The organism is Streptomyces sp. NPDC048516 (assembly GCF_043199875.1).
Lineage (GTDB): Bacteria > Actinomycetota > Actinomycetes > Streptomycetales > Streptomycetaceae > Streptomyces.
Genome location: NZ_JBICWS010000012.1, coordinates 235235 through 277332, shown reverse-complemented (window position 1 = coordinate 277332; position 42098 = coordinate 235235). Strand labels below are relative to the sequence as shown.

The 42098-nt window shown below is 72.6% G+C and carries 40 protein-coding genes; 17 read left to right on the top strand and 23 right to left on the bottom strand.

The window, feature by feature from the left end; genetic code table 11:
- Together ACGFR7_RS24430 and ACGFR7_RS24425 are read right to left on the bottom strand one after the other, a co-directional pair.
- Positions 1 to 279: helix-turn-helix domain-containing protein (locus ACGFR7_RS24430; RefSeq protein ID WP_393322980.1), on the bottom strand; the 279-nt coding region annotated here is incomplete at its 3' end.
- 101 nt (positions 280 to 380) lie between these two features.
- Positions 381 to 1412 (bottom strand): LacI family DNA-binding transcriptional regulator, encoded by a 1032-nt coding sequence (locus tag ACGFR7_RS24425; protein WP_393322978.1) that lies wholly within the window; start codon positions 1410 to 1412, stop codon positions 381 to 383.
- A 147-nt stretch (positions 1413 to 1559) separates the two neighbouring features.
- Between ACGFR7_RS24425 and ACGFR7_RS24420 the strand changes: the two genes are divergently transcribed.
- The 4 genes from ACGFR7_RS24420 to ACGFR7_RS24405 all read left to right on the top strand — a co-directional run bounded on the left by ACGFR7_RS24420 (position 1560) and on the right by ACGFR7_RS24405 (position 6547).
- Positions 1560 to 2888 (top strand): extracellular solute-binding protein, encoded by a 1329-nt coding sequence (locus tag ACGFR7_RS24420; protein WP_393322975.1) that lies wholly within the window; start codon positions 1560 to 1562, stop codon positions 2886 to 2888.
- Positions 2889 to 2989: 101 nt separating this feature from the next.
- Positions 2990 to 3880: a carbohydrate ABC transporter permease gene (locus ACGFR7_RS24415; RefSeq protein ID WP_393322973.1), complete on the top strand. Its 891-nt coding sequence runs from the start codon at positions 2990 to 2992 to the stop codon at positions 3878 to 3880.
- Entirely contained in the window at positions 3877 to 4725 is an 849-nt protein-coding gene (locus tag ACGFR7_RS24410) for a carbohydrate ABC transporter permease (RefSeq protein WP_393322970.1), read from the top strand. Before ACGFR7_RS24415 ends, ACGFR7_RS24410 begins: the two co-directional genes overlap by 4 nt.
- A 151-nt stretch (positions 4726 to 4876) precedes the next feature.
- A complete protein-coding gene (locus ACGFR7_RS24405; RefSeq protein WP_393322968.1) occupies positions 4877 to 6547 on the top strand; it encodes a glycoside hydrolase family 13 protein in 1671 nt (556 codons plus the stop codon).
- Positions 6548 to 6569: 22 nt separating this feature from the next.
- On the opposite strand, the gene ACGFR7_RS24400 is transcribed toward ACGFR7_RS24405, so the two are convergent.
- From ACGFR7_RS24400 to ACGFR7_RS24345, 12 genes are all read right to left on the bottom strand, one after another.
- A complete protein-coding gene (locus ACGFR7_RS24400) occupies positions 6570 to 7409 on the bottom strand; it encodes a sirohydrochlorin chelatase (RefSeq protein WP_393322965.1) in 840 nt (279 codons plus the stop codon).
- Positions 7410 to 7412: 3 nt separating this feature from the next.
- A complete protein-coding gene (locus ACGFR7_RS24395) occupies positions 7413 to 8351 on the bottom strand; it encodes an ABC transporter permease (protein WP_393322963.1) in 939 nt (312 codons plus the stop codon).
- Positions 8338 to 9144, bottom strand: a complete 807-nt coding sequence (locus tag ACGFR7_RS24390) for an ABC transporter ATP-binding protein (RefSeq protein ID WP_393322960.1) — start codon at positions 9142 to 9144, stop codon at positions 8338 to 8340. Before ACGFR7_RS24390 ends, ACGFR7_RS24395 begins: the two co-directional genes overlap by 14 nt.
- A 42-nt stretch (positions 9145 to 9186) precedes the next feature.
- Positions 9187 to 10296 carry an aliphatic sulfonate ABC transporter substrate-binding protein gene (locus tag ACGFR7_RS24385; RefSeq protein WP_393322957.1) on the bottom strand — a complete coding sequence of 370 codons (1110 nt, stop codon included), beginning with the start codon at positions 10294 to 10296 and terminating at the stop codon, positions 9187 to 9189.
- Between the two features lie 212 nt (positions 10297 to 10508).
- A complete protein-coding gene (locus ACGFR7_RS24380; RefSeq protein WP_393322954.1) occupies positions 10509 to 11903 on the bottom strand; it encodes a sulfate adenylyltransferase subunit 1 in 1395 nt (464 codons plus the stop codon).
- Position 11904: 1 nt separating this feature from the next.
- The gene (cysD, locus tag ACGFR7_RS24375; RefSeq protein ID WP_393322952.1) at positions 11905 to 12849 is read right to left on the bottom strand and encodes a sulfate adenylyltransferase subunit CysD; all 945 of its coding nucleotides are present in this window, start codon (positions 12847 to 12849) and stop codon (positions 11905 to 11907) included.
- Positions 12846 to 13379, bottom strand: a complete 534-nt coding sequence (gene cysC, locus ACGFR7_RS24370; RefSeq protein ID WP_393323021.1) for an adenylyl-sulfate kinase — start codon at positions 13377 to 13379, stop codon at positions 12846 to 12848. The genes cysD and cysC overlap by 4 nt, the downstream gene beginning before the upstream one ends.
- 20 nt (positions 13380 to 13399) lie before the next feature.
- Positions 13400 to 14092, bottom strand: a complete 693-nt coding sequence (locus tag ACGFR7_RS24365) for a phosphoadenylyl-sulfate reductase (RefSeq protein WP_393322949.1) — start codon at positions 14090 to 14092, stop codon at positions 13400 to 13402.
- Complete coding sequence (locus ACGFR7_RS24360) at positions 14089 to 14283, bottom strand: hypothetical protein (protein ID WP_393322946.1); 195 nt, start codon at positions 14281 to 14283, stop codon at positions 14089 to 14091. Before ACGFR7_RS24360 ends, ACGFR7_RS24365 begins: the two co-directional genes overlap by 4 nt.
- Before the next feature lie 115 nt (positions 14284 to 14398).
- Positions 14399 to 16096 carry a nitrite/sulfite reductase gene (locus tag ACGFR7_RS24355; RefSeq protein ID WP_393322943.1) on the bottom strand — a complete coding sequence of 566 codons (1698 nt, stop codon included), beginning with the start codon at positions 16094 to 16096 and terminating at the stop codon, positions 14399 to 14401.
- A gap of 214 nt (positions 16097 to 16310) precedes the next feature.
- Positions 16311 to 16394: a putative leader peptide gene (locus ACGFR7_RS24350; protein ID WP_350257049.1), complete on the bottom strand. Its 84-nt coding sequence runs from the start codon at positions 16392 to 16394 to the stop codon at positions 16311 to 16313.
- 92 nt (positions 16395 to 16486) lie between these two features.
- Positions 16487 to 17158 (bottom strand): GNAT family N-acetyltransferase, encoded by a 672-nt coding sequence (locus ACGFR7_RS24345; protein WP_393322940.1) that lies wholly within the window; start codon positions 17156 to 17158, stop codon positions 16487 to 16489.
- 319 nt (positions 17159 to 17477) lie between these two features.
- On the opposite strand from ACGFR7_RS24345, the gene ACGFR7_RS24340 reads away from it, so the two are divergent.
- The 3 genes from ACGFR7_RS24340 to ACGFR7_RS24330 are packed head-to-tail and all read left to right on the top strand — an operon-like array spanning position 17478 to position 20110.
- A complete protein-coding gene (locus ACGFR7_RS24340) occupies positions 17478 to 18221 on the top strand; it encodes an ATP-binding cassette domain-containing protein (RefSeq protein ID WP_393322937.1) in 744 nt (247 codons plus the stop codon).
- A gap of 3 nt (positions 18222 to 18224) precedes the next feature.
- Positions 18225 to 19508, top strand: a complete 1284-nt coding sequence (locus tag ACGFR7_RS24335; protein WP_393322934.1) for a hypothetical protein — start codon at positions 18225 to 18227, stop codon at positions 19506 to 19508.
- A complete protein-coding gene (locus tag ACGFR7_RS24330; RefSeq protein WP_393322931.1) occupies positions 19505 to 20110 on the top strand; it encodes a hypothetical protein in 606 nt (201 codons plus the stop codon). Before ACGFR7_RS24335 ends, ACGFR7_RS24330 begins: the two co-directional genes overlap by 4 nt.
- Positions 20111 to 20125: 15 nt before the next feature.
- Here the strand turns inward: ACGFR7_RS24330 and ACGFR7_RS24325 are convergent, their stop codons facing one another.
- The 4 genes from ACGFR7_RS24325 to ACGFR7_RS24310 all read right to left on the bottom strand — a co-directional run bounded on the left by ACGFR7_RS24325 (position 20126) and on the right by ACGFR7_RS24310 (position 25716).
- Positions 20126 to 20794 carry a class F sortase gene (locus tag ACGFR7_RS24325; protein WP_393322929.1) on the bottom strand — a complete coding sequence of 223 codons (669 nt, stop codon included), beginning with the start codon at positions 20792 to 20794 and terminating at the stop codon, positions 20126 to 20128.
- A gap of 303 nt (positions 20795 to 21097) precedes the next feature.
- On the bottom strand, positions 21098 to 21958 hold the full coding sequence (locus ACGFR7_RS24320) for an LLM class flavin-dependent oxidoreductase (protein WP_393322926.1): 861 nt from the start codon (positions 21956 to 21958) through the stop codon (positions 21098 to 21100).
- A 327-nt stretch (positions 21959 to 22285) separates the two neighbouring features.
- Positions 22286 to 23575 carry a GAF domain-containing protein gene (locus ACGFR7_RS24315; protein WP_393322923.1) on the bottom strand — a complete coding sequence of 430 codons (1290 nt, stop codon included), beginning with the start codon at positions 23573 to 23575 and terminating at the stop codon, positions 22286 to 22288.
- Positions 23576 to 24045: 470 nt separating this feature from the next.
- On the bottom strand, positions 24046 to 25716 hold the full coding sequence (locus tag ACGFR7_RS24310; protein WP_393322920.1) for an acyl-CoA dehydrogenase family protein: 1671 nt from the start codon (positions 25714 to 25716) through the stop codon (positions 24046 to 24048).
- 18 nt (positions 25717 to 25734) lie between these two features.
- On the opposite strand from ACGFR7_RS24310, the gene ACGFR7_RS24305 reads away from it, so the two are divergent.
- Complete coding sequence (locus ACGFR7_RS24305) at positions 25735 to 26874, top strand: YihY/virulence factor BrkB family protein (protein WP_393322917.1); 1140 nt, start codon at positions 25735 to 25737, stop codon at positions 26872 to 26874.
- A gap of 12 nt (positions 26875 to 26886) precedes the next feature.
- Here the strand turns inward: ACGFR7_RS24305 and ACGFR7_RS24300 are convergent, their stop codons facing one another.
- On the bottom strand, positions 26887 to 27891 hold the full coding sequence (locus tag ACGFR7_RS24300; RefSeq protein ID WP_393323018.1) for a PP2C family protein-serine/threonine phosphatase: 1005 nt from the start codon (positions 27889 to 27891) through the stop codon (positions 26887 to 26889).
- A gap of 405 nt (positions 27892 to 28296) precedes the next feature.
- Here ACGFR7_RS24300 and ACGFR7_RS24295 point away from each other — a divergent pair, with 405 nt between their 5' ends.
- The 4 genes from ACGFR7_RS24295 (at position 28297) to ACGFR7_RS24280 (ending at position 31658) form a co-directional block, all read left to right on the top strand.
- Positions 28297 to 29358, top strand: a complete 1062-nt coding sequence (locus ACGFR7_RS24295) for an NAD-dependent epimerase/dehydratase family protein (protein ID WP_393322914.1) — start codon at positions 28297 to 28299, stop codon at positions 29356 to 29358.
- A 169-nt stretch (positions 29359 to 29527) separates the two neighbouring features.
- Complete coding sequence (locus ACGFR7_RS24290) at positions 29528 to 30247, top strand: glycosyltransferase family 2 protein (protein WP_393322911.1); 720 nt, start codon at positions 29528 to 29530, stop codon at positions 30245 to 30247.
- The gene (locus ACGFR7_RS24285) at positions 30244 to 30912 is read left to right on the top strand and encodes a DUF2064 domain-containing protein (protein ID WP_393322908.1); all 669 of its coding nucleotides are present in this window, start codon (positions 30244 to 30246) and stop codon (positions 30910 to 30912) included. Before ACGFR7_RS24290 ends, ACGFR7_RS24285 begins: the two co-directional genes overlap by 4 nt.
- Positions 30909 to 31658, top strand: coding sequence for a methyltransferase domain-containing protein (locus ACGFR7_RS24280; RefSeq protein WP_393322905.1), 750 nt, complete (start codon positions 30909 to 30911; stop codon positions 31656 to 31658). Before ACGFR7_RS24285 ends, ACGFR7_RS24280 begins: the two co-directional genes overlap by 4 nt.
- On the opposite strand, the gene ACGFR7_RS24275 is transcribed toward ACGFR7_RS24280, so the two are convergent.
- Both ACGFR7_RS24275 and ACGFR7_RS24270 read right to left on the bottom strand, forming a co-directional pair.
- Complete coding sequence (locus ACGFR7_RS24275; protein WP_393322902.1) at positions 31589 to 32113, bottom strand: hypothetical protein; 525 nt, start codon at positions 32111 to 32113, stop codon at positions 31589 to 31591. The two genes, ACGFR7_RS24280 and ACGFR7_RS24275, sit on opposite strands and share 70 nt — an antisense overlap.
- A gap of 128 nt (positions 32114 to 32241) precedes the next feature.
- Complete coding sequence (locus ACGFR7_RS24270; protein ID WP_393322899.1) at positions 32242 to 33564, bottom strand: molybdopterin-dependent oxidoreductase; 1323 nt, start codon at positions 33562 to 33564, stop codon at positions 32242 to 32244.
- A gap of 249 nt (positions 33565 to 33813) precedes the next feature.
- Here ACGFR7_RS24270 and ACGFR7_RS24265 point away from each other — a divergent pair, with 249 nt between their 5' ends.
- A complete protein-coding gene (locus tag ACGFR7_RS24265) occupies positions 33814 to 35301 on the top strand; it encodes a hypothetical protein (RefSeq protein ID WP_393322896.1) in 1488 nt (495 codons plus the stop codon).
- A 27-nt stretch (positions 35302 to 35328) separates the two neighbouring features.
- Here ACGFR7_RS24265 and ACGFR7_RS24260 read toward each other — a convergent pair whose 3' ends face one another.
- Complete coding sequence (locus tag ACGFR7_RS24260) at positions 35329 to 35586, bottom strand: hypothetical protein (RefSeq protein WP_393322893.1); 258 nt, start codon at positions 35584 to 35586, stop codon at positions 35329 to 35331.
- Between the two features lie 164 nt (positions 35587 to 35750).
- Between ACGFR7_RS24260 and ACGFR7_RS24255 the strand changes: the two genes are divergently transcribed.
- Positions 35751 to 36290, top strand: a complete 540-nt coding sequence (locus ACGFR7_RS24255) for a MarR family winged helix-turn-helix transcriptional regulator (RefSeq protein WP_393322890.1) — start codon at positions 35751 to 35753, stop codon at positions 36288 to 36290.
- On the opposite strand, the gene ACGFR7_RS24250 is transcribed toward ACGFR7_RS24255, so the two are convergent.
- Complete coding sequence (locus ACGFR7_RS24250) at positions 36220 to 37497, bottom strand: serine hydrolase domain-containing protein (protein ID WP_393322887.1); 1278 nt, start codon at positions 37495 to 37497, stop codon at positions 36220 to 36222. The two genes, ACGFR7_RS24255 and ACGFR7_RS24250, sit on opposite strands and share 71 nt — an antisense overlap.
- A gap of 326 nt (positions 37498 to 37823) precedes the next feature.
- On the opposite strand from ACGFR7_RS24250, the gene ACGFR7_RS24245 reads away from it, so the two are divergent.
- From ACGFR7_RS24245 to ACGFR7_RS24235, 3 genes are all read left to right on the top strand, one after another.
- Positions 37824 to 38237 carry a hypothetical protein gene (locus ACGFR7_RS24245; RefSeq protein ID WP_393322884.1) on the top strand — a complete coding sequence of 138 codons (414 nt, stop codon included), beginning with the start codon at positions 37824 to 37826 and terminating at the stop codon, positions 38235 to 38237.
- 218 nt (positions 38238 to 38455) lie between these two features.
- Positions 38456 to 39025 (top strand): ATP-binding protein, encoded by a 570-nt coding sequence (locus tag ACGFR7_RS24240; RefSeq protein ID WP_393322881.1) that lies wholly within the window; start codon positions 38456 to 38458, stop codon positions 39023 to 39025.
- Between the two features lie 872 nt (positions 39026 to 39897).
- Complete coding sequence (locus ACGFR7_RS24235; protein ID WP_393322879.1) at positions 39898 to 41955, top strand: phosphocholine-specific phospholipase C; 2058 nt, start codon at positions 39898 to 39900, stop codon at positions 41953 to 41955.
- Positions 41956 to 42098 lie beyond the last annotated feature (143 nt).

Below are 42098 nucleotides of genomic sequence, written 5' to 3'. Positions count from 1 at the left end.
CTGAGCATCGGTGATGGTCCGCGGTACCCCTGGCCGGGGCTCGTCCGCAAGTCCGTCCAGCCGGTCACGCAGGAACCTCGTGCGCCACTTGGCGATGGTGCCCCGGTTCACGCCCAGCCGGGCGGCGACCGCCAGGTTGGGGCCGCCCTCAGCACACGCCAGCACGATCCTCGCCCGCAGGGCCAGCCCCTGCGCGGTGGTCCGGCGCTTGACCCAATTGCTCAACACCTGCCGCTCGGTCTCACTCAGGACCAGCGGCTCCAGCCTGCTGTCACCCACAACCCACAGCACACCGAAGCCAACCAGCACCCGTCAGCCAAACCCGCGAACTGGTACGGAAAGCGACTCACGTGGTGCCCAATCAACTCACAACCAGATCACTAGCTCCCCACGGGCGGCGGCCCCGTGCTGCCGCGTGGGACGAGTTCGGTCGGCAGCACTATGTGGCGTTCGTGTGCGCCGTCGGAGTCGTCGATCACCGCCCGGGTGAGGCGCACGGCGGCGCGTCCGAGCTCCACGGCGGGCTGGGCCAGGGTCGTCAGGCCCATGACTCCCGCCATGACGTGGTCGTCGAAGCCCATCACCGAAATCCGTCCCGGTACCGGGACGTTGGCCTCGCGCAGGGCCGCCAGCAGCCGGAAGGCCATGTCGTCGGTCTCGGTGAACATGGCGGTCGGCGGGTCGGGGAGGCTCAGCAGCCGGCCCACTGCCGGGGCCATGCCGCCGCCCTTCCAGTCCGGCACGCTCATCACGAGTGAGTCGTCGTGCTCCAGACCCGCTTCGGCGAGCGCCCGCAGATGGCCGGTGAGCCGGTTCTTGCTGCTCCAGGCGAAGCCCGTGGTGTCGTGCGTCTGGAGACAGGCGATCCGGCGGTGCCCGAGGTTGATCAGATGACGGGTGCCCCGCAGGGCGGCGTCCTCGTCGTCCACGTAGACGCTGGGACGGCCCGGGGCGTGCTGGCTGACGAAGACCAGGGGCATGCCCAGGTCGTCCAGGCGGGCGCGTTCGGCGGGGGAGAGCGAGAAGCTGACCACGAGCAGGGCGTCGGCGTTCCGGCGGGCGGGCAACCGGTCGAAGAAATCGGCGCGTTCGTGCACATCGGTCACGCTGTAGACCAGCAGGTCGAGGCCCGCCTCGCGCAGCGCGGGCGCCATGCCGGAGAGCGCCGAGCTCAGGAACCACGACGCCAGGTTCGGCATCAGGACGGCGACTCTTCCGGTGCGGCCGGTGACGAGACTGGAGGCGCTGCGGGTGATCGCGAACGAGAGTTCGCGGGCTGCGGCTTCCACCCGGGCGCGCGTGGTCTCCGAGACCGTCGACAATCCGCGCAAAGTGCGCGAAACGGTGGACACCGAAACCCCCGCCCGATGGGCCACATCGGCCATCGTGGCCTCGCTCTGCGCTGAGGACATGCGGGGACGCTAGCACAAAGGGTCGATGACAGCGTTGCCAGGAAAACTCCCCGGAATCTGTCGTTCACCACCCGTTGACCCGGCTACTGAGGCACTTCTAGCCTGCAAGCGCTGTCATCGACGACAGCCAAGACGTGAGGAGCACTCATGGCCTTGAGCCGCAGAACCCTGCTCGCGAGCGGTCTCGCCGCCGCCGGAGCCGGGCTCACCAGCGGTTGCGCGGGCAAGCCCTTGGACACCCTGTTGACCCAAGCCGCCCAGGTCCCGCGTACCCCGGCCACTCTCACCTGGTGGGTCTCCGAAATCCCTTCCCGGAACGGCCCCGTGGTGGCAGACCTGATCATCCGCGCCTTCGAGCGCCGCCATCCGCACATCCATGTCCGAAAGTCGAACGCCCTCAGTGCCACCGACAGCAACCGTGCCGCGGTCACCACGCAGCTCGCGGGCGCCTCACCCACCCCTGACGTCTATCTCGGGGACACCACCTGGCCCGCCCAGTTCGGCAGCAACTCCCTTGCGCTGCCGCTGCAGACGCTGCTGCCCAAGGACTTCTGGGCCGGCTACCCGGCGGCCCTGCGGCGGGTGAGCGAGTACCGCGGCGCCGTGTACGCGCTGCCCTTCTTCACCGACAGTGCCTTCCTCTATTACCGGAAGGACCTGCTGGCCAAGCACGGCCGGCCGGTGCCCCGTACCTGGGAGGATCTGGTGCGCACCGCGCGCACCGTCCAGCGGGCCGGGGACGCTCCTTACGGGTTCCTCTGGCAGGGGTCCGTATCGGAGTCGCTGACCTGCAATGTCGCCGAGTTCCTGGCCGATGCCGAAGCTCCCGTACTGGATGGTGCGGGCCGTGTGGCGCTGGGTGGAGCGGGCGCGGAGCGGGCCTTCGCCATGATGCGGGAGTTCACCGAGACGGGCGTGACGCCCCCCACGGTCGGCACGTATGTGGAAGCGGACTCGCAGGACGCCTTCACCGGCGGCCGCGGTGTCTTTCTGCGCAACTGGTCCTACGCCTGGGGCAATGCGGCCGACCGCTCGGTCTCCAAGGTGGCGGGCCGGGTCGGTGTCGCGCCCCGCCCCGGCTTCGCCGGCGACGGCCCGCGCGGGGTGAGCTGCGCCGGGGGCTGGAGCAATTTCGTCAACCCCAACTCCCGGCACCTCGGGGCCGCGGTCGCTTTTGCCCGGTTCTGTGCCGGTGAGGAGGCGCAGATGATCCTGCTGAAGAACGCCGGGGTGATTCCGGCGCTCGACGAGGTGCTGTCCCGGCCCGAGGCCCGTGCGGTCGGCGATCCGACGCTCACCGGGGTCCGCGAACTGCACCTGGTCGCCCGGCCGGTGCAGTCCCCGTACTACCCCCAGGTCAGCAAGGCGCTCTACACCCGGGCCAACGCGGTGATCGGCGGCCGGACCACACCCGCCCAGGCCGTACGCGCGGCCCGCGCCGATATCCGGACCGCACTGGAAGGCAGGGCGCTGTGAATGCCATGACCTCCTCCACCGCACCCGTGTCGCGGCGCCCGGCCCCTGAGCCGGCCGGCCGGCGGACTTTGCCTGCGCCACGCGGCGGCGGGCCGGCCCGGGTGAGCAGACGCCGCCGGGCGCGCACCGGCTGGCTCTTCGCCTCCCCGGCGCTGCTGGCCATCACCGCCGTGACGGTCTTCCCGGTGCTCTTCTCGGTGCTGCTCAGCTTCGCCGATGTCCGCCTGGAGTACGGCGGGTTCCGCATCCTGTCCCTGACGGGCGACCATTACGCCGCCGTGCTGAGCAGCCCGGAGTGGCGCCAGGCACTCGCCTTCACCTTCGGGTTCACCGTCGTCACCGTCCTGCTGGAACTGGTGCTGGGCACCGCGGCCGCGCTCGTGCTGGAGCGGCTGGGAGCCGCCCGCGGCTGGGTCCTGGCGGTCCTGCTGCTGCCCTGGGCCCTGATCAATGTCGTCGCCGCCCAGCTGTGGGGGTATCTCTACAACGGCACCTACGGCGGGCTGACCTGGCTCTTCACGCAGGTTCTGGGCCACCAGCCGGACATTCTCGGGCAGCCCGCCTCCGCCATGGGCGCCATGGTGGTGGTCGATGTCTGGAAGACCACACCCTTTGTCGCGATTGTCGTCCTCGCCGGGCTGATGCTGATTCCCGGCGACGTCTACGAGGCGGCAGAGATCGACGGCGCCGGCACCTGGACGACGTTCTGGAAGGTGACCCTGCCGCAGTTGCGCCCGATCATGGCCATCGCCGTGCTCTTCCGCATCCTGCAGGCCTTCGGCATCTTCGACCTGCCCTTCGTCCTGACCCAAGGTGGTCCGGGCACCGCCACCGAGTCCCTGGCCATCCTCGGATACAAAACGCTCTTCCAGAACCTCGCCATCGGCCGCGGCGCGGCGGTGGCGACCACCACCGCCGTCATCGTGATCACGTGCTGTCTGCTCTTCCTGCGGGTCTTCAAAGCGCAGGCCGACGAAGGAGGGCGGGCATGAACCGCCGTGCACCGGCGTCCGGCATCCGCCGGTACGTCAACGCCGTCAACCTCGGCGGTCTGGCCATCGTCGTGCTGTCGGCACTGCCCCTGTACTGGATGATCGCGTCGTCCTTCAAGGGACCGGGCGAGATCAGCGCCGACCCGCCGAGCCTGGTCCCGAAGGCGGCGACGCTCGGCAACTACGCCGAGGCCTTCGTCCGCAACGGCATCGGCCGCTATCTGCTCAACAGCGTGCTGGTGGCGTCGGTTTCCACGGTCGTTGTGCTGGGGCTGTCCTTCTTTGCGGGCTACGCCCTGGCCCGCACCCCGCTGCGGGGCCGCGGCGCCATCATGACCGCACTGCTGATGCTGTCCGTCTTCCCGCCGATCGCGCTGGTCGTTCCGCTCTTCCTGCTGGAGCGGCAGCTGGGGCTGCTCAACAGCTATGCGGGCCTGATCGTGCCCTATGTCGCGCTGAACCTCCCGTTCGCCATCTGGATCATGCGCAACTACCTCGTCGGCGTCCCCCGTGAGCTGGAGGAGGCGGCCACCGTGGACGGCGCGGGCCCGCTGCGTACCGTCCTGACCGTCATCGCCCCCCTCGCCCGGCCGGGGCTGTTCACCGCGGGGATCTTCACCTTCACCGCGACCTGGTCGGAGTTCCTGCTGGCGCTGACCTTCAACAGCGAGGACGGCCACCGCACCGTTCCGGTCGGCATCGCTCTGTTCACCAGCCAGTACACCGTCCCCTACGGGACGCTCTTCGCGGGGGCCGTGGCCGCCACCGTCCCCATCGGCGTCCTGGTCATGATCTTCCGCCGCTCGATCGTCTCGGGCATGACCTCAGGGGCGGTGAAGGGATGAGACCGGTGGCCCCGGGGTGCGCCGGCCCTTCCGGCCCCTCCCGCCCCGCCGCACCCGACCGCACCCGGTGCCGCACCGCGCCGCACTCCTCCCCCAGCTAGCGCTGGGAGGTGCCCCCCATGCGACCGCTCCCGTACCGAAAGGCTCTTCCGTGACCGCACAGCACCTCGGCTCCGACCGCAACACCACCGACTGGTGGCGGCAGGCCGTCGTCTACCAGGTGTATCCGCGCAGCTTCGCCGACGCCGACGGCGACGGCATCGGAGACCTCCCCGGTGTGACCTCCCGGCTGCCCTACCTTGCCGACCTCGGTGTGGACGCCGTCTGGCTGAGCCCCTTCTACCCCTCACAACTGGCCGACGGCGGCTATGACGTCGACGACTACCGCAATGTCGATCCGCGCCTCGGCACCCTCGACGACTTCGACGCCATGGTCGCCGAGGCACACCGCCTGGGCCTCAAGGTGATGGTCGACATCGTGCCCAACCACTCCTCCGACCAGCACCTCTGGTTCCAGGAGGCGTTGCGTGCCGAACCCGGATCCGCCGCCCGCGAGCGGTACGTCTTCCGCGAGGGCAAGGGCGAGCTGGGCGAACTGCCGCCCACCGACTGGGTCTCCTGCTTCGGCGGCCCCGCCTGGACCCGGCTGCCCGACGGTTGGTGGTACCTCCACCTCTTCGCCCCGCAGCAGCCCGACTTCAACTGGGACAACCCCGAGGTCCGCGCCGACTTCCGGCACACCCTGCGCTTCTGGTCCGACCGCGGCGTCGACGGCTTCCGGGTCGATGTGGCCCACGGCCTGGCCAAGGATCTGGCCGCGCCGCTGCGCGACATCGGCACCGTCGAGGGCTACACGCCGGGAGACCTGCCCGAGGACGGCAGCCACCCCTTCTGGGACCGCGACGAGGTGCACGACATCTTCCGTGACTGGCGCAAGGTCTTCAACGAGTACGACCCGCCGCGGGTCGCCGTCGCCGAGGCCTGGGTGCGCAGCTCCCGCCGTACCGCGTACGCCACCCCGCAGGAACTCGGCCAGGCCTTCAACTTCGACTTCCTCAAGGCCGCGCTGCACGCCGGGGAGCTGCGCGCCTCCATCGACACCGCGCTCGCCGACGCGCGCGCTGCCGGGGCGACCGCGACCTGGGTGCTGTCCAACCACGATGTGATCCGGCACGCCTCCCGGTACGGCCTGCCGGACGGCCGCGACGAGGAGGCCTGGCTGCTCTCCGACGGCCAAGAACCCGTCCTGGACCGGGATTTCGGGCTGCGCAGGGCACTGGCCGCGACCTTGCTGATGCTGGCGCTGCCCGGCTCCGGCTACGTCTACCAGGGCGAGGAACTGGGGCTTCCCGAGGTCGCCGGGCTCTCCCGGGACAGCCTCCAGGACCCGGTGTGGACCCGTAGCGGAGGCCGGCTGAAGGGGCGGGACGGCTGCCGGGTGCCCCTGCCGTGGCGGCGTGAGGGCAGCTCGTACGGCTTCGGCAGCGGGGGTACCTGGCTGCCGCAGCCGGCCGGATGGGGCGAGCTGTCCGTCGAGGCACAGCAGGGTGTGGCGTCCTCGCCTCTGGAGCTGTACCGCACGGCGCTCGCCACCCGCCGCCGGCTGCTGGCCGACGAGGCGCTGGAATGGGCCGATGACGCGCCGACGGCCCACCCGGACGTCCTGCACTTCCGCCGCTCGGGTGGCTGGGAGTGCGTGACCAACCTGTCGGACGAGCCCCGGCCGCGACCGGCCGGTGAGCTGCTGCTGGCCTCCGCGCCGGTCACCGGCGACGAGCTGCCGCCGTGGACGACGGTCTGGCTGCGCACCGCGCAGGCCTGACCCGCCGCGCCCTGGGGACCCGTCAGGCGGTCAGCGCCGTCAGGTCCCCACGGGCGCTGTCCAGGACCGCCCCGTCGTAGCGCCGCAGCAGCAGGCGGGCCAGCTTGGGCGCCGGGCCGAGGACGGGGGCGAGGACATCGGCCCCGGCCTCGCGGGCCCCGGCGGCGATGCGGTCAGGGAGGAAGCCGGGGGCGATGACGTACGGGGCCACGGCCACCCGGCCGACGCCCTCGGCACGCAGTTCCCGCACCGCGTCGGCCGTACGGGGTAGAGATGCGGAGGCGAACGCAGGTCGCACGGCACACCAGCCAGCGGTGTGCCGCCACTCCCGCGCGATTTCAGCGATCACTGCGCTCGCCTCCGGGTCGGAGGAGCCCGCCGAGGCCAGGACGACCCCGGTCGAGCCACGGTCGCCGGGCCGCACCCCGGCCTGCGCCAGCCGGCGCTCCAGCGCGGCGGTCAGCAGCGGCGAAGGGCCCAGCACGTCGGCCTGGCGGACGCTCAGCAGCGGCAGCCGGGCCGTCGCCGCCCGCAGGACCGCCGGGATGTCGGACTTCGCGTGGAAGGCGCGGGTCAGCAGCAGCGGCAGCGCCACCACCTCCCGCACGCCCTCTCCCGGCCCGCCACGGCGCCCGGACGAAGCCGCCGCGCGCCGCCCCTCGGCCTCTGCCTCCGCCGACAGCCGCTCCAGCACCCGCGGCACCCGGGGCGCGTTGAAGTCGAGGTAGCCGACCTCGACGCGCAGCCCGGGCCGCAGCGCCCGCACCCGCGCACAGAGCGCGGAGACGGCCGCGGCGTGCCGCGGATCGCGGCTGCCGTGGGCGACGACGAGAAGCGTGGGGCGAGGGGGGCACAGGTCCATGGTTCAGCTCTTCACGAGGAGGCCGCGGCTGCGCAGCACCCGGCGTTCGATCGGGGCGAAGATCAGCAGCTCGATGCCGATGCCGACGATGAGGATGAGGAGGATCGCGGCGAGCACCCAGGACATGTCCTGGAACTCGCGGCCCTGCTCCAGCAGCTGGCCCAGGCCGGTGCCCAGATCGGGCGCGTTGACGATGAGCTCGGCGGCCATCAGGGAGCGCCAGGAGAACGCCCAGCCCTGCTTGAGTCCGGCGATATAGCCGGGCAGCGCGGCCGGGAGCAGCACATGGCGGATGCCCGCCAGGCCGGTGGCGCCGATGGTGCGGCCGGCCCGCAGGTAGAGCGGGGAGATCTGGTCGACGCCCGCCACCAGTCCGTTGGCGATGGACGGGACGGCACCGAGCAGCACCACCGCGTAGATCGTGGCGTCGCTCAGCCCGAACCAGATGATCGCGGCCGGGACCCAGGCCACCGACGGCAGCGACTGAAGACCGCTCAGGATCGGCCCGATCGCGGCCCGTACGGGCTTGACCCGGGCGACGATCAGCCCGAGCACCGTACCCATGGCCACCGAGGCGACGAAGCCGAGGGCGCCGCGGGAGACGCTGGTCCACACGAAGCTCAGCAGGGTGCCCTCGAGCCACTTCTGCTGCAGCGAGTGCGCGACATCGACGGGGCTCGGCAGCAGGTAGTGCGGCTTCAGCTCGAAGTGGTAGGCGAGCTGCCACACCACGAGCACGATGACGATCGCGACGAGGGGCGGGAACGCCTTCGAGGCGACGGTGCGCAGCCACGGCTGCCGGTCGACGACCCGGGATTCCAGGGCGTCGAGCCCGGCCTCCAGGCCGGCGATATCACCGGCCGCGGCGGCGTCGCCGCCGGTCGCGGTGCCCGCGGCGTTCCGGGCGCCGGCGGACCGGTCCTTGGTCTCAGTGCTGGCCATGGCGGCGGATCTCCCCACGGAGCTGTTCGGTGATCTCGATGGAAAGGTCGGCGACCGCGGAGTCCTCGATGCGGCGCGGCTGCGGGATGTCCACCCGCCACTCGCGGGCGATCTTGCCGGGGCGGGAGGACAGCAGCACCACCCGCTCGGCGAGCCGCACGGCCTCGCGGACGTTATGAGTGACGAACAGGACCGAGAGGTTGGTCTCGCGCCAGATGCGGGTCAGCTCGTCGTGCAGCACGTCGCGGGTGATCGCGTCCAGCGCGGCGAACGGCTCGTCCATCAGCAGCAGTTGGCTGTCCTGGGCCAGGGCGCGGGCCATCGCCACGCGCTGGCGCATACCGCCCGACAGCTCGTGCACCCGCTTGCCGTGGGCGCCCTTGAGCCGGACGAGCTCCAGCAGCCGTTCGGCCTCGTCCCGGCGCTCCGCGCGCGGCACCCCGCGCAGCCGCAGCGCCAGTTCGATGTTGCGGCCGGCGGTCAGCCACGGGAACAGCGCATGCTCCTGGAACATCAGGGCCGGCCGGCCGCCGGGCGTCTCGATGGCGCCGGCGGACGGCGCGTCCAGACCGGCCACGAGGTTGAGGAGGGTGGACTTGCCGCAGCCCGAGGCCCCCAGGAGGCAGACGAATTCGCCGGGCGCCACATCGATGCTGATGTCGTCCAGGACATGCTGCTGTGCGCCGGTGCGGCCGAACGACTTCGAGACATGGTCGATGCGGGCCGCGTACGGCACGGTGGTGCCCGTGTCCGCCGTGGCGGGTTGCTGCTGGGTGAGCGTGGTGGTCGTCATCGGTGTCACCTCCTGGGGGAGTGCGGTACTACGGGGGCGGGGCTACTTGCTGCCGAGGCCGGCGTCGGAGACCGGCTGCTTGCCCTCGGACCTCAGCACCTTGTTGAGCAGGGTGAGGTCGTAGATGCCCTTGAGGTCGGGCTTCTTGAGCAGACCCGCCTTGACGGCGTGATCCGCCTCCTCCTGGAGGGTGGCGGCCAGCGGGTCATCGGTGACATCGACGTTCTTGAACGCCGGGTCGATGACGTTGTGCGGCAGTGCCTTGCCGGCGACGTCCGGGGAGGCGAGCTTGTCGTTGAGGGACTTCTTCGCCTCGGCCGGGTGCGACCGGATCCAGGCGTTGGTCTTCACCGAGGCCCGCAGCACCGCCTCGACGGCCTTGGGGTGCTCCTTGAGGAACTTCTGCGAGACGATCATGTTCGTGATGACGAACTTCCCGTCCTTCCACAGCTTCTTCTCGTCCAGCAGCGTCTTGCCGCCCTCGGCGACGAGCCTGGAGGCGGTGGGCTCGGGCACCCACGCGCCGTCGATACCGCCCTGCCGGAAGACCGTCGGCGTCACCTTGTTGTCGGTGCGCTGGACGGTGACATCGCCCTTGCCGGTGGTGGGGTCGACCTTGAGGCCCTTCTCCGACAGGTAGTTCAGCAGCGCGACGTCCTGGGTGTTGCCCAGCTGCGGGGTCGCGATCTTCTTGCCCTTGAGATCGCTCAGACTCTTGATCTTCTTGGGGTTGACCACCAGCGAGACACCGCCGGAGGCCGAACCGCCAATGATCTTCAGGCTCTTGCCGTGCGACTTGACGTAGCCGTTGATCGCGGGGGAGGGGCCGATCCAGCCGATGTCGACGGCGCCCGAGTTGAGCGCCTCGATCTCGGCGGGGCCCGCGTTGAAGGGGGCGGCCTTCACTTCGGTGCCGCCCAGTTCCTTCTGGAACGCGCCGCTCTGGAGGCCGACCAGGGGAGTGGCATGCGTGGTGTTGCCGAAGAACCCGATCGTGAGGTGATCGAGCCCGTCGGTCTTGGCGCCCTTGGGCGCGACACCGGCCGCGGTGTCCTTCTTGGCCTCGGAGCCGTAGCCGCAGGCGCCCAGCGCCCCGATCAGGAGCGGGACGGTGGCGGCGGCCGCCAGCAGGCGGTGTCGAACGGCAGACACGGGAGGGGGTCCTCTCGGAGGGCCGGTCAGTACGCGCCTTCTATGGCGCGCCCGGCAGATCGATGGATCTTCGGAAGGGAGGTGTGGGGGTTACGGAGCCCGGCATCGTCAGCGCACACATCGGCCGACTCCGCCCTGCCCGCTGCCCAGGGCGCCGCTGCCGATGCGGCCGCCCTCCTTCGCGAAGGTCGAGAAGATGTCCTGGAGCATGCTCAGAAGTCCCATCCCTCGTCGTCGTCCGCGCCGGCGGCCGGAGCGGCCTCGGCGGCCGCCTCGGCGAAGGCGTTGCCCGCCATCCCCGCGGTCAGCGTCGTACCGTCCGCCGGGTCGATCAGGAGGAAGGAGCCGGTGCGGCGGGAGTCGGCGTAGGCGTCCAGGGCCAGGGGCTCGGCGGTGCGGAGGGTGACGCGCCCGATGTCGTTGGCGGCCAGTTCGCCGGGGGCCGGGTGCTGGGAGAGGTCGTCGAGGGTGAGGCGGGAGGGGATGTCCTTGACGAGGGCCTTGACGGTGCGGGTGGTGTGCTTGAGCAGCACGCGCTGGCCGATGGTCAGCGGACGGTCCGCCACGTGGCAGACGGTTGCCTCGATGTCCTGCGAGAGGTCCGGTGCGGTGGCCGTGGGGGCGATCAGGTCACCGCGTGAGATGTCGATGTCGTCGGTGAGGCGGACGGTGACCGACTGCGGTGCCCAGGCGGCGTCCACGGCCTGGCCCAGGGCGTCGATCGCCTCGATGGTGCTGGTGCGGCCCGAGGGCAGGGCGGTGACGGGGTCGCCGACGCGCAGCACACCCGAGGCGATCTGGCCCGCGTAGCCGCGGTAGTCGGGGTGTTCGGCGGTCTGCGGACGGATGACGTACTGGACCGGGAAGCGCGCCGGGTCGTCCGACGGGTCGGCGACGACGGGCACGGTCTCCAGGTGCTCCAGCACGGTCGGGCCGCCGTACCAGTCCATGTGCGCCGAGGGGGACACCACGTTGTCGCCGGCCAGCGCCGAGATCGGGATGGCGGTGATCTCCGGGACGCCCAGCGAGGCCGCGTAGGTCGTGAACTCCTCGGCGATGGCGGCGAAGACGGGCTCGGCGTAGTCGACCAGGTCCATCTTGTTGACGGCCAGCACCACATGCGGGACGCGCAGCAGGGCGGCGACCGCGGCGTGCCGGCGGGTCTGCTCGACCACGCCGTTGCGGGCGTCGACCAGCACCACGGCCAGCTCGGCGGTGGACGCGCCGGTGACCATGTTGCGGGTGTACTGCACATGCCCGGGGGTGTCCGCCAGGATGAACCGGCGCCGCGGGGTGGCGAAGTAGCGGTAGGCGACATCGATGGTGATGCCCTGCTCGCGCTCGGCGCGCAGCCCGTCGGTCAGCAGCGCCAGGTCCGGCGCCTCCTGCCCGCGGCCCAGCGAGGCCCGCTCGACGGCCTCCAGCTGGTCGGCGAGCACCGACTTGGAGTCGTGCAGCAGCCGGCCCACCAGCGTGGACTTGCCGTCGTCGACGGAGCCTGCGGTGGCGAAGCGCAGCAGCGAGGCGGCACCCGCCTCGACGAAGTCGGCCGCGCCCGCACCCGTGCTGGTGCCCGTGCTCGCGCCGGTGCCTGTGTTCGTGCTCATGTTAGAAGTACCCCTCGCGCTTGCGGTCCTCCATGGCGGCCTCGGACATCTTGTCGTCGGCCCTGGTGGCACCCCGCTCGGTGAGCCGGGACGCGGCGATCTCCGCGATCACCGCCTCGATGGTGTCGGCGTCGGAGTCGACGGCACCGGTGCAGGACATGTCGCCGACGGTGCGGTAGCGCACCTGCCGCCGCTCCAGGCTCTCGCCGTCCTTGGGGCCGCCCCACTCGCCGGGGGAGAGCCACATACCGCTGCGGGCGAAGACCTCGCGCTCGTGGGCGTAGTAGATGGCGGGCAGCTCGATCTTCTCGCGGGCGATGTACTGCCACACGTCCAGCTCGGTCCAGTTGGACAGCGGGAAGACGCGGACGTGCTCGCCGGGGGAGTGCTTGCCGTTGTAGAGCTGCCACAGCTCGGGGCGCTGGCGGCGCGGGTCCCAGCCGCCGAACTCGTCACGCAGCGAGAAGACCCGCTCCTTGGCGCGCGCCTTCTCCTCGTCCCGGCGGCCGCCGCCGAAGACCGCGTCGAAGCGGCCCTTGTCGATGGCGTCCAGCAGCGGGACGGTCTGCAGCGGGTTGCGGGTGCCGTCCGGGCGCTCGCGCAGCTCACCGCGGTCGATGAAGTCCTGGACGGAGGCGACGTGCAGCCGCAGGCCGTGCCGCTCCACGGTGCGGTCGCGGTAGTCGAGGACCTCGGGGAAGTTGTGCCCGGTGTCGACGTGCAGCAGCGAGAACGGCACCGCGGCCGGCGCGAACGCCTTCAGCGCCAGGTGCAGCATGACGATGGAGTCCTTGCCGCCGGAGAACAGGATCACCGGCCGCTCGAACTCACCCGCCACCTCACGGAAGATGTGCACCGCCTCCGACTCCAGGGCGTCGAGGTGGGGGAGGGCGTACGGGTTGTCGGCGTCCTCGGCGTTCTCGGTCACGGCAGTGACGGTCGTCATGCCAGTCCCCTTTCGGTGAGCAGCGCATGCAGTGCCGCCGCGGACTCCTGCACGGTCTGGGTGTGCGACTCGATGCGCAGGTCGGGTGAGGCGGGCGCCTCGTAGGGGTCGTCCACGCCGGTCAGTCCGGAGATCTCACCGGCCGCCTGCTTGGCGTAGAGCCCCTTCACATCCCGCTCGGAGCACACCTCGACGGGCGTGGCCACATGCACCTCCAGGTAGGGGGTGCCCTCGCTCCCGTGGCGCTTGCGTACTGCCTCCCGGCTGTCCGCGTACGGCGCGATCACCGGCACCAGCGCCTTGACGCCGTTGCTCGCCAGCAGCTCGGCCACGAAGCCGATCCGCTGGACGTTGGTGTGCCGGTCCTCGCGGGTGAAGCCGAGACCCGCGGACAGGAACTCGCGGATCTCGTCGCCGTCCAGCACCTCGACGCGGTGGCCGTCGCCGCGCAGCTTTCCGGCCAGTTCGTGCGCGAGGGTCGTCTTGCCCGCGCTCGGCAGACCGGTCAGCCAGATCGTGGCGCCCGTCATGGATATCTCCTGATGCTCGGTCATCCGTGCAGCCCGCACTCGGTCTTGTTGCTGCCGGCCCAGCGGCCGGCCCTGGCGTCCTCGCCCTCCAGCACCCGGCGGGTGCAGGGCGCGCAGCCCACGGAGGCGTAGCCGTCCGTCAGCAGCGGGTTGGTGAGCACCCCGTGCCCGTCCACGTACGCGTCCACATCGGCCTGCGTCCAGCGGGCGATCGGGGAGATCTTCACCTTGCGGCGCTTGGGGTCCCAGCCGACGACCGGGGTGTTCGCCCGGGTGGGCGACTCGTCCCGGCGCAGCCCCGTCGCCCAGGCGTCGTAGCCGGCCAGGCCCTCTTCGAGCGGCTTGACCTTGCGCAGGGCGCAGCACAGGTCCGGGTTGCGGTCGTGCAGCTTCGGGCCGTGCTCGGCGTCCTGCTCGGCGACCGTCTGACGCGGCGTCAGGGTCAGGACGTTGACGTCCATCACCTCGGCCACCGCGTCCCGGGTCCCCAGGGTCTCGGGGAAGTGGTAGCCGGTGTCCAGGAAGACCACGTCCACGCCCGGGAAGGCCCGCGAGGCCAGGTGCGCGACGACTGCGTCCTCCATCGAGGAGGTGACGCAGAAGCGCGGGCCGAAGGTCTCGGCGGCCCATTCGAGGATCTTCAGGGCGGGCGCGTCCTCCAGGTCGCGGCCCGCCTGCTCGGCGAGTTGCTGAAGGTCGGTAGCGGTGGTCACGGGGTACCTCCGTCGGAAGCGGAAGCGGAAGGGGTGCTGCCGGTGCTTCCCGGCGTCAGCAGGCCCAGGAACTTCAGCCGGAACGCGCGACTGCAGGACCGGCATTCCCATGACCCATGGCCCTCCTCGGAAGGCCGCAGGTCCTCGTCCCCGCAGTAGGGGCAGTAGAACGGCGCCGCACGTTCGCTCACGGTGTCCCCCGCTCAGCCCCGGCGCGCTCGGGTGCGCCGGCTTCCCTCGTCACTGCTCGGTCCTTCGTCACTGCGCGGCTTCCCGGGCCGGCCTGCGCCGCACGACAGGGCTCGCTCACTTCAGCGCACCCTCTTCCGCACGGGCCGCCCAGGTGGCGAACCGCTCGTCCTCCTCGCGCTGCGCCTCGAAGTTGCGCAGCACCCGCTCGACGTAGTCGGGGAGTTCATCGGCGGTGACCTTCAGACCGCGGACCTTGCGGCCGAAGCCGGCCTCCAGGCCCAGGGCGCCGCCCAGGTGCACCTGGTAGCCCTCGACCTGGTTGCCGTCGTCGTCCAGGACCAGCTGGCCCTTGAGGCCGATGTCCGCGACCTGGATACGGGCGCAGGCATTCGGGCAGCCGTTGAGGTTGATGGTGATCGGCTCCTGGAAGTCCGGCATCCGCTGCTCCAGTTCGTCGATCAGCGAGGCGCCACGGCCCTTGGTCTCGACGATGGCCAGCTTGCAGAACTCGATGCCGGTGCAGGCCATCGTGCCGCGCCGGAACGGCGAGGGGTTGACCTGGAAGTCCAGCGCCTCCAGCCCCGCGACCAGCCCGTCGACCTGGTCCTGCTCGACGTCGAGAATGATCATCTTCTGCTCGACGGTGGTGCGCAGCCGGTCGGAGCCGTACGCGGCGGCCAGTTCGGCGATCTTGGTGAGGGTGGTGCCGTCGACCCGGCCCACGCGCGGGGCGAAGCCCACGTAGAAGCGGCCGTCCTGCTGCCGGTGCACCCCGATGTGGTCGCGCCACTTGGAGACCGGCTCCTCGGGCGCGGGTCCGTCGGCCAGCTTGCGCTGCAGGTACTCGTCCTCCAGCACCTGGCGGAACTTCTCCGGGCCCCAGTCGGCCATCAGGAACTTCAGCCGGGCACGGTTGCGCAGCCGGCGGTAGCCGTAGTCCCGGAAGATCCCGACCACACCGGCCCAGACGTCCGCGACCTCGTCCAGCGGCACCCAGGTGCCCAGGCGCTGGGCGAGCTTGGGGTTGGTGGACAGGCCGCCGCCGACCCAGAGGTCGAACCCGGGGCCGTGCTCGGGGTGGACGACACCGACGAAGGCCACGTCGTTGATCTCGTGGACCACGTCCTGGACGGGCGAGCCGGAGATCGCGGTCTTGAACTTCCGCGGCAGGTTGGAGAACTCCTTGCTGCCGATGTAGCGCTCGTGGATCTCATCGACGGCCGGAGTGCCGTCGACGATCTCGTCCGCCGCGATACCGGCCACCGGGGAGCCGATGATCACGCGCGGGCAGTCGCCGCAGGCCTCCGTCGTGGACAGGCCCACCGCCTCCAGCTTCTCCCAGATGGCGGGGACGTCCTCGATGCGGATCCAGTGCAGCTGGATGTTCTGCCGGTCGGTGATGTCCGCGGTGCCGCGGGCGTACTGCTCGGAGACCTCGCCGATGGCGCGCAGCTGGGCCACGCTCAGCCGCCCGCCGTCGACGCGGACCCGCAGCATGAAGTGCTTGTCGTCCAGCTCCTCCGGCTCCAGGATCGCCGTCTTGCCGCCGTCGATCCCGGGCTTGCGCTGGGTGTACAGGCCCCACCAGCGCATCCGCCCGCGCAGGTCGGTGGGGTCGATGGAGTCGAATCCCGACTTGGAGTAGATCGTCTCAATGCGCGTCCGCACATTGAGACCGTCGTCATCCTTCTTGAACTGCTCGTTGCCGTTGAGTGGCGTGTGGTGGCCCACGGCCCACTGGCCCTCGCCGCGGTGGCGTCCGGCCTTGCGGCGGGTCGTGGCAGCTTCGGGGCGTTCAGGGGAGGCGGCCATGGGTGTACGTCCTTCTGGGCGGGCTCAAGGAATGCGGACGGGGCGCCGAGCACCCGCGCTGACCTGCGCAGGCATACCGAAAAGCGGCGCGTGATACACGCGTCGGAAGGTCTGCGGGTCGAGGGGTGTCAGCGCGTCCGCGACGATGGGGACGGCGTGAGATGCGGTGGTGCCGGGTGCTGCCAGAGGTCGAAGACCCCTGGTCAATGCAGCCTCAGCCCGCCCGACAAATGGCGCTGGACATGCGGCCGAGGTCGACGTGCCGCCGACTCACCAAGGCAATTCCAGCTCGAGACATGACGGAAGCGTGTCACGCCGCTCTCCGGCCAGTCCACCGTTATCCAGAATCCGGACACCTGGGTCTCGCATCGCGAGACGGTGTGGTGCCGGTCACTCCCCGGTGGGTGTGGTGGTGGTGGAAGGGCCCGTCGGCTCGGCGGATCCCGTCGGCCTTGTCGGCTCCGTCGGCTCCGTCGGCTCCGTCGGTCCCGTGGGGCCCGCCCCGGGCCAGGGGCCGGGCGCCGGCACGTCGGGCTCCTCGGTCACCGTGGTGTCGTAGACCCGGAAGCCGCGCCGCTCGTAGTTGGCCTTCGCGTGCGGGCCGTCCTGGCTGCACGTGTGCACCCACACCCGCTTGGTCGGTGCCAGCTCCGGCCACCGTTCGGCCAGGTCCCAGGCCCGCTCGGTGCCGTGGGCGAGCAGGTGTCCGCCGATCCGGCGCCCACGGAAGCCGGGGAGGAGTCCGAAGAAGACGATCTCCACGGAGCCGTCCGCCTCCGCCGCCAGCTCGATGAACCCGGCGGGTGTGCCCCGCTCGTACGCCACCCAGGTCTCCACCCCGGGGCGCCCGAGGTGTGCTGCCCACTGCGCGTACGACCAGTCCAGCCGGTCGGTCCAGGTGACGTCACCGCCGACCGCCGTATAGAGGAAGCGGCTGAATTCGGGGGAAGGAACCTGCGAGCGGATGATCCGGACGTCCTGCTCGGCCGCCGGAACCGCGGCGGGGGACAGGTCGGCGCGCGAGGTCTGCTCGAGGTACCACGTGATGACCGAGATGCTCATGCGGCCAGCACATCACACCGGGAGCGGGGGCCCCGGGCCGGTCCGGGGGCGAGGGCGGGGATGGGGTGCCCGGGGCGAGGTTCGGGCGCAGGTCAGGGGCAGGCCGGGGCCGGACGGGGCCGGTGGACCTCATCCCGCATGGTGAGATGCCTGCTCGCAATGTGAGGTGCCGACTGTGCCGCCCGGCGAAGCGGATATGCGAATACCGGGATTCGGAGACAGCCCCGACGCATAATTAACGAAATCGATGAAACGTCAGCCGGGAGCGCACACAGTGCTCCCGGCCGGTTTATGTGCGGCTCGCGAAAGCAAGGATGGCATGTCTCTGCAATTCACCGGGTGTTCGTTCCGCTACGGCCGGAAGGTGCCCGTCCTCAACGGACTCGATCTCTCCCTCGACCGCCGGGCAACCGTCCTCCTGGGGCCTAACGGCGCGGGTAAATCCACTCTTTTAGGCATCGCCGCCTCCTGGATCTCCCCTACCGCAGGAGCGGTGACCTGGAAGGGGATGAACCCCGGTCAGCGGCACACGCGAGCGGCCTACCGCAAAGCCGTGGGATGGCTTCCGCAGAACGTCAAACCCATGCCGGGGCTCACCGTCCGGGAAAACGTCGCCTACATCGGCTGGTTGAAAGGAATGTCCCGCTCCGACGCCTGGGACCGGTCACACCAGGCACTGGAGCGGGTGAAGCTGGGCAGCCTGGCCGGCCGGAAGAGCCACCAGCTCTCGGGCGGCCAGTTACGGCGCATGGGCATAGCCGGAACTCTCGTCCACCACAGCGAAATCGTGCTGCTCGACGAGCCGACGGCAGGACTTGACCCCTCGCAGCGCCACATCTTCCGCGAGCTGGTCACCAGCCTGCTGGCCGACCTCCACGTCGTGGTCTCCACCCACCAGACCGAAGACCTCGACACCATGTACGACCGTGTCGTCGTCCTCGACAGAGGCCGGACCCGCTTCGAGGGCGACACCGACACCTTCCTCGCCCTCGCCGCCCCCGGCACACCGGAGGGACGACGCGCCGAAGGTGCCTACACCCAGCTGATCGCCCAGGAGGTGTGAGCCGTGCTCTGGCGTACTGTCGCGCGCTCCTCCTCCGCCACCTGGCTGGCTCCGTTGCTGGCCGCCTTCGTCGCCGTGCTGCTGTCGGATGACCTCACCGGGTCGGTGACCCCCGGCTACTGGCCCAGCGCCCTGGCCGCCGCCACCTTCGCGCTGCCCTTCGTGGCCCCGGCCTGTGCGGCCGCCGGTGCCTGGGAGGGCGCACGCTTCACCCGCGGCAACGTGGCCGGCTGGGCGCCGACCCGCTCGGGGCTCGCCCTCGCCCTCCCCCTGCTGCTGCCCGTCATCGTCCTGGGCGCCCTCGGCATGGCGGTGGCCGCCGCGCTGACGATCTCCGCGGCACGCCCGCAGGCGGGCCTGCCGCCGGTCGGCATGGCCCTCGTGTGGCTGGCCGTGCTCACCGCCCACGCCATGGCCGGCTTCCTGCTCGGCAAGCGCCTCCCGCTGGTGGTGGCTGTTGCCCTGGCCCTGGTGCTCAGCTTCGTCCTGACCGCCTACCCGGCCGCCATGGAACCCGTGTGGCTGCGGCACATGGTCACCGGCGGCATGACCTCGTGCTGTTCCCTCGGCCAGGCCCCCGACCGCCAGGCCGCGGCCAGCGCACTGGTGCTGGCCTGCGGCGTCATCGCGGCCGCCGTCTCGGCCCTGACCGTACCGGGCGTGCGTCCGCGCAGGGCGCTGACCGGCGCAGCGCTGGTGGCCGGCTTGGCCGGCAGCGGATTCCTCGCCCAGGGCCTGCCCGCCGATCCCGCGGTCCCCCGGGCCGCGGAGCAACTGCGGTGCGCCGGTCACGATCCGAGGGTGTGCCTGTGGCCGGAGCTCGCCGGCAGCGCAGGGATGGTCCGCCACCACGCCGCCGACGCACGGCGGCGTCTGCAGCACGCAGGCCTTGCCGTACCGGACACCCTCACCATGGACGAGCATCCGGGCAAGCGGGCCGCGTCCATCGGCTCCTGGCCCGAGCCCACACCGTTCGAGGTGCGCGCAGGAGTGGGCACGAGCCTGCTGCCCTCCGGCCCGCCCGCCTGTGCACAGTCCGGCAGCCCCTATCCCGGCGCCGACGCCTACGGCCCCACTGCGGCATGGCTCTCGCTGACCGCGGGTGCCGCTTCCGAGGACGTCGTCAGCCACTACGGCGCGAAGGAAACCGCCGTCGCCGCGGGCGTCCGTCGCTCGGGAGCCGACGAGCAGCTGGCGTGGTTCCGGCACAACAGCCAGGCCCTGCGGGACTGCACCACCCACCCCGCGCCTGCCCCCGCACACCGGACCCGGGAGACGGCGCGATGATCTGGTGGCTCAAGGCCAGGAATGTCCCCGCAGTGCTGTCGGCTCTCTTGGCGGTGTACCTCGTGGCGGTCCTGGTGCGCCAGGAAGCCATCCCCGTACCCGCCGTGGTCGGCCCCTCCGGCCGGCTTCTGGTCACTCAGATCCTGGGCGTGGTGCCGGTGGTGTTGCTCCTGCACGGGCTCGACCGCGGGGACACCGTCACCGAGGAGGCGGCAGTGCGCCACAACGGGCGGCGCACTGTGGTGCTCTGTGGGGCCTTCGCCCTGCTGGCACTCGTGACGGCAGTGGGAATCCAGCTCCTGTGGGACCGGCCCGAAGCCCTGTCCCTTGCCCGCAACTGTGCCGGCTTCCTCGGCAGCGCCCTCATCGTCCGCGCCGTGCTGGGACCAGGTATCGCCGCGATCTGTGTGGCCGCGCTGCCCCTCGCGTGTGCCGCAGCCGGACGCCGGCCGGGAGGATCGGCCCGGCCCTGGGCCTGGCCGATCCACGAACCCCTCTCGCACCCGGGCGCCGCCGAAGCCGTTTTCCTCTTCGCCCTGGGCTGCGCGCTCGCCGTGTGGAAGAACCGCCCCGTGATCGATCCCTTCACCCGCGCCACCTGAGGACGCGGGCGGGGGCTAGCCGGACTCCGTCATCCGGGCGAAGACCACCACGTTGCCCGCGTAGCCGGACCCCGCCTCGTAGTGGCCGCCGCAGGTCAGGACGCGCAGCTCGGGGCGTCCGGTGGGGCCGTAGACCTTCCGGGCGGGGAACTTGCGCTTGTCGAAGACCTGGATGCCGTAGACCTCGAAGACCGCGGTCCGCCCGTCCTCGCGGGTCACCCGGATCGTCCTGCCCTTCTCCAGGGCGCCCAGCCCGTAGAAGACGGCGGGGCCGCCGCGGCTGTCGACATGTCCGACGATGACGGCGGTGCCCCTCTCGCCCGGGGTCGGTGCGTGCGCGTACCAGCCCGCCAGCCGGGGGGAGTCGGCCGGCGGGGCCTCGATCCAGCCGTCCTTGTCCAGTCCCAGCGGCATCAGCGGGGCCGACACCTCGATCGACGGAATCGCCACCCGGGCCGGGGCGGAGCGGGGCAGTGGCGGCGGCGCGGGGCCGCCGGGCGGGAGGTCGCCGGGGAAGAGGGCGGTGTCGGCTCCCGGCTGCGGCGGCCCGTCGGCCTCACCGGACAGTCCCTGGCGCACCATGCCGATGCCGATGAGCCCGGCCAGCGCCAAAGCGCCCCACCTGGGCCTGCGGGCGGCCGCCGGTTGCCCGGGTGCCGCTTCCGGCGGGTCCGTCGGGCTCATCGCTCACCTCCCGTGACCGCGCTTCCCGGCGCCCCTCCCCGGGGTGCACGGTCCGCTGTCGGCACGCTAGGCGGGCGCCCGGGCGGCGGCGAGCGCAGACGGCCGAACGGGCGGTGGATGCCGGGCGGTCGTGACGTCGTGCCGTTGCACCACGTGCGGCCGTCCGGCGGCTCGCCGCACCCCCGGCTCGCCGCACCGCCGGCTCGCCGCACCGCCGGCTCGCCGGCCCGCTGACCGCCCGGCCCGGCTTGCACGCCGAGGCTCGTCCGTCCGCCCCCGCTCACGAACCAGGAGGGCCGGCCGCTAGGACACCGGGAACACCGCGTCGGCCAGCCGCTCGACCTGGTCCGGGTCCGGGGACCAGCAGTAGAGCATCACTTCGTCCGCGCCGATCGCCCGGAACGCGGCCACCGCCTCGCGGATCTGCGTCCCGGTGGTGAGCAGTCCGTTGACGACATGGCCGGTGTAGCTGCTCGGCCGGTAGTACGCGGTCAGTTCCTCGCGGGCCCGGTCGAGGGTCGGCTCCGGGCCGAGGGCGACATTGACCTGGGCCAGCAGCCGGGGCCGGCCCGTACGGCCGGCCCGGGACCAGGCCGTCTCCACCGCACGGAACAGTCCGTCCATCTGCGGGGCCGGGAGCGCGGCGCCGAGGAACCCGTCGCCCCAGCGGGCCACGCGCTCCACCACGGCGGGCACAAAACCACCGAACAGCACCTCGGGCCCCCCGGGTCGCGCGGGGACCGGACCGATCGGCCCGATGTCCTCGGAGAGCGGCGCACCGGACCAGACGCGGCGCAGGGTGGCCAGCTGCCGGTCGAGCCGCCGGCCACGGGTGCGCAGGTCGACACCGGCGGCCAGATAGTCGTCGTCGCGTCCGCCGGTACCGATGCCGAGGGTGAAGCGGGAGCCCGACAGCAGATCGAGCGTGGCGGCCTGCTTGGCGAGCAGCGTCGTACGGTGCAGCGGGGCGAGCAGCACCTCGGTCTGCAGCCGGATCCGGGAGGTGGCGCCGGCGAGGGTGGCCAGCGTGATCAGTGGTTCGGGGTTGCCGAACACCAGCCGGTCGAGCAGGGCGACGGTGGTGAAGGGGGTGGCTTCGGCGCGCCGGGCCCAGCTCAGCAGCTGTGCGGGGTCGCCGATGGGGAGGCCAAGGCCTACGGACATGGGGGTCCTCCGGAAGGACGAAGGGCATACGGGCAGGAGTGAGCACGAACCGTCGTGTCTCGTGTCGCCCACTCATTCGGCGCCGCGCGTTCGCTGCGCGCGGGCTGCTCCCGTTCTGCGACGTCCTTCTGGAGAGCTGAGGTCAGAGTGCGGCCACTCTATGAGGGGGAACGCACGTCCGCACCGGGTTTTTCGCCCTGGTACTCGCCTGCTCCGGTCTGCCCTCCCCGGCCCTGCCGCCCGCCTCGCCCTGCGGCCCTCCGCGGCCCTGCCGTCCGCCCTGCCCTGCCGCCCCCGGGGTCCTCCGTCCCGGGCCCTGCCGCCCCGTCACCCCAGGCGCGCCGCCGCCACCGCGGGCGCCGAGGACTGCGGCAGCAGATGAGCGGGCCGCGGCGGCAGCAGGAGTTCCACCTCCACCCCGTCGGCGAAGCGGTACGGGCGGTGCGCCAGCACGCCCGCGAGATGGCGGCGCAGCCGGGACAGCTCGGCCCGCACCGTGACCGTGCGGCTGTGGTCACCGAAGAGGTCCCGCGCGAGTTCGGCGGCGCTGCGCCCCTGCGGGTGCGCGGCGAGGACGAACAACAGCTCGGCATGGCGCGGGGTCAGCTCGTGCGACCAGCTGCCGGCCGGTCCGCTGACGGTGACCGTCGAGCCGTCCCGGCCGCTGACGTCCAGCACCACCCGGCTCGGCCCGAAGTCCCGCTCCCGGCCCCCGACCCGGATCAGCCAGCCGCCGGGCAACGGCTCCAGGGCACACCTGCCGTACCGCGGCAGCCACAGCGGCCCGGCCTCGGGCGACTTGGGCAGCGCCACCCGGTCCGGCGGCGTCAGGCCCGTCACCCCCACGACCCAGCCGCTCGGGTCGATGGCCAGCGCCCGCCCGCCGATCCGCGCCAGCACCGGTGCCGCGCTCGACCGCAGCCGTTCCAGGGACAGATGGTGGCGGGTGCGCAGCTCGCCCTCGGCGAGGCGGGCGACGGCGGACACCAGCGAGAGCGTCGTGGGGTGGAAGGAGGCCGCCGGGCCGCTGAGGTCCACGGTGCCCAACAGGCGCCCGTCGCGCGGGTCGTGGAGCGGTGCGGCGGCACATGTCCACTGGTGGTGGCTGCGGACGAAATGCTCCGCGGAGTGCACCAGCACCGGCCGGCCGGCCACCAGCGCCGTGCCGATGGCGTTGGTGCCGACGACGTCCTCCGTCCAGTCGGCGCCCTTGTCGAAGCCCAGCCGGTCGGCCATCCGCCGGACCGGCGCGCTGCCCTCGCGCCACAGCACCCGGCCCTCGGCGTCGGTGACGACCATGATCTGCTGTGCGGCGTCGGCGGCAGGTAACAGCCCCCCGCCGAGCATCGGCAGCACCCCCGCCAGCGGGGACAACTGCCGACGCTGCTCCAACTCCACGACCGACAGGGGGACTTGCGGACGGTCGCGGTCCGGGTCGACGCCCGAGACCCGTACCCGGTGCCAGGATTCCCCGATCACCGGGCGCGGCACGTGGGGTGTCCGGCCCGGCGTCATCTCGCCCGCGAGCGCCGCCTCGTGGACCGCGGCGAGACGGTGTGCGGTGGCGCGGTGGTCCCGGTCCGACCAGATGGCGCCGTCGATCGCTCTGTCGCTCACGCTGTTCTCCGTACTGCCCGGTCCCTCGGGTGGTGCCCCTCATACGCTCACCGGTCCATCCTGGAGCCGCCCATTCTTCCGGTCCGCCCGAGGGCGCTGCAACGCAGTGCAACCGTTGTCGCCGGGAGGCGTTCCGGGGAGGGTGACGAAAGCGGCCGATGGTGTCTCGCCACCGCGGGTACGCCGGTCACCCGTCGGAGTGCCCGCCGGTGTCGCCGGAGATGCCATCGGCCGCCCTGCGCGACGTCGGCACGGTGCGGGAGGGGGCTCAGTGCCCTGACGCCCCTGGACCGGGAGCGGTGCCGTGTCGGCGCGGCACCGCTCCCCGACCGACGCGGCGGCGGTAACCCCCTGCCCCCGTTGCCTCGTGAGGCGATGCCCGAGGTAGCGGGGAGCCGCCGCCGCGTCGGGCCGTGCCGCGTCGGGCAGCTCCCGCGTCGGGCAGCTCCCGGACAAGGCCGGTGCCGTGCTCAGTCGTCGGCCACCGGCCGGGCCCGCGCCACCACGGCCGCGAGATCCAGCGTGTGCGGCAGCGTCCCGAACGCCGTCCCCGCGTCGCCGCCGAGCCGGCCGGCGCAGAACGCGTCCGCGACCTCCGGCGGCGCATGGCGCACCAGCAGCGACCCCTGGAGTACCAACGCCATCCGCTCCGCCAGCCGCCGGGCCCGGGCCTCGATGCCTTCCAGGTCGGCGAGTTCGGTGAGCATCCCGGTGATGGCACGGTCCAGCCGGTGGTCCGCGCCCCGTGCCGCCCCGACCTCGGTCAGGAACGCGTTCAGCGCCTCGGGTTCGCGCCGCAGGGCCCGCAGGACGTCCAGCGCCTGGACGTTGCCGGCACCCTCCCAGATCGAGTTGAGCGGCGCCTCACGCAGCAGCCGCGGCAGCCCCGACTCCTCCACGTAACCGTTGCCGCCCAGGCACTCCAGTGCCTCGGTCACCATCGGTGTGCAGCGCTTGGTCACCCAGTACTTCGCCACCGGCACCGCCAGCCGCAGAAAGTGCCGTTCCTGCTCGGTGCCGTCGTCGTACGCCGCCGCCAGCCGCAGCGCCAGGGTGGTCGCCGCCTCCGACTCCAGTGCCAGATCCGCCAGCACATTGCGCATCAGCGGCTTGTCGGCCAGCCGGTCCCCAAAGGCCTCCCGGTAGGTGGCGTGGTGCACCGCCTGGGCCACCGCCTGCCGCATCACCGCCGCCGACGCACTGACACAGTCCAGCCGGGTCGCCGCGACCATCTCGATGATGGTCGCCACCCCGCGTCCCTCCTCGCCGACCCGGCGCGCCCAGCTCTCCCCGTCGAACTCGACCTCCGCCGAGGCGTTCGAGCGGTTGCCGAGCTTGTCCTTGAGCCGCTGGATGCGGAAGGAGTTACGGCTGCCGTCCGGCAGCACCCGCGGCAGCAGAAAGCAGGTGAGCCCTCCCCCAGCCTTCGGCCGGGAGGTGCCCCCAGGCGTGCGGGCCAGCACCAGGAAGGCGTCCGACATCGGCGCCGAACAGAACCACTTGTGGCCGGTCAGGACGTATTCGCCGGACGCGGCCAGCGGCTCGGCGCGGGTCGTGAGGGCCCGCAGGTCGCTGCCGCCCTGCTTCTCGGTCATGGCCATCCCCGCCAGCGCGCCGCCCTTCTCGGCGACCGGGCGCAGCTCGTGCTCGTACACCCGCGAGGTCAGCAGCGGTTCCCACTCGGCCGCCAGTTCGGGTTCGGCGCGCAGCGTGGGCACCGCCGCATGGGTCATCGACACCGGGCAGCCGTGCCCCGCCTCGGCCTGCGTCCACACGAGGAAGCCGGCGGTGCGGCGGACATGGCCGTCAGGGCGGGACCAGGCGCCGGTCAGGCCGGCCGTCACCGCATGGCCGAGCAGCCGGTGCCACGCCGGGTGGAACTCCACCTCGTCGATCCGGTGGCCGTAGCGGTCATGGGTGCGCAGGACGGGCGGGTGCGCGTTGGCCTGTTCGCCCCAGCGCCGGGCGTGCGCGGAACCGGCCGCCCGCCCCAGGGCGCTCAGTTCTTCGCGTACCTCATCGAGCCGGACATCGGCGACATGCCGGGTGATGCCCTCGGTCAGGGCCGCGTCGCCGGCGAAGACGTCATATCCGACCAGCGGCGGAGGCTGGTTCGTGACCGTGTGAGTGGTGGCTGCCATGCCGGATACGGTAAGGAGGTGCAGCCGGTAAACGAACCAACCGAGCGGCCCGCGGGCCGTCTGACCAAGGCCCGTGCCCTCTATCGCAACGTCTCCAAGCGCCGGCTGGCCTGGCTCCTGCTCAAGGACACCGTCAACTCCTGCATGAGGTACCGCGTCACCGGCCTGGCCGCCGAGGCCGCCTTCTGGAGCCTGCTGTCGCTGCCGCCGCTGATCCTGGGCCTCCTGGGCGTGCTCGGCTACACGAACGCCTGGATCGGGCACGACACCCTCGACAGCGTCCGCCGGCACATCCTCGGCGCCGCCGGCACCGTCCTGTCCGCCAAGGGCGTGAACGAGATCGCCCGGCCGCTGCTCGACGATGTCTTCACCGGCCGCCGCCCGGACGTCATCTCCCTGGGCTTCGCCATCGCCCTGTGGTCCGGGTCCCGGGCGATGAACGTCTTCGTCGACACCATCACCATCATGTACGGGCTCGACGGCCGGCGCGGCATCATCAAGACCAGGCTGCTGGCGTTCGCGCTGTACCTCGCCGCGCTGGTCGTCGGCGCGGTCGCGCTGCCGCTGATGGTCGCCGGACCCGACACCGTCGTGAGCTGGCTGCCGGCCAGCGAGCACATCATCCGGGCGCTGTACTGGCCGGTGGTCCTGCTCCTGTCGGTCGCCTTCCTGACCACGCTCTACCACGCGTCCGTACCGGTCCGTTCGCCCTGGCCGGAGGACATCCCCGGTGCGGTGGTCGCGCTCGGCATGTGGGTGCTCGGCAGCTTCCTGCTGCGGCTCTACCTCACCTCGACGGTCGAGGGGCCCACCATCTACGGCTCCTTGGCCGCTCCGGTCGCCGTACTGCTGTGGATCGGGGTGTCCGCCTTCGCGGTGCTGGTCGGGGCCGCGATGAACGCCTCACTCGACCGGGTGTGGCCGTCGGTCGCCACGGCCGCGGCCCGCGAGGAGGTCGCCCGGCGGACGGCAGCCAAGCCGGAGGCGGCGGGGACGGAGACGGGGGCGGGAGCCGATGAGGCGGGCGCCGGCGACGAGCGGGGGACGCCGGCGGACGGGGGTGAGCACGGCGGTGGTGAGCACGGCGCGGCCGATGACAACGGCGAGGGAGGCAGGGGACGTGACGGCGGTGAGGGCGGCGCCCCCCGGCGCGACTGACCTGACGCCGGTTCAGCGGGGCCCGCGGTAGCGGACCAGCAGCATCGCCGCATCGTCGTGCAGCGGCCCCTCGGCATGCTCGACCAGGTCCTCGCGGACGGCGCGCAGTGCGGTCTCCGGATCTGGGTTCTTGAGCAGCGCGGCGCGTTCGCCGAGGGGGTAGAAGCGCCCCACCGCATCGCGTGCCTCGGTGACGCCGTCGGTGTAGAAGAGCAGTTGGTCGCCGGGGGTGAACGGCACCTCGTAGGGGAGGGGCGCCACCGAGCCGTGCAGGCTGAGGCCGAGCGGGAGGGCGCGGTCGGGCGGCGCGGCGAAGGCCACCGAGCCGGTGGGGCGGACGACCAGCGGCGCCGGGTGGCCGAAGTTCAGCAGGGTGGCCCGCGGACCGTCACCGATCTCGGCGAGCACCGCCGTGACGAACCGTTCGCCGGACAGATGGCGGTTCAGCGCCCGCTCGACCCGCTCGCCGACGGCCGGCAGGTCCGGTTCGTCGTGTGCCGCCTCCCGGAAGGCGCCCAGCACCACCGCCGCGCTCTCCACGGCCTCCAGTCCCTTGCCCTGCACATCGCCGACGATGATCCGCACCCCGGCGGGCGAGGTCACCACCTCGTACAGATCGCCGCCTATCCGGGCCTCGGCCACCGCCGAGGTGTACGAGACCGCGATCCGCAGCGGGCCCGCGCCGCGCGGCACCGGGCGCAGCAGCACCCGCTGGGCGACCTCGGCGATGGACCGGACGCTGGCCAGCTCCGCCTCGCGCCGCTGCCGCATCACCGCGGCGACCACCCCGGCCGCGGTCACCCCGGCCACCGACAGCAGCGCGGTCAGGCCGCGCCGGCTCTCGAACAGACCGTTGTAGACGCCCAGGCCGAGGCAGAGCACGAACGCCGTCAGCCCGACCACGGCGGTCCGCCGCCAGCCGCCGACCAGCCCGGCGAACGCCGGCCCCAGGGACACCAGCGGCAGAAACCCGACCTCCGGGCCCGCGGTGAGGTCGACCGTGGTGACCACGGCCATGACCGCGTACGGAAGCGCGGGCAGCACCCGGGAGCCGGTGCGCTGCTCCCCGTTGTCCACGGCCAAGGTGTTCTCCGACGGTGTGAGGTGAGGTGGGGTGGGAAAGCCGGGCAAGATCGGGCGAGGGCGGGCAAGGGCGAGCAAGAGGGCCGTCGGCCGTCGGAGTGTCCGAAAGCAGCCCCTCAGCCCCCGACCTGAGCATAGGCAACATATGCCGTACCGAAATACCTCGAATGCGCCCTGTTACCGAATCGCAGTGGCCCGGATGGCGGTGAGGCGGCCGGCCGGGGGCGCGGGCCGGGGCCCTGGAACGGGGCGGCGGAACGGGGCCGCGGATCTTACGGACCCATGACACGACGGCTCATGCACGGGCCGGAACGTCCCGTCCCGCTTAGCGTGACCGGCATGCGTGTACTGGTCACCGGCGGCGCCGGATTCATCGGATCGCAGGTCGTCGAGGCGCTCGTGGCGCGCGGGCACGACCCTGTCGTGCTGGATGCGCTGCTGCCCTCGGCGCACCCCGGGCCCCCGCCGCCGCTCCCGGGAGCGCGCTGCGTCGTCGCCGACGTACGGGACCGGGCGGCGGTCGACGAGGCCCTGCGGGGCGTACGGGCGGTCTGCCACCAGGCGGCGATGGTGGGCCTGGGCAAGGACTTCGCGGACGCGCCCGAGTACGTCGGCTGCAACGACCTGGGCACCGCGGTACTGCTGGCCGCGATGGCCGAGGCCGGGGTGCGCGAGCTGGTGCTCGCCGGGTCGATGGTGGTCTACGGGGAGGGCCGCTACACCTGTCCCGTCCATGGGGTGGTGCGGCCCGGCCCGCGGGCGGTGGCCGAGCTGGACGCCGGACAGTTCGAGCCACGCTGCCCGCACTGCGGCGCCGCACTGCGGCCGGGACTGGTCGGCGAGGACGCGCCCACCGATCCGCGCAACGTCTATGCGGCCACCAAGCTCACCCAGGAACATCTGGCGGCTTCCTGGGCCCGTGCCACCGGCGGCCGGGCCGTCGCGCTGCGCTACCACAACGTCTACGGGCCCGGGATGCCACGGGACACCCCGTACGCGGGGGTGGCCTCCTTCTTCCGCTCGGCGCTGGCGCGCGGCGAGGCGCCGACGGTCTACGAAGACGGCGGCCAGCGGCGGGACTTCGTCCATGTGCGGGATGTCGCCACGGCCAACGCCGTCGCCCTGGAGGCCCTGCCGGACCGGGCGGCGGGCACCCTGACCGCGTACAACACGGGCAGCGGGGTGCCGCACACCGTCGGCGAGATGGCGCGGACCCTGGCCGAGGCGAGCGGCGGACCGGCGCCCGTGGTGACGGGGGAGTACCGGCTCGGCGACGTACGGCACATCACCGCCTCCTCGCAACGGATCGCCGACGACCTCGGCTGGCGGGCCGCGACCGGATTCGAGGAGGGCATGCGGGAGTTCGCCCGGGAGGGGATGAGGGCGGCGCCGACGGGGTGACCCACGACGCCGCCGCCGCGGCCCCCGCAGCTCCCGCGGCCCGCAGCCCTCGCCACCGCGCGGCCCGCCGCCCCGCCACTCCGCCGTCTCGCCGCCCGGGCGGCACCCGCGTGCCACAGGAAGAACCTCCACACCCACCCCTCGTCCGCTTCTATACATAGGTGAAGGCGTGACCCACTCCCCTCCTCCCACCCCCCGAACCACCTCCGTGGACGTCGTCCTGCCCTGTCTAGACGAGGCGGCCGCGCTGCCCTGGGTGCTGGCACGGATCCCGGCCGGCTGGCGGGCGATCGTCGTGGACAACGGCTCCACCGACGGCTCCGCCGATATCGCCCGCGGTCTGGGCGCCACCGTGGTGCACGAACCGCGCCGCGGCTTCGGCGCCGCCTGCCATGCCGGACTGCTGGCCGCCGACGCCGATATCGTCTGCTTCTGCGACTGCGACGCCTCCCTCGACCCCGCGCTGCTCACCCCGTTCGTCCGCGCCGTCCGCGACGGCGAGAGCGATCTGGTGCTGGGCCGCCGCCGCCCCCAGGGACGCGGCGCCTGGCCGCCGCACGCCCGGCTCGGCAATCTCGCCCTCGCCCATATGCTGCGCCGCCGTACCGGACTGCGGCTGCACGACCTCGGCCCGCTGCGCGCCGCCCGGCGTACCGAACTGCTCGGCCTCGGCCTCACCGACCGCCGCAGCGGCTACCCCCTGCAGATGGTCGTCCGGGCCGCCGACGCGGGCTGGCGGGTCGACGAGCGCGAGGTGCCCTACCGGCCGCGCACCGGCCGTTCCAAGGTCACCGGCACCTGGCGCGGCACCTGGCACGCGGTGCGCGATATGCGCACCGTCCTGCACCAGCCACCGTTCCCGCCCTGTACCGAGGAGACCGCCCGATGACCGCACCCGCCCACCGTCCGGAGCGGCCCGGGCCGACGACGCTCCTGGTCATCGCCAAGGAACCGGTGCCCGGCCGGGTCAAGACCCGCCTCACCCCGCCCTTCACCCCCGACGAGGCCGCCGAGTTGGCCGAGGCCGCGCTGTACGACACCCTCCAGGCCGTGCGCGCCATACCTGCCCGGCGGCGGGTGGTCGTCCTCGACGGCCGCCCGGGGGACTGGCTGCCGGACGGCTTCGACGTCCGGCAGCAGGGGGCCGGCGGTCTCGACGAGCGGCTGGCCGCGGCCTTCGCCGGCAGCACGGGCCCGACCCTGCTCATCGGCATGGACACCCCGCAGGTCACCCCGCAACACCTCGCCCCTGCACTGGCCTTCGATGCCTGGGACGACTGCGACGCCTGGTTCGGCGCGGCCGAGGACGGCGGGTTCTGGGCACTCGGCCTGGCCGTGCCCGACCCCCGGCTGCTGCGCGGCATCCCCATGTCCACCAGCCGCACCGGCGCCGCCCAGCGCGCGCGGCTGACCGCCGCCGGCCTCCGGGTGCGGGACCTGGCGCCCTTGCGGGACGTCGACACCGCCGACGATGCGGAGCGGGTCGCGGCCGCGGCCCCCGCCGGACGGTTCGCCGCCACCCTCGCCCGCCTGACCCCGGTCACCGGCCGATGAGCACCGCCATGCCGCCCACGGCACAAACCGACCGGTGCGACACCGTCACCTGGGGTGCGGACCCGTACGCCGATGCGCTGCGCCGCGGCCGTGGCCCGCTCTTTCTGCGGCGCAGCGACGGCTGGCTGCTGCCGCTGGAGGTCGAGCGCTGGTGCGCAGGGGCGGACGCCGCCGACCTGTCGGCGCTGCGCCGCTGCGAGGGCGCCGTCCTCGACATCGGCTGCGGTCCCGGCCGGCTGGTCGCCGCACTCGCCGCCCAGGGCCGGCGGGCGCTCGGCATCGACGTCAGTGCGGCCGCGGTGGCCCGCACCGCGGCGGCCGGCGGCTCCGCACTGCACCGCTCCGTCTTCGACTCCCTGCCGGAGGAGGGGAGCTGGGGCACCGCCCTGCTCCTCGACGGCAACATCGGCATCGGCGGCGACCCGTACGCCCTGCTCACCCGCACTGCGGAACTGGTCGGCCGGCACGGTCTGCTGATAGTGGAGACCACCGCCGTGGACCTCGACGAACAGGTGGAGGTCCGGGTGGAGCGGGGAGACCACCCGGGCGCGGGGGAGCGGCCCGTGCCGGGCGAGCCGTTCCCCTGGGCCCGGGTCGGCGCCCCCGCGCTGCTGCGCTACGCGGACGCCGCCGGCTGGACCCCCGTCGAGCAGTGGACCGTCACGGACCGGGCCGGTCAGACACCGGACACCGAACGCTGCTTCGTCTCGCTGCGCCGCCGGGGCGCCCCGCGCAGCCGCCGCTGAACCGTACGGCCCAGCAGCCACAGGGCGGACAGCGCGCACAGCCCGGCGGTGACCAGCAGCCAGTGGGCCAGGAACACCCCGCCGGGCAGCCGCGTCGTGGCCTCGTAGCGCGCGGCCGAGCCGCTGCCCGCCGAGCCGGCGATCAGCGGGAACCACACCAGCAGCAGCAATCCTGACAACGCGGCGGGCACCCGGACATACGCGGTCCGGGCCCGGTGCGGCCCGCTCCGTGCCGTCCAGCGGACGACCACGCGGTCGGCGAGCGCATACAACGGCAGCAGCACCAGATCGTGCAGCAGCGCCGCCCCGGCGAACCAGACGAGCACCAGTGGCCACTGCCCGCCGGCCAGCAGTCGCACCCCCGCGTAGCCGGTGAGGGCGAACGAGGCGAGTATCAGCAGCAGATGCAGCGGCCCCTCGCCGTAGCGGCGGGAGAGGCGCAGGGCCCCGAGCATCCGCCCCGCCCCATCCCGCACGGCCGGTTGCCTGGTCCCCACCGGCCCTTCCGGCAAGGCCCGTTGCCGGGTCCGCCGCGCTCGTTCCCGCACAGCCTGCAGCCTCCTGTGCACCTGCACCTGCACCCTCACCACTCTCCGAACGTCAGCCGTGCCACCCATTTGGTCTGGAGCACCCCGGGAGCCGCCGGGACGATGATCCGCGCCGGATAGCCGTGGTCGGCGGACAGCTCGGCGCCACCCACCCGCAGCGCGAGCAGCGATGACGGATCGCGCACCTGGTTGTCGCGCAGTGCGGCCCGGCGGAACGCGCCGTGCAGCTGAAGCGACTCCACCAGCACGCCGGAAGGCCGTTCACCGAGCCCCACCAGTGCGGCGAGGTCCCGCAACCGCACCCCGCTCCACTGCTGCTCGCCCGTCGACCATCCCTCGACACAGGCGATCGGCAGCGCCGCCGTGTGCTGGGGCAGGGCCAGCAGCTCGGCGCGGCCGAGCCGCACCCGCCGTCCGCCGCCCTCGATCGTCAACCGCCAGTCGTCGCCCGTCTCCTGGGCTCTGACGCCTACGGCCGCGGCGGTCTTGTTGATCTGGAAGCCGTTCGGGCCGCTGCCCGGGTCCCGGCCCCCGTGCGGTGCCAGCAGGGCCGTCCGCCGCCACCATCCGCCGACGCTCTGCCCGGCGGTCGTCGTGAACAGCAGCAGCGAACCGGCGCCGACCAGTCCCAGCGCTCCCCGCCGGGTCACCGTCGGCCGGTCCGGGCGGGCCGCCACCAGCCCGGTGTCATCGGCCGCCGGATCCGGGTCGGTGCGCTCGCGCAACGCCCGTACGGTCCGCGGCAGTCGCAGCACCACATGGACGCCGAACGCCCCCATGAACACCCACGCGCCGTAGAAGTGCAGCGGATAGAACGACCCGGGGAAGACGTACTCCAGCTGGATGTTGAGGATGCCGGTGACGAACTCGAAGAGCGCCCCGCCGACCAGCAACAGCAGGGAGAGCCGTTCCAGCGCATGGCCGAGGGACCGGGCCGGCGGCAGGGTGAAGAGCTTGGGGATCACCGACCACAACTTCGCCAGCAGGACGGGCACCAGCGCGATCCCGACGGTGACGTGCAACCCCTGGGTGAGCCGGTAGAGCCAGGAGGGGCCGGTCGGCCAGCTGAAGAGGTAGAAGCCCAGCAGGCCCTTGCCGGGCGTCTTGTCGTTGACGCCGCCGCCCAGATCCGGGTTGTACGCCGCGTACGACAGCAGACCGGTCACGAACAGCAGCGTGATCCCGGCCAGCAGGACCACGCCGAGCAGCGCGGTCAGCCGCGGACCGCGCAGCGGACTGCGCCAGACGGACGCCGATGCCGGGGAAGGGGAAGAGGGAGGGGAAGAGGGAGGGGAAGAGGGAGGGGGTGGGGAAGAAGCGGGAGGGACGGAGAAAGGGCGCGGGGGAGGGGCACTCATGGTGTGTGTCCTTGGCGATTGGCGCGGCGAGGTCCGCCGCCTGGCCTGTCCGGCGCTCGGGGCCGGAGGGGCGTGGCTTCGACGGTATGCCGCGATGGGGGCGCCGAACGGGCCGTGACGCATGACGAAACTCTGACGCCGCGGGACAGGAGCGCCCTTCGCCGACCGGGGCCGGGCGAAATCTGACGGAACGATGACGCCGTTGCCGCCGCACGGCCGTTGCCGCCGCACGGCGCCTAGCGTGCCGCTGTGACCTCCCGTGCGACCCCCCGTCCGGCCTCGCAGCCGGTCTCCCGTCCGTCCGACCGCCCGGCCCCCGAAGGCCCCGCCGCACAACGCGCCGCGCGCCGCCGCGATCTGGCGGCCGTCGCGGGTGCCGCCCTCCTCGTCGCGGTGGCCGCGCTGGTCGGTACCGCCATCGAGCGCGCCAACGGCAGTCTGCATGTCAACTGGCCGCCGCTGTACGCCTCGTGGTTCCCGCACCTGGGCCCCGGCACCCCCGCCGCGCTGGTGGTCGCCGTCGTGGTGATCGTCCACGGGCCGTCCCTCGCGGCCCGGTTGTCCTGGCGCCGCCTCGTCCTGACGGGCTGGGCCGCCGCCCTGGCCTGGACGGGGGCGCTGGCGCTGATAGACGGCTGGCGCACCGGTATCGCCGGCCGGCTCACCACCGCCTACGAATACCTGACCGTCATCCGCCGCTTCGACGATCCGGGGCCGGCGCTGCGCGACTTCACCCACCACATCCTCAACAACGCGCCGGACCACTGGCCCGCCCATGTCGCCGGGCATCCACCTGCCGCCGTCCTCACCTTCGTCGGCCTGGACCGCATCGGCCTGGGCGGTGGCGGCTGGGCCGGCATCTGGTGCATCACGGCCGGCACCTCCGCCGTGGCCGCGGTCCTCATCGCGCTGCGCGCCCTCACCGACGAGCCGACCGCCCGCCGGGCCGCGCCGTTCCTCGTGCTGACCCCGGCCGCCGTCTGGGTGGGCACCTCGGCGGACGGCTACTTCGCGGCCGTCGCCGCCTGGTCCCTGGCGCTCCTCGCCCTCGCCGCCACCCACCCCACTCGCCGCCGGCGACCGCCGGGAGGTGCCCCCGTCCCGGCCGCCGCTGCCCCCGTCCCGGCCGCCGCCGCCCTCGCCTCCGGGCTCCTCCTCGGCCTGACCTGCTATCTCTCCTACGGCCTCACCCTGATCGCACTGATCGCCGCGGCGATCCTGCTGCTCACCCGCACCGCACGGCCGCTGCCCTTCCTGGCGGCCGGGGTGCTGGCCGTCGCGGCCGTGTTCACCCTCGCCGGATTCCGCTGGTGGGAGGGGTACGAGCTGCTGGTCGAGCGCTACTACCAGGGCGCCGCCGCGGTCCGCCCGTACGCCTACTGGGTATGGGGCAATCTCGCCTGCACCGTCTTGATCATCGGCCCGGCGACGGTGGCAGCTCTGCGCCGTACCCTCACCGTGGCCCCCACCGCCCTGCGGGGTCTCGGCCCGTCCGCCGGACCACTGCGCGCGCCGTCCGCCCGGCTGGCCGTCCTCGTGGCGGCCGTGCTGCTCGCCGTGCTGACGGCCGACCTCTCAGGGATGAGCAAGGCGGAGACCGAACGCATCTGGCTGCCGTTCGCCGTCTGGCTGCCGGCCGCCTGCGCACTGCTGCCCACGGCCCGGCATCGCCCCTGGCTGACCGCGCAGGCGGTACTGGCGCTGCTGATCAACCACCTTTTGTACACCGGGTGGTGACGGCACATCAGGAAGGATGGGGAAAGGTCAGGCGAGGTAGGGGCGGGTCGAGTTGACCCGGCCGGGGCGCAGGATGCGGATCGGGCCGAGATTGCACGACGGGCAGTCGGTCAGGGTCAGCGGGGAGCGGACCCGGGCACCCCGGGCGAAGTAGTCGGCGCGTCGTTGGCCGGCCAGATCCGTGGTGTGCCGGATCTCGTACTCCTCCTCCCAGCCGTGTCCGCAGTGCAGACAGACGAAGGAATAGGCCTCGTGAACCGTCTCGGTGTCCCGTTCCATGGTCATCACGCCCTCTCGGGCCCGTCGCGCCCGCGCCGGGCCGCATGCATGCCGCACTTCCCATTATCGCGCTCTGCAACGGGGTTCGCGGGGCCGGATTTCCGGGTTCCCGATGACCTTTGGCAGGGCCCGCCACCAGGCACGATGCCCAGGGCGGGTATAAAGGCGCCATGGGGCACGACGCGCAGCGCGCACCGCGGCAGGCCGGGGCCACCGCGCCCGGCGGCGATCTCGATCACGACGTCGAGGAGGTCATCGCCGCGGTGCTGACCGCCTCCCGGCTGCTGGTGGGGATCTCCGCCCGCTCGCTCGGGCGCATAGCGCCCTCCCTCACCCTGCCCCAGCTGCGGGCCCTGGTGGTGCTGGACGGCCGGGGCCCGGTCAAACTCGCCGCCCTGGCCGGGGCGCTGGGCGTCAACCCGTCCACCGCGATGCGGATGGCCGACCGGCTGGAGGCGGCCGGCAGTCTCACCCGGCAGACCAACCCCGCCAACCGCCGCGAGGTCGTCCTGAGTCTGACGGAGGAGGGCCGCTGCCTCGTCGCGCGGGTGCTGGCCGGCCGGCACCCGGAGATCGCCGAAATCGTCGCCCGGCTGCCGGCCGCCCAGCGCGCCGGCCTCATCGACTCGTTGCGGGCCCTCACCGATGCGGCGGGCGAGCCTCCGGTGGCGCCGCGACCGGCGCCGCCGCCCGAAGCGGCCGCTCCCTGAGGCGGCCGGCGCCGGGCCGCCGGGTCTGTGCCAAGGCCTGGTACACCGCCTGGACCAGGCCGCGGTTGCGCGGGTCGTCGCCGGTCGTGCCACCGCCGTACTTGTTCATGGTGTACGCGAAGGACAGCCGGTTCTCCGGATCCGCGAAGGCGTACGAGCCGCCCGCGCCACCGTGCCCGAACGCCCGGGGGTTGGGACCCGCCTGGCCCCGGTGGTTGAGCATGTAGCCGAGTCCCCAGCGGTGTTCGTGGCCCGCAGGGGCGAGCGCGTCGATCGTCAGATCACGTTCGCCCGGCAGACTCTGCGACCGCCGCATCGCTTCCAGGGTGCCGGGCCCGACGAGCGTGCCGCCCGCCAGCGCCCCGTACACGGTCGCCAGCCCATGGGCACTGGCATGGGCATTGCCCGCCGGGATCTCCGCCGACCGGTAGGCGGCGCTGTTGACGTCGCCGGTGGGGATGGACATCAGCGCCAGCATCACGACGGCGAGCGGATGGTCGGCGAGCGCATGGAACGGCGGCTTCGGTACGCCGGGAAACTGCGCGGCGATCCGTGCCTCGTCCAGCCGCCCGACCATGTCCGCACAGCGGGCGTGCTCCTCTGCGGGGGTACCGATGAACACGCCCGCGCCCAGTGGCCCGGTGATCTCACTGCGCAGGAACGCGCCGAGGGACTGCCCGGTGATCCGCCGTACGACCTCGCCCACCAGGTATCCGAAGGTCACCGCGTGGTAGCCCTGCGCGGTGCCCGGCTCCCACCACGGCGGGGTCGCCGCCAGGGCGGCGCACACCCGGTCCCAGTCGTAGGCGCACCCCTCGGGGAGCGGTGCACGGGGCGCGATCAGACCGGCGCGGTGACTGAGCAGCCAGCGGACGGGGATGTCCTGCTTGCCGGCCTGCCCGAACTCCGGCCAGTACCGGACCACCGGCGCGTCGAGGTCCAACTCGCCCCGGTCCACAAGGAGATGAGCGCACAGTGCGGTCATCCCCTTGGACGTCGAGTAGACATTCACGAGGGTGTCGTGCTCCCAGGCACGGGTCCCGGCGGCGTCCGCATGGCCGCCCCACAGGTCGACCACCGCCTCGCCCTCCACGGTCACCGTGACCGCCGCGCCGACATCGCCGTGCTCGCGGAAGTTTCGCTCGAACGCTTCCCGTACGCCGGTGAAGCCCGGTGCGCAGTGGCCGTCGACGGTGGCTGGTCCCACGGTGGCTCTCCTCGCGTCGTCCGAGTGCGGTCATCCCCTACGTCCATCCCGTACGTCCGTACGCGCATGCGTCCGTACGGGCGTGTGGCGTCTACCGGATGATCCGCCCGGGCCGATGCCCGTGGCAACCATGTGGGTCCGGACGGCTCAGCGGCGCGTGTCCGGATTCCGCCCTCCTGCCCCCGCCGTACGGCCGGTGCCGGGCCGTGTGGTGGCGCCCGTCCCTCTCCCGCCCTTTTGCGGGCCTCCGGTCGCACACACCGGTGCGTGGGGCGAGCCTGGAAGCGTTCGGCTCCCGGAGGACGGCCGCAGAGGAAGGTCCCACAGTGAACAGCGCGAAACCGGCAGGCACGCAGCATGTATCGGCCGAGGTGGTGGTGGAACTGGAGAGCTGCGCGACGCAGGACGCGCATGCCGTCTTCAGCGCACTGCGCACCTCCTTCACCTCCGACCGGGCCGCGGACGACGTACCCGAGGAGGTCGCCGGGGCGGGCTCGACCGTGTGGACCTCGACCTTCGACGTGAGCGACCGCAAGTCCGCGGCCGAGCCCCGCCGGCTGAGCGCCCCCGTCCTGGTCAGCCTCCAGGGCGGCTACTGGGCCGTCGACGAGCTGTGCAGGGGCCTGGAGTCCGCGTTCGCGGTGCACATCCTCGGCACGGCCGCCGGTGACCAGGAGAAGGAAGTCGAGCTCCGGCTGGAGACCCGTGAGACGGGAGGGCCGGTACGGCCGATCGCGTGACCTCCCGCTCGCCCCGGGCGGGGCCCTGGCCCGGCTGGCGACCGGCCGGGCGGAGCCGTGCCCGGGGGGCTCCGGCGGCCCGTGATCTGTTGCGGAACCCGCCCCGCGGGGTCACCATGACAAATGACCCATACGTGATAAATGCTCACTCTTCGTGTTTCGGGGTTCGTTGGTCCAACGAGGTGAAGGGCGTGAGCCTCGCGGTGAGGAGCCACGACATGACACTTCCCGGCGACCGGCACTACACGGTCGAACTGCATGCTTCGGCGGAGCGTGTGCCGCAGATCCGGCGGATCCTTGCCGCGCACCTGCGGTACTGGGATCTCGAACTGCATATCCCGCCCGTATGCCGGGGAGTGGCGGAACTCCTGACCAATGTCCATCGCCATATCGGCCCGGACGCCCGGTGCGTCGTCGAACTCCGCTGGAGCGGCCGTCACCTCACCGCGTCCGTCGCCGACGAGGGCCCGCGGCTGCCGAAGCTGCGCTCCGCGGCCGGCGGCGGGCTCGCCACGGTGGCGGCGCTCAGTGACAGTTGGGGCACCTGTGGCACCCCGGACGGCAAGGTCATCTGGTTCACCCGCCGGGTCGAGGCGACCCGCAAGTCCCGGCTGACCAGCCGCACTCCGCTGCGCAGTGTGCCCGACGCGAAGGGCCAGCCGGCGGTGCCTCCGGCCGTACCGGTCGAGCCGCTCGTCGAGCCCGTACCCGAGGCCGCACCCGAGGTCGCCGCCGCGGCCGCCGCCGAGGCCGCCCCGGCGTCGTCGTCCGGGGTATTGGTCGTCTGACGCGCCTCTGGTTCCACCTCGACCGGCCTGCCACTGGCTGGCCGATGAGGCGCTTTGACGAGGCGCTGACGAGGCGCTGACGAGGCGCTGACGAGGCGCTGGCACCGGCCTCTGCCACGCCCTCGCGGACCGGCCGCCAACCGTCGCCGGGCCTCCCGCGGGCGCGCGCCACGCCGCCGCCCGGGAGCCGTTGCCGCCGCCGCCCGGGAGACACCGTCGCTCGGGCGGCGGCGTTACGCGGATACGGCGCTGCTCGGACACGGCTGCTGCGCGGGAAGCACGGCTGCCGCGCGGGCGCGGTTCTGCTCGGACGCACCGCCCCGCACTCCTGCCGACACGGCAGTTGAGGAGTTCACCGCCGTCGTGCCGTCGTGCCGTCGCGCCGTCGTGCCGTCGTGCCGTCGTGCCGTCGTGGTCTCGTGTTGCCCGTCCTGCTCCTGCTGTCTGTCTGCCTGCCTGCCGAGCCGTGTCGTCGTACGGCCGTGCCGCCGCATTGCCCGCCTCCCCGCGGCTCCATGCCCTGCGCCCCCAGCTCCAGGTCCTGCCCCGCCGCGCGTTGCCCTGCCGGGAAGCCGCCCGGCCGACGTGCGGCCGCGCCCGCCCTCCTCTCGCGTCCGGGCCCCGGCCACCGCCCCGCCCACCCGCGCCGCCGTGCCCAAATCCCCCGGGATGCCGGACCGTCCCGCACGACCAGGGAGTTCGTCGCGCGTACGGCGATGTGTCACACCTGGGACACCCCCCCTTCCCCGGGCGCCGTTCCTCTTGGAACACTCTGCTGACCCGGTTTCCTCACAGCTCCCGGTACCACCGCACAGCATCGACCCCCATATCGCGAAAGCCCCCCACACACACGACATGAGGTCCCCAAAGCCATGGCTGAACTGAATCGGCGCCGTTTCCTCCAGATAGCCGGCGCCACCGCGGGCGTCTCGGCCCTGTCGAGCAGCATTGCCCGTGCGGCGGCCATTCCCGCCACGCGGCGCTCCGGATCCATCAAGGACATCGAGCATGTCGTCGTCCTGATGCAGGAGAATCGTTCCTTCGACCACTACTTCGGCTCGATGAAAGGTGTACGCGGCTTCGGCGACCCGCGCCCGCTCCTCCTCGACAACGGGAAATCCGTCTGGCACCAGCCGGACGGCTCCAAGGACGTCCTGCCCTACCACCCGGACGCCGAGAACCTCGGTATGCAGTTCATCGAGGGCCTCAACCACGACTGGGCGGGCGGTCACAAGGCCTGGAACGACGGCAAGTACGACAGCTGGATCCCGGCCAAGGGCACCGGGACGATGGCCTATCTGACCCGCAAGGACATCCCGTTCCACTACGCGCTCGCCGATGCGTTCACCATCTGCGACTCGTACCACTGCTCGATCATCGGGGCCACCGACCCCAACCGCTACTACATGTTCTCGGGTCATGTCGGCAACGACGGCTCGGGCGGCGGCCCGGTCCTGGGCAACGAGGAGGCAGGGTACGACTGGACCACGTACCCGGAGCGGCTGGAGAAGGCCGGGGTCTCCTGGAAGGTCTACCAGGACATCGGTGACGGCCTGGACGCCGACGGCAAGTGGGGCTGGATCGAGGACGCCTACCGCGGCACCTACGGCGACAACTCGCTGCTCTTCTTCAACCAGTACCGCAACGCCAAGCCCGGCGACCCCCTCTACGACAAGGCCCGCACCGGTACCAACGCCAAGCAGGGCGACGGCTACTTCGACCACCTCAAGGCCGATGTGAAGGCCGGCAAGCTCCCCCAGGTCTCCTGGATCGCCGCCCCCGAGGCCTTCTCCGAGCACCCCAACTGGCCTGCCAACTACGGTGCCTGGTACGTCTCGCAGGTGCTGGACGCACTCACCTCCAACCCCGAGGTGTGGAGCAAGACCGCCCTGCTCATCACGTACGACGAGAACGACGGCTACTTCGACCACGTCCTCCCGCCCTTCCCGCCGGCCTCCGCCGACCAGGGCAAGTCGACCGTCGACAGCAAGCTCGACAGCTTCGACGGCAACGCCACCTACGCCGCGGGTCCCTACGGCCTCGGCCAGCGCGTCCCGATGCTCGTCGTCTCCCCCTGGAGCACCGGCGGTTACGTCTGCTCCGAGGTCTTCGACCACACCTCGATCATCCGGTTCCTGGAGCGCCGCTTCGGTGTGCACGAGCCGAACATCTCGCCGTGGCGGCGCGCCATCTGCGGCGACCTGACCTCCGCCTTCGACTTCGGCCTGGAGAACACCAAGCCGGCCGCGCTCCCGGCCACCGACGGCTTCCAGCCGCCGGACAACGAGCGGCACGACAGCTATGTGCCGAAGCCGCCGGCCAACCCCGTCCTGCCCAAGCAGGAGCCGGGCTCCCGGCCGTCCCGTCCGCTGCCGTACGCGCCGCTCGTCGACGGGGCCGCCGCCCCCTCCACCGGGCGCTACACCCTCACCTTCGGCAGCGGCGACAAGGCCGGCGCCTGCTTCACCGTCACCGCGGGCAACCGCACCGACGGCCCCTGGACGTACACCACGGAGGCCGGCAAGCAGATCTCCGACACCTGGAACACGTCCTACTCCAAGGACACCTACGACCTCTCGGTGTACGGCCCGAACGGCTTCCTGCGCTCCTTCAAGGGCGACGGCAAGAAGGCCGGCCCCGAGGTGACCGCCCGCCACGACGCGACCGCCGGACGCGTCGTACTCACCCTCACCAACCACGGCAGCACCGACTGCCACCTCACCGTCACCCACGCCTACGGCGGGGCGAGCGAGACGTATCCCGTTCGCGCGGGTGCCACCGTCAACAAGCCGGTCGACCTGCGTGCCGGCAAGCGCTGGTACGACCTGTCGGTCACCGCCGACACCGACGGCACCTTCCTGCGCCGGTTCGCCGGTCATGTGGAGAACGGTGAGCCGGGCGTGAGCGACCCGGCGATCATCACCGGCTGAGCGGGCGGAGGACAGCGAGCGGACGGGGGGGGGGGGGGGGGGGGGCGGGGGGCCCCCCCCCCCCCCCCCCCCGCCGCGGGCGGGGGGGGGGGGGGGGGGGGGGCGGGCCCCCCCCCCCCCCCGCGCGGGGGGGGGGGGCCCCC

Excerpts from the sequence above, each read along its gene's own strand:
- ACGFR7_RS24380 (WP_393322954.1), bottom strand. The coding sequence starts at position 11,903 with ATGAGCACGAACACAGGCACCGGCGCGAGCACGGGCACCAGCACGGGT.
- ACGFR7_RS24400 (WP_393322965.1), bottom strand. The coding sequence starts at position 7,409 with ATGGACCTGTGCCCCCCTCGCCCCACGCTTCTCGTCGTCGCCCACGGC.
- ACGFR7_RS24425 (WP_393322978.1), bottom strand. The coding sequence starts at position 1,412 with ATGTCCTCAGCGCAGAGCGAGGCCACGATGGCCGATGTGGCCCATCGG.
- ACGFR7_RS24320 (WP_393322926.1), bottom strand. The coding sequence starts at position 21,958 with ATGTCCGTAGGCCTTGGCCTCCCCATCGGCGACCCCGCACAGCTGCTG.
- ACGFR7_RS24310 (WP_393322920.1), bottom strand. The coding sequence starts at position 25,716 with ATGGCAGCCACCACTCACACGGTCACGAACCAGCCTCCGCCGCTGGTC.
- ACGFR7_RS24355 (WP_393322943.1), bottom strand. The coding sequence starts at position 16,096 with ATGGCCGCCTCCCCTGAACGCCCCGAAGCTGCCACGACCCGCCGCAAG.
- ACGFR7_RS24270 (WP_393322899.1), bottom strand. The coding sequence starts at position 33,564 with ATGAGTGCCCCTCCCCCGCGCCCTTTCTCCGTCCCTCCCGCTTCTTCC.
- ACGFR7_RS24410 (WP_393322970.1), top strand. The coding sequence starts at position 3,877 with ATGAACCGCCGTGCACCGGCGTCCGGCATCCGCCGGTACGTCAACGCC.
- ACGFR7_RS24255 (WP_393322890.1), top strand. The coding sequence starts at position 35,751 with ATGGGGCACGACGCGCAGCGCGCACCGCGGCAGGCCGGGGCCACCGCG.
- cysC (WP_393323021.1), bottom strand. The coding sequence starts at position 13,379 with ATGACGGGCGCCACGATCTGGCTGACCGGTCTGCCGAGCGCGGGCAAG.
- ACGFR7_RS24330 (WP_393322931.1), top strand. The coding sequence starts at position 19,505 with ATGATCTGGTGGCTCAAGGCCAGGAATGTCCCCGCAGTGCTGTCGGCT.
- ACGFR7_RS24350 (WP_350257049.1), bottom strand. The coding sequence starts at position 16,394 with ATGTCTCGAGCTGGAATTGCCTTGGTGAGTCGGCGGCACGTCGACCTC.
- ACGFR7_RS24395 (WP_393322963.1), bottom strand. The coding sequence starts at position 8,351 with ATGGCCAGCACTGAGACCAAGGACCGGTCCGCCGGCGCCCGGAACGCC.
- ACGFR7_RS24260 (WP_393322893.1), bottom strand. The coding sequence starts at position 35,586 with ATGACCATGGAACGGGACACCGAGACGGTTCACGAGGCCTATTCCTTC.
- ACGFR7_RS24345 (WP_393322940.1), bottom strand. The coding sequence starts at position 17,158 with ATGAGCATCTCGGTCATCACGTGGTACCTCGAGCAGACCTCGCGCGCC.
- ACGFR7_RS24285 (WP_393322908.1), top strand. The coding sequence starts at position 30,244 with ATGACCGCACCCGCCCACCGTCCGGAGCGGCCCGGGCCGACGACGCTC.
- ACGFR7_RS24420 (WP_393322975.1), top strand. The coding sequence starts at position 1,560 with ATGGCCTTGAGCCGCAGAACCCTGCTCGCGAGCGGTCTCGCCGCCGCC.
- ACGFR7_RS24300 (WP_393323018.1), bottom strand. The coding sequence starts at position 27,891 with ATGGCCGTGGTCACCACGGTCGACCTCACCGCGGGCCCGGAGGTCGGG.
- ACGFR7_RS24235 (WP_393322879.1), top strand. The coding sequence starts at position 39,898 with ATGGCTGAACTGAATCGGCGCCGTTTCCTCCAGATAGCCGGCGCCACC.
- ACGFR7_RS24240 (WP_393322881.1), top strand. The coding sequence starts at position 38,456 with ATGACACTTCCCGGCGACCGGCACTACACGGTCGAACTGCATGCTTCG.
- cysD (WP_393322952.1), bottom strand. The coding sequence starts at position 12,849 with ATGACGACCGTCACTGCCGTGACCGAGAACGCCGAGGACGCCGACAAC.
- ACGFR7_RS24280 (WP_393322905.1), top strand. The coding sequence starts at position 30,909 with ATGAGCACCGCCATGCCGCCCACGGCACAAACCGACCGGTGCGACACC.
- ACGFR7_RS24275 (WP_393322902.1), bottom strand. The coding sequence starts at position 32,113 with ATGCTCGGGGCCCTGCGCCTCTCCCGCCGCTACGGCGAGGGGCCGCTG.
- ACGFR7_RS24295 (WP_393322914.1), top strand. The coding sequence starts at position 28,297 with ATGCGTGTACTGGTCACCGGCGGCGCCGGATTCATCGGATCGCAGGTC.
- ACGFR7_RS24390 (WP_393322960.1), bottom strand. The coding sequence starts at position 9,144 with ATGACGACCACCACGCTCACCCAGCAGCAACCCGCCACGGCGGACACG.
- ACGFR7_RS24325 (WP_393322929.1), bottom strand. The coding sequence starts at position 20,794 with ATGAGCCCGACGGACCCGCCGGAAGCGGCACCCGGGCAACCGGCGGCC.
- ACGFR7_RS24340 (WP_393322937.1), top strand. The coding sequence starts at position 17,478 with ATGTCTCTGCAATTCACCGGGTGTTCGTTCCGCTACGGCCGGAAGGTG.